The sequence below is a fragment of the Bradyrhizobium sp. TM233 genome, from assembly GCF_036247965.1.
In the GTDB taxonomy this organism is placed as follows: Bacteria; Pseudomonadota; Alphaproteobacteria; order Rhizobiales; family Xanthobacteraceae; genus Bradyrhizobium; species Bradyrhizobium ottawaense.
The window spans coordinates 113,329-156,711 of sequence record NZ_BTIG01000029.1 but is presented as its reverse complement, the minus strand read 5'-3'; the positions used below and the strand labels follow the sequence as shown (position 1 = coordinate 156,711).

51 protein-coding genes and 1 riboswitch (1 of these 52 only partly in view) are annotated in these 43,383 nt (G+C 65.3%); of the genes, 29 read left to right on the top strand and 22 right to left on the bottom strand.

The window, feature by feature from the left end:
- Positions 1-96: 96 nt before the first annotated feature.
- Positions 97-804: a glutathione S-transferase family protein gene (locus tag AABA86_RS32325; RefSeq protein ID WP_338309650.1), complete on the bottom strand. Its 708-nt coding sequence runs from the start codon at positions 802-804 to the stop codon at positions 97-99.
- A 200-nt stretch (positions 805-1,004) separates the two neighbouring features.
- Between AABA86_RS32325 and AABA86_RS32320 the strand changes: the two genes are divergently transcribed.
- Together AABA86_RS32320 and AABA86_RS32315 are read left to right on the top strand one after the other, a co-directional pair.
- Positions 1,005-2,120: an MBL fold metallo-hydrolase gene (locus tag AABA86_RS32320; protein ID WP_338309649.1), complete on the top strand. Its 1,116-nt coding sequence runs from the start codon at positions 1,005-1,007 to the stop codon at positions 2,118-2,120.
- A gap of 29 nt (positions 2,121-2,149) precedes the next feature.
- Positions 2,150-2,725, top strand: a complete 576-nt coding sequence (locus AABA86_RS32315) for an SCO family protein (protein WP_338309653.1) — start codon at positions 2,150-2,152, stop codon at positions 2,723-2,725.
- Positions 2,726-2,757: 32 nt separating this feature from the next.
- Here the strand turns inward: AABA86_RS32315 and AABA86_RS32310 are convergent, their stop codons facing one another.
- A complete protein-coding gene (locus AABA86_RS32310; RefSeq protein WP_212248380.1) occupies positions 2,758-2,988 on the bottom strand; it encodes a hypothetical protein in 231 nt (76 codons plus the stop codon).
- Positions 2,985-3,764: a sulfite exporter TauE/SafE family protein gene (locus AABA86_RS32305; protein WP_338309648.1), complete on the bottom strand. Its 780-nt coding sequence runs from the start codon at positions 3,762-3,764 to the stop codon at positions 2,985-2,987. Before AABA86_RS32305 ends, AABA86_RS32310 begins: the two co-directional genes overlap by 4 nt.
- Positions 3,765-4,084: 320 nt before the next feature.
- Between AABA86_RS32305 and AABA86_RS32300 the strand changes: the two genes are divergently transcribed.
- From AABA86_RS32300 to AABA86_RS32290, 3 genes are all read left to right on the top strand, one after another.
- Positions 4,085-5,002, top strand: coding sequence for a LysR substrate-binding domain-containing protein (locus tag AABA86_RS32300; RefSeq protein ID WP_212248456.1), 918 nt, complete (start codon positions 4,085-4,087; stop codon positions 5,000-5,002).
- A gap of 103 nt (positions 5,003-5,105) precedes the next feature.
- A complete protein-coding gene (locus tag AABA86_RS32295; protein ID WP_018318312.1) occupies positions 5,106-5,330 on the top strand; it encodes a hypothetical protein in 225 nt (74 codons plus the stop codon).
- Between the two features lie 51 nt (positions 5,331-5,381).
- Positions 5,382-5,609: a hypothetical protein gene (locus AABA86_RS32290; protein ID WP_212248382.1), complete on the top strand. Its 228-nt coding sequence runs from the start codon at positions 5,382-5,384 to the stop codon at positions 5,607-5,609.
- A 142-nt stretch (positions 5,610-5,751) separates the two neighbouring features.
- On the opposite strand, the gene AABA86_RS32285 is transcribed toward AABA86_RS32290, so the two are convergent.
- Positions 5,752-7,272, bottom strand: a complete 1,521-nt coding sequence (locus tag AABA86_RS32285) for a hypothetical protein (protein ID WP_338309647.1) — start codon at positions 7,270-7,272, stop codon at positions 5,752-5,754.
- Positions 7,272-7,748, bottom strand: a complete 477-nt coding sequence (locus AABA86_RS32280) for a hypothetical protein (RefSeq protein WP_338309646.1) — start codon at positions 7,746-7,748, stop codon at positions 7,272-7,274. Before AABA86_RS32280 ends, AABA86_RS32285 begins: the two co-directional genes overlap by 1 nt.
- A gap of 41 nt (positions 7,749-7,789) precedes the next feature.
- Here AABA86_RS32280 and uvrB point away from each other — a divergent pair, with 41 nt between their 5' ends.
- Complete coding sequence (gene uvrB, locus AABA86_RS32275) at positions 7,790-10,801, top strand: excinuclease ABC subunit UvrB (protein ID WP_338309645.1); 3,012 nt, start codon at positions 7,790-7,792, stop codon at positions 10,799-10,801.
- Positions 10,802-10,917: 116 nt separating this feature from the next.
- Here uvrB and AABA86_RS32270 read toward each other — a convergent pair whose 3' ends face one another.
- Both AABA86_RS32270 and AABA86_RS32265 read right to left on the bottom strand, forming a co-directional pair.
- On the bottom strand, positions 10,918-11,304 hold the full coding sequence (locus tag AABA86_RS32270; RefSeq protein WP_338309644.1) for a hypothetical protein: 387 nt from the start codon (positions 11,302-11,304) through the stop codon (positions 10,918-10,920).
- A 138-nt stretch (positions 11,305-11,442) separates the two neighbouring features.
- Positions 11,443-11,679 carry a hypothetical protein gene (locus tag AABA86_RS32265; RefSeq protein ID WP_338309643.1) on the bottom strand — a complete coding sequence of 79 codons (237 nt, stop codon included), beginning with the start codon at positions 11,677-11,679 and terminating at the stop codon, positions 11,443-11,445.
- A 296-nt stretch (positions 11,680-11,975) separates the two neighbouring features.
- Between AABA86_RS32265 and AABA86_RS32260 the strand changes: the two genes are divergently transcribed.
- The 6 genes from AABA86_RS32260 (at position 11,976) to AABA86_RS32235 (ending at position 17,758) form a co-directional block, all read left to right on the top strand.
- The gene (locus AABA86_RS32260; protein ID WP_338309642.1) at positions 11,976-12,428 is read left to right on the top strand and encodes a nuclear transport factor 2 family protein; all 453 of its coding nucleotides are present in this window, start codon (positions 11,976-11,978) and stop codon (positions 12,426-12,428) included.
- Positions 12,429-12,590: 162 nt separating this feature from the next.
- Complete coding sequence (locus AABA86_RS32255; RefSeq protein WP_338309641.1) at positions 12,591-14,636, top strand: YadA family autotransporter adhesin; 2,046 nt, start codon at positions 12,591-12,593, stop codon at positions 14,634-14,636.
- Between the two features lie 216 nt (positions 14,637-14,852).
- Positions 14,853-15,293, top strand: a complete 441-nt coding sequence (locus AABA86_RS32250; protein WP_038947455.1) for a nuclear transport factor 2 family protein — start codon at positions 14,853-14,855, stop codon at positions 15,291-15,293.
- A gap of 272 nt (positions 15,294-15,565) precedes the next feature.
- Positions 15,566-16,483, top strand: a complete 918-nt coding sequence (locus AABA86_RS32245) for a hypothetical protein (protein WP_338309640.1) — start codon at positions 15,566-15,568, stop codon at positions 16,481-16,483.
- A gap of 331 nt (positions 16,484-16,814) precedes the next feature.
- Positions 16,815-17,237, top strand: a complete 423-nt coding sequence (locus AABA86_RS32240) for a hypothetical protein (protein WP_028140177.1) — start codon at positions 16,815-16,817, stop codon at positions 17,235-17,237.
- A 383-nt stretch (positions 17,238-17,620) separates the two neighbouring features.
- Positions 17,621-17,758 carry a hypothetical protein gene (locus AABA86_RS32235; RefSeq protein ID WP_164936752.1) on the top strand — a complete coding sequence of 46 codons (138 nt, stop codon included), beginning with the start codon at positions 17,621-17,623 and terminating at the stop codon, positions 17,756-17,758.
- Positions 17,759-17,797: 39 nt separating this feature from the next.
- Here AABA86_RS32235 and AABA86_RS32230 read toward each other — a convergent pair whose 3' ends face one another.
- The 3 genes from AABA86_RS32230 to AABA86_RS32220 form a co-directional block, all read right to left on the bottom strand.
- A complete protein-coding gene (locus AABA86_RS32230) occupies positions 17,798-17,944 on the bottom strand; it encodes a hypothetical protein (protein WP_028140176.1) in 147 nt (48 codons plus the stop codon).
- Positions 17,945-18,143: 199 nt separating this feature from the next.
- Complete coding sequence (locus AABA86_RS32225) at positions 18,144-18,626, bottom strand: MaoC family dehydratase (protein WP_338309639.1); 483 nt, start codon at positions 18,624-18,626, stop codon at positions 18,144-18,146.
- Complete coding sequence (locus AABA86_RS32220) at positions 18,626-19,078, bottom strand: MaoC family dehydratase (RefSeq protein WP_338309638.1); 453 nt, start codon at positions 19,076-19,078, stop codon at positions 18,626-18,628. Before AABA86_RS32220 ends, AABA86_RS32225 begins: the two co-directional genes overlap by 1 nt.
- Positions 19,079-19,245: 167 nt before the next feature.
- Here AABA86_RS32220 and AABA86_RS32215 point away from each other — a divergent pair, with 167 nt between their 5' ends.
- Positions 19,246-19,542 (top strand): DUF4282 domain-containing protein, encoded by a 297-nt coding sequence (locus tag AABA86_RS32215; RefSeq protein WP_135164855.1) that lies wholly within the window; start codon positions 19,246-19,248, stop codon positions 19,540-19,542.
- Between the two features lie 149 nt (positions 19,543-19,691).
- On the opposite strand, the gene ychF is transcribed toward AABA86_RS32215, so the two are convergent.
- The 4 genes from ychF to AABA86_RS32195 form a co-directional block, all read right to left on the bottom strand.
- Positions 19,692-20,789, bottom strand: a complete 1,098-nt coding sequence (gene ychF / locus AABA86_RS32210) for a redox-regulated ATPase YchF (RefSeq protein WP_338309637.1) — start codon at positions 20,787-20,789, stop codon at positions 19,692-19,694.
- A gap of 5 nt (positions 20,790-20,794) precedes the next feature.
- A complete protein-coding gene (gene pth, locus AABA86_RS32205; RefSeq protein ID WP_338309636.1) occupies positions 20,795-21,400 on the bottom strand; it encodes an aminoacyl-tRNA hydrolase in 606 nt (201 codons plus the stop codon).
- Between the two features lie 58 nt (positions 21,401-21,458).
- A complete protein-coding gene (locus AABA86_RS32200; protein ID WP_212248397.1) occupies positions 21,459-22,175 on the bottom strand; it encodes a 50S ribosomal protein L25/general stress protein Ctc in 717 nt (238 codons plus the stop codon).
- A 255-nt stretch (positions 22,176-22,430) separates the two neighbouring features.
- The gene (locus AABA86_RS32195; RefSeq protein ID WP_212248398.1) at positions 22,431-22,682 is read right to left on the bottom strand and encodes an accessory factor UbiK family protein; all 252 of its coding nucleotides are present in this window, start codon (positions 22,680-22,682) and stop codon (positions 22,431-22,433) included.
- A gap of 166 nt (positions 22,683-22,848) precedes the next feature.
- On the opposite strand from AABA86_RS32195, the gene AABA86_RS32190 reads away from it, so the two are divergent.
- The 6 genes from AABA86_RS32190 (at position 22,849) to AABA86_RS32165 (ending at position 28,291) form a co-directional block, all read left to right on the top strand.
- Positions 22,849-23,586, top strand: coding sequence for a dienelactone hydrolase family protein (locus AABA86_RS32190; protein WP_212248399.1), 738 nt, complete (start codon positions 22,849-22,851; stop codon positions 23,584-23,586).
- A gap of 8 nt (positions 23,587-23,594) precedes the next feature.
- Complete coding sequence (gene lgt / locus AABA86_RS32185) at positions 23,595-24,440, top strand: prolipoprotein diacylglyceryl transferase (protein WP_338309634.1); 846 nt, start codon at positions 23,595-23,597, stop codon at positions 24,438-24,440.
- Between the two features lie 20 nt (positions 24,441-24,460).
- Complete coding sequence (locus AABA86_RS32180) at positions 24,461-25,579, top strand: class I SAM-dependent methyltransferase (RefSeq protein ID WP_338309632.1); 1,119 nt, start codon at positions 24,461-24,463, stop codon at positions 25,577-25,579.
- Positions 25,576-26,343 carry a peptidoglycan editing factor PgeF gene (gene pgeF, locus AABA86_RS32175; RefSeq protein ID WP_338309631.1) on the top strand — a complete coding sequence of 256 codons (768 nt, stop codon included), beginning with the start codon at positions 25,576-25,578 and terminating at the stop codon, positions 26,341-26,343. The genes AABA86_RS32180 and pgeF overlap by 4 nt, the downstream gene beginning before the upstream one ends.
- Positions 26,344-26,530: 187 nt before the next feature.
- Positions 26,531-27,145, top strand: coding sequence for a hypothetical protein (locus AABA86_RS32170; protein ID WP_338309630.1), 615 nt, complete (start codon positions 26,531-26,533; stop codon positions 27,143-27,145).
- 192 nt (positions 27,146-27,337) lie between these two features.
- The gene (locus AABA86_RS32165; protein WP_212248404.1) at positions 27,338-28,291 is read left to right on the top strand and encodes a ribose-phosphate pyrophosphokinase; all 954 of its coding nucleotides are present in this window, start codon (positions 27,338-27,340) and stop codon (positions 28,289-28,291) included.
- 120 nt (positions 28,292-28,411) lie between these two features.
- On the opposite strand, the gene AABA86_RS32160 is transcribed toward AABA86_RS32165, so the two are convergent.
- On the bottom strand, positions 28,412-28,972 hold the full coding sequence (locus tag AABA86_RS32160; protein ID WP_212248405.1) for a 6,7-dimethyl-8-ribityllumazine synthase: 561 nt from the start codon (positions 28,970-28,972) through the stop codon (positions 28,412-28,414).
- Positions 28,973-29,047: 75 nt separating this feature from the next.
- Positions 29,048-29,208, bottom strand: a riboswitch (FMN riboswitch).
- A gap of 409 nt (positions 29,209-29,617) precedes the next feature.
- Between AABA86_RS32160 and AABA86_RS32155 the strand changes: the two genes are divergently transcribed.
- Entirely contained in the window at positions 29,618-30,118 is a 501-nt protein-coding gene (locus AABA86_RS32155; protein WP_212248406.1) for a YbjN domain-containing protein, read from the top strand.
- A gap of 121 nt (positions 30,119-30,239) precedes the next feature.
- Complete coding sequence (proC, locus tag AABA86_RS32150) at positions 30,240-31,121, top strand: pyrroline-5-carboxylate reductase (RefSeq protein ID WP_338309629.1); 882 nt, start codon at positions 30,240-30,242, stop codon at positions 31,119-31,121.
- Between the two features lie 97 nt (positions 31,122-31,218).
- Here the strand turns inward: proC and AABA86_RS32145 are convergent, their stop codons facing one another.
- The 4 genes from AABA86_RS32145 to AABA86_RS32130 all read right to left on the bottom strand — a co-directional run bounded on the left by AABA86_RS32145 (position 31,219) and on the right by AABA86_RS32130 (position 35,234).
- On the bottom strand, positions 31,219-31,623 hold the full coding sequence (locus AABA86_RS32145) for a thioesterase family protein (RefSeq protein WP_212248407.1): 405 nt from the start codon (positions 31,621-31,623) through the stop codon (positions 31,219-31,221).
- Positions 31,624-31,712: 89 nt separating this feature from the next.
- Complete coding sequence (gene hisS, locus AABA86_RS32140) at positions 31,713-33,443, bottom strand: histidine--tRNA ligase (protein WP_338309628.1); 1,731 nt, start codon at positions 33,441-33,443, stop codon at positions 31,713-31,715.
- A gap of 48 nt (positions 33,444-33,491) precedes the next feature.
- A complete protein-coding gene (locus AABA86_RS32135; RefSeq protein WP_338309627.1) occupies positions 33,492-34,016 on the bottom strand; it encodes a YegJ family protein in 525 nt (174 codons plus the stop codon).
- 135 nt (positions 34,017-34,151) lie between these two features.
- The gene (locus AABA86_RS32130) at positions 34,152-35,234 is read right to left on the bottom strand and encodes a branched-chain amino acid aminotransferase (protein WP_212248410.1); all 1,083 of its coding nucleotides are present in this window, start codon (positions 35,232-35,234) and stop codon (positions 34,152-34,154) included.
- A gap of 338 nt (positions 35,235-35,572) precedes the next feature.
- Here AABA86_RS32130 and AABA86_RS32125 point away from each other — a divergent pair, with 338 nt between their 5' ends.
- The 3 genes from AABA86_RS32125 to AABA86_RS32115 are packed head-to-tail and all read left to right on the top strand — an operon-like array spanning position 35,573 to position 38,250.
- A complete protein-coding gene (locus tag AABA86_RS32125) occupies positions 35,573-36,115 on the top strand; it encodes a MarR family winged helix-turn-helix transcriptional regulator (RefSeq protein ID WP_246550251.1) in 543 nt (180 codons plus the stop codon).
- Positions 36,112-36,843, top strand: coding sequence for a response regulator (locus AABA86_RS32120; protein ID WP_094973056.1), 732 nt, complete (start codon positions 36,112-36,114; stop codon positions 36,841-36,843). Before AABA86_RS32125 ends, AABA86_RS32120 begins: the two co-directional genes overlap by 4 nt.
- 18 nt (positions 36,844-36,861) lie before the next feature.
- Complete coding sequence (locus AABA86_RS32115; protein ID WP_338309626.1) at positions 36,862-38,250, top strand: ATP-binding protein; 1,389 nt, start codon at positions 36,862-36,864, stop codon at positions 38,248-38,250.
- 108 nt (positions 38,251-38,358) lie between these two features.
- On the opposite strand, the gene AABA86_RS32110 is transcribed toward AABA86_RS32115, so the two are convergent.
- A complete protein-coding gene (locus AABA86_RS32110) occupies positions 38,359-38,889 on the bottom strand; it encodes a DUF3617 domain-containing protein (protein ID WP_212248412.1) in 531 nt (176 codons plus the stop codon).
- A 42-nt stretch (positions 38,890-38,931) separates the two neighbouring features.
- Positions 38,932-39,231, bottom strand: a complete 300-nt coding sequence (locus tag AABA86_RS32105) for a hypothetical protein (RefSeq protein WP_038947472.1) — start codon at positions 39,229-39,231, stop codon at positions 38,932-38,934.
- A gap of 236 nt (positions 39,232-39,467) precedes the next feature.
- Here AABA86_RS32105 and AABA86_RS32100 point away from each other — a divergent pair, with 236 nt between their 5' ends.
- The 4 genes from AABA86_RS32100 to AABA86_RS32085 all read left to right on the top strand — a co-directional run bounded on the left by AABA86_RS32100 (position 39,468) and on the right by AABA86_RS32085 (position 42,240).
- A complete protein-coding gene (locus AABA86_RS32100; RefSeq protein ID WP_246550281.1) occupies positions 39,468-39,878 on the top strand; it encodes a hypothetical protein in 411 nt (136 codons plus the stop codon).
- Between the two features lie 131 nt (positions 39,879-40,009).
- Entirely contained in the window at positions 40,010-40,702 is a 693-nt protein-coding gene (locus tag AABA86_RS32095; protein ID WP_338309625.1) for a ribonuclease T2, read from the top strand.
- A 193-nt stretch (positions 40,703-40,895) separates the two neighbouring features.
- Positions 40,896-41,756, top strand: coding sequence for a 23S rRNA (adenine(2030)-N(6))-methyltransferase RlmJ (locus AABA86_RS32090; RefSeq protein WP_338309624.1), 861 nt, complete (start codon positions 40,896-40,898; stop codon positions 41,754-41,756).
- Between the two features lie 268 nt (positions 41,757-42,024).
- On the top strand, positions 42,025-42,240 hold the full coding sequence (locus tag AABA86_RS32085) for a cold-shock protein (protein WP_008544396.1): 216 nt from the start codon (positions 42,025-42,027) through the stop codon (positions 42,238-42,240).
- 114 nt (positions 42,241-42,354) lie between these two features.
- On the opposite strand, the gene AABA86_RS32080 is transcribed toward AABA86_RS32085, so the two are convergent.
- Complete coding sequence (locus AABA86_RS32080; protein ID WP_338309623.1) at positions 42,355-42,978, bottom strand: outer membrane protein; 624 nt, start codon at positions 42,976-42,978, stop codon at positions 42,355-42,357.
- A 251-nt stretch (positions 42,979-43,229) separates the two neighbouring features.
- On the opposite strand from AABA86_RS32080, the gene uvrC reads away from it, so the two are divergent.
- Positions 43,230-43,383, top strand: the 5' end (the start) of a protein-coding gene (gene uvrC, locus AABA86_RS32075; protein ID WP_212248417.1) for an excinuclease ABC subunit UvrC. 1,901 nt of this gene lie beyond the right edge of the window; 154 of the gene's 2,055 nt are visible here — the first part of the coding sequence; the start codon lies at positions 43,230-43,232; its stop codon lies beyond the right edge, outside the window.

Sequence of the window (43,383 nt, the reverse complement as noted above, 5' to 3'; positions counted from 1 at the left end):
GGGTGGGCAAAGGCGCACTTGCGCCGTGCCCACGATCTTTCCCGACGGCATCAGGTGGTGGGCACGCTTCGCTTTGCCCACCCTACAAGATTTGCCCTACGAAACTTGCACCTCGTGCCCCGGCGATGTCCGCGCCATGCCGTCGAACGCATCGAGCAGTGTCTCGCGCCAAGCATACACCGGATCGTCCGTCTCGAGCAGCTTGAACGGGCTCACCACGCGCGCCCACTGGAAACCGCCGAACACGATGTAGTCGGCGTAGTTCGGCGCGGCGCCGCCGAGATAGGGCTGCTTCTTCAACGTCTGCCGCATCACTTCCAGCGACTTGCGGAAGGCGACCACGCCGGTGTCGCGGCTCGCCATGACCTCTTCCAGGCTCTTGCCGCCGAAGCGCGCCTCGCGCGACTTTCGGAAATAGGCAGCGTCGACCCCGGCGAGATTCTTCGGGATGTCGGCAACGATCAGCGGAAAGATGCCGCCGACGACGGCGATGTCGCCGAAGGCGTTGATCATGCGCGCCATGGCGCGGCCGCCCTCGCCGCCGAACAGCGACGGACGGTCCGGGAAATTGTCCTCGAGATAGTTCGCGATCGTCCAGGAGTCGACGACCGGTCTGTCGTCGTGCAGCAGCACCGGAACCTTCTCCGAGCCATGCGGCGCAAGCGCGCTCTTCTCGGTGAAGCGCCAGGGCAGCGATTCCGCCGCGAGGCCCTTATGCGCCAGCGCCATCCGCGTGCGCCAACAATACGGGCTGAAGGGGCGCGAGGCGTCGGTGCCGACGAGTTCGAAGAGCTTGAGTGACATCGCTGATCCAGCTGCTGTGATTGGCGATCAGAGTAGCCGTCATACCGACGAGCGCAAGCAAGCCGTCTTGCCGCCGGTGTCGGGGTGTGACCGGCGACCGGCTGCCTCGCCCGTGCCCGATTTGGCCACGGCTTGTTGAGCCGGCACCGGATTGGACCTAAGCTTGGGCATTTCCAAGCTCCGATACAGGAGGCGTTGCAATGACCAGGACCATTCAACGGCGCGATTTTCTTCTGGGCTCGGCGGCACTGGCCGGAGCTGCGGCCGCCAACGCTTTCACCTGCGTCGAGATCGCGAGCGCTGCCCCGATTGCCGTTCCAACCGTCGACAAGCTTTCGATCCGCGTGCTGGTGGATTCGAGTTTCGACCTGTTCTTCCGTCCCAAGCAGATCAACGGGGTCTCCATCACTCCGGCTGCACGCGGCGGTGATTTCCGCAAATCGCTGCACAATGAATGGGGCCTGTCGCTTTGGCTGGAATCCGAGGGCGGCGGCAATCAGCGCACGCTGATGCTCGACTACGGCTACACGCCCGACGTGCTGCTCAACAACATGGCGTTGATCGGCGTCGATCCGGCCAAGCTCAACGCGCTGATCGTGAGCCACGGCCACTACGATCATTTCGGCGGCTTGAACGGCTTCCTCGACAAGTTCCGCGACAGGCTGCCCGCCGACCTCAAGCTCTATGCGGGCGGCGAGGACAATTTCTGCCATCGCGTCACCCCGACGCCGACGCAGGGGCAATTCGCCGATTTCGGCACCCTCGACCGCCGGCAGCTTGCGGCGCAGAAAGTCACGACCGTGCTGTGCGAAACGCCGACCGTGATTGCGGATCATGCCTTCACCACCGGCAAGATCACCCGGCGCAGCGGCGAACGCGTACTGCCGAACACGCTCGTCGAGTTCGGCATCAAGGACGGGCTGGGCTGCAATGTCGGCCACTATTTGCCCGCGGAAATGGAGGGCAAGATCGTGCCGGACGAGCACATTCACGAGCACGCCACCTGCTTCAACGTGCGGGATCTCGGTCTCGTCGTGATCTCGTCCTGCGGCCATGTCGGCATTGTCAATTCGGTGAAGCAGGCGCAGGAAGTGTCGGGCATCCAGAAGGTGCACGCCGTCGTCGGTGGCTTCCATCTCGGCCCGGCGCCCAAGGACTACCTCACGCAGGTCGTGAGCGAGATCAAGGCGCTCAATCCTGACGTCGTGGTGCCCATGCATTGCAGCGGGCTCAACTTCGCACAGGAAGCCAATGCCCAGATGGAGGGCAAGGTGGTGGTGACGACGACAGGCAGCCGTCTCACCTTCGGGCTGTGATGCGGCTCGCCAGCGCCTGGCTGTACGTGATGCTGACGCTCGCCTGCGCGGGAGCGGCGCAGGCGCGCTCGGCCGCCGAGACGATGGATATCCTGATGTGGAATCGGGAGCCGGTCGGCGGACCGTTCCAGCTGATCGACCAGACCGGCAAGCCGCGCAGCGAGGGCGACTTCCGCGGGCGGCTGATGCTGGTCTATTTCGGCTTCACCTATTGCCCCGACGTCTGTCCGACCGACCTGATGGCGATCGGACAGGCGCTCGAGCAACTCGGACCGGACGCAGAGGCCGTGCAGCCCGTCTTCATCACGCTCGACCCCGAACGCGACACGGCCGAGCATCTTGCCGAATATGTGCCGCTGTTTCATCCGCGGCTGCTCGGGCTCACCGGCAGCCCCGAAGCGATCGGAGCAGCGGCAGAGGCCTACAAGGTCTATTTTGCCAGGATTCCGATCGGCAAGGGGGCCAACGACTACACGGTCGACCACACGTCCTTCATCTATCTCATGGACCGCGACGGAAAATATCTCGGCTTCTTTCCCCCGGGCACCTCGGCCGAGCGCATGGTCGAGATCATCCGGCCACGGCTTGCGGTGCCTTCGCGATAGCACTCCGGCGAGAGCCGTCGAAAGCGACGCGCTCACCGCCCGTTGGTGCGCAAGAACCTTTCGCCACCTTCCGTCACCGCGATGACGAGGCCAAGGCCTGCAATGGTCTGGCGCGCGACGTAGCCGCGATCGGCGGCGTCTTCCCAGATGGTGAGGCGCGGGCACGAGGTTTTCCAGGTCGCGATCACCTCGGCATAGGCGCGCGGCTCGCGCGCGACCCATTCGACGAAGTCCAGCACCAGCGGATCGGCGTTACTGCTCATTGCAAACCTCCCTTGTCGAAGGCGGCCAGCACTGGCGTGCGCACCATGAGCCAGCCGCCATAGGCGATGTAGTAGCAGGCGATGGTGGTGATCAGCTTGTTCGACCACGTCACGAATTGCTGGTCGGTCATGGCTTCGAGGATGCGCCGCGCCAGCGTGGTGCCGAGCATCGAGGCAAGGATGGCGACGCCGGCGAGCACGGGATCGAGGCTCGCGGCCTGGTCGATGATGCCGCCGAAATAGATCAGCTTGGTGAAATGGCTGACGAGCTGGCACATCGCCTTGGTCGCGACCTTCTCGCGCCGACCGAAATCGCCGCCGAGGAAGAAGGTGTCGAGCAGCGGGCCGGACACACCTGTCATCAGCATCAAGCCCATGCAGATCGTGCCATAGACGGTGCCCTGCCAGAGACGGTCGGGGTCCGGCTTGATGTTCGACGGCAACAGCCGCGCCATGAACGGGGTGATGCCGAGCAGCAGCAGGGCCATCGGCTTGTCCGGCACGTAGCGCGTGATCGACCAGGCCGCGAGCGCGACGGCAGCGCCGACCAGATAGTTCGCGACCGGCCGCCAGCGGATATGCGCGCGCCATAGAAACGCGCGCCAGCCGTTCGAGGCCATCTGCGTGATCGCATGCAGCACCATCGCGGTCGGCAGCGGCATCAGTGCCAAGAGCACGCCGATCAGGATCAGCCCGCCCGCCATGCCGAACAGTCCCGACAGGAACGCGGTGGCGACCATCAGCAATCCGAGGGCAGCGATCATGATGGGCGTCACGAAGGGAAACTCCTGCTGGCGAGTGAGGGACGCAACCTGTTTCACTCCCTCGCCCCGCTTGCGGGGAGAGGGTGGGGTGAGGGGGAGTCCCCGCGGGGACGGCGAAAGTGAGACTCGTGGAGAGTCCCCCTCACCCGGAATTTGCTATCGCAAATTCCGGCCTCTCCCCGCAGGCGGGGAGAGGCGAAGGCACCGGCGCCTCCCGGCAAATCAACCTGGAATTACTCTCATTCTTGTGCCTCGCTTGCCCTGTCTTCGCAAACTGAGTTATCTTGGCCTGGCCTCAGCTTTCCTGAGGGTATTGCATAAGGGTCTTGCATTTGCGGCGTCTGCTGTTTCTCAACGGCATCAAGGCATTCGAGGCGGCGGCGCGGACGGGCAGCTTTGCCGCGGCCGGGCTCGAGCTGAGCGTATCGGCGGCCGCCGTCAGCCGCATGGTGCATCTGCTGGAAGAGCGGCTCGGCGTTGCCCTGTTCGAGCGCAAGGCCAATCGCCTGGTGCTGACGCAGGCCGGCCGCGCCTATCAGAGCGGGCTGACGCCGATCTTCGATGCGCTGGCCAGCCTCACCGCGCAGGTGACGGCGCCTGCAAGCGTGCGCGTGCTCACCATCGGGGTCGGGCACACCTTTGCGATGCGCTGGCTGATTCCACGCCTGTCGGAATTTCGCAGCGAAGAGCCAGACATCGAGGTGCGCTTCACCACCGGCGGCGCGTCGGTGCCGTTCGGAGAGGACTGGAGCTGCGGCATCAAGCTCGGCACCGGCGACTGGCCCGGGCTGGTCGCCGAGCCCCTGTTCGCCGGCGATCTCACGCCGGTTTGCGTGCCCCGCCTTGCGAGCGGCCTGAAGCGCCCGGCCGACCTGAAGGGACCGAGCCTGATCCGCGTCGAGCATTCGCCGGAGGACTGGCCGATCTGGCTGAAGGCCGCGAACCTCACCCGCATCAATCCGCGCGGGCCCGAGTTCCAGTTCTACGGCCAGGCGCTGCAGGCCGCTGCCGACGGGCTCGGCATCGCCATGGGCATCCGCCCCTATATCGACGACGACCTCGCCGCCGGCCGGCTGGTCGCCCCGTTCGACCTCTCGGTGCCCAAGGGCATGCGCTGGTACCTGCTCTATCGCAGCTTCCAGACCGAGCAGCGCGACTTTGCCGCGTTCCGCCGCTGGATCATGCGCGCGGCCTCGGAACCCGCCGCCCGCCCCGTCAAGCGGACGGGCCGCGTCGTCGCCCGGAACTGACGCCGAGAGGCAAAAAAGCCTGCCGCTTGTGAACGGCTTCACATCCCGGAATCCGCAAACGTGGTCCCCTGACCCTCCGAAAAGAAACGTGGGACCGACAAGAATGACGACACTCTACGACGGCTTTGACATTGAATCCTTCGAGGCTGGCAAAGGCCTCTGGCACGCCCGCATCCGCCGCGCCGATCTCAGCCCCGTCGCCATCGACGGCGTGCTGTTTCCGGCGATGGAAGTCGGTTTCGCCTGGCCCGATCAGAACGCCGCGATTGCCGACGCCAAGCACCACATCGACCGCTTCCGCCGACGGGCCGACAGCGACGACGAATAAGCGAGCCGAACGGCGAACCAGGGACAGCGCAGCTAAGGGGGCAACCGGGTCATGTCAGTCATCGAGATCGACGACTCGTCGCGGCCGAGGATCTACACCCGCAATGTGCTGTCCAACTGCCCGGATTGCGACGGCGATCTCACGGTGCTCCGCGTGATCGGCGGCCGCGCAGGGTGCGAGTACTGGACCATGCGCTGCACCGATTGCGGCGGCATCCATCTCGACATCCTGAAGCCGCATCAGGCGGGCGAGGACGAGGGTCCGCTACCAGCCGCGTGAGGCCCCTGCCCCCGCATGACCGGCCGCTAAAGCGGAATGGCTTTGGGTTGAATCAATTGCCGCGGCTCTTTCACCTCTCCCGCTTGCGGGAGAGGGAGCGCACCTCCGCCGTTGCAACGATCCAGCCTCATCTCATCCCGCTTTAGCGGCTGCCCGCGATGCCGCCGACGAACGCCGTCGCCCGGCCGGCAATCGCCGAGGACAGTGCGCGTTCGGACAAGCCGCAGAAGAATCCGATCAGGATGGCCACGCTGCCGGCCTTCCAGAACGAACTCGCTTCGGTGTTCAGGTCGCCGATCTTGACGTTGATCGCCCCGGTCCAGAACAGCAGGCACGCGGCCATCGTGAGCACCACGACGAAAATGATGCGTAGGGGCGCATCGAGCAGCTCCTCTTCCGGCGCTGCAAGCTGCTCGAAGGTCAAATTGACCTGACGCACCGAGAACGACGCCCAGGTCCCCAGGGACGCGCCGGCGGCGGCAAGCAGGAACGACCTGTGCACATACCACCACGACGCGCAGGAGGTGACATCGTCGCACGCGCGATTCTTGACCACGACGTAGACGAGGAGGAACAGCGCGGCGAAACCAAACGACCACGCTCCGAGACGTCGTACATATCTATTGAGTATTTCCCGTGCTTCGTGCGCAATGAACTCCTGGCGCAAGCGATCGATCGCGAGTTTCGCAAGCGCCGTGTGCGGCTGCTGGAGACCGATCCGCGCGATGCCGACCAGCTTGTCGATATATTCATCGAGCATCCGCAGGCCGCGCTGTTCCTCCTTCGGGCGAGACCAGAACCGCGCGTGGGCGCGAGCGCGAATCTGGCGGCAAACCGTGGCGATGATCGTCTCGGCCCTGCTGATCTCGACATAGAGATCGCGTTGATCCTGCGTCGGCTGGTCGTTGGGTGGCGGCAATCCCTCCGCAATGCGTATCTCGAGCGCGACATTGTAGCCCGCGTCCTCGCCGGTGCCTCGTACCGGCGCGACCGTGAAAAGCTTGCGGCCAAGCCGGGATCGCTGCGCAGCGTAATAGCCACGCGTGTACGACACGTTGGCGGCGGCCGCATCGGAGGCAAGTTCCTCCGACTTCCAGAAGGTGAAGGTCTCCCTGAGCCGACCTATCACCTCGGTGCGCTGCGCGCGGCGCGTCTGCAGCCCGGGCTCCGAATAATTGGCACGCAAATCCGCGGCCTCATCGGCCGCGAGACCGTCGATCAACTCCCTCTGCGCGTCGAGATAGGCCTGTTCGGCGGGATCGGGCGCATAATTGACGACCGCGAGCGCAATCTCGCCGTCAAAGCGCGGCGGCGCTGCGTCCGCAAGTATCACGTCGGGGACGTCGGCGCTGACCCGGCCGACGATTTCGGCAGAGCGGTCCGTCGTCGCGGCCATATCGGCGGGGCCGTTGACCAATTCCTCGGCAACGGCGCGCAGGGCGGCCATCTGTGCCGCTCTGAACGCGACGCGAGCCCGCAGGATGCTGTCGCGGAGCGTGGCCCTGGCGTCAGCGGCCGCCTGCGCGGCAAGCTGATCGACCGCGCGGGCGACGTTGGCGATGATTGCGCGCTCCGGCTCGGCCGGTGCATAGGCTTGCGCCGGCGCAATCTGAAAATCGCCCGGAATTCGCGCTGGATTTCGATTTCCGATCGTAAACGCCATCACTTGTACTTTTTGTTCGGGCAATCCTTTTTGCCGCAATTGATTTGCACGCGCGGACGATTCTCATCTTCGTCGTCCGGGCGGATGATGTTCTGAAAGTATTCGTCGAAGGCGTGCGCCTGCAGCTTCGGAGACCCGGCCGCTGCTCGGCGCGCCCGGGCTTCCACCAGGGATTTCATCAAGGGTGAGGGTTCTATGCCCGGTGCGATAACGGCGGAATTGTCAAAGAGATCGCGAAGCTCGGAATACAGGAGCTCCTCATAATTGGTCAGCTTGTCGGCGCGCTTGTGCAATTCCGCGAGCAGCAAGCTCAGTGCAGGGCCCAGCATCTCCAGGTTCCTCCCCGGACCCATTAAAGTCGAGCTTTTAATTTTAATCAACCAAAAATTGAAATCGTCATCAAGCAATGGCGGGGCGCCGCGCGGCCGCCGGCCTGCTGCCAACCTGCTGTCAGCAGGCTGCATGAGGACGGTCATTCGCCCTTTATCGGGAGGCGGACTCATCCCATATTCGGCTCATGGCGAAGAAACCTGCATCCTCCGAAAAATCCGGCAAATCCCCCAAATCCAAGGCTCCGTCCAAGGCTCCGTCCAAGGCCCCGAACTCGGAGGCGCATCGGCCTGACGTGCAGCCGATCGGGCCGGCGCTGGCCGAGCTGCTCAATCCCGCGATCAATCGCGGCGACGCCGGGCTTGGATCGGGCACCGGGCTGCAGCCGCCGCCGGACAATTCGCGCGACCGCCGCTCCGGCGGCGAGGCTGCGGCACATCGCGCGCGGGCCTCGACGCCCAAAGACCTTCAAAAGCAGTTTCCGCAGGATAGTGCGCGGCCGATGCCGCTGCGGCCCAACCCGCAGCCGCCGGGCGCCCGGCAATCCACAGAGGTTGGCGGGCTGGAAGAAGCGCCGCAGGCCAATTACGGAACCGCGGCCACGATCCCGACGCTCGATCCGGAACTGGCGCGGCAGCTCGGCCTGCCCACCGAAGAGGACGATGCCGAAGCGCTGGCGCGTCCGCCGCGCAACAAGATGGAGGCGCTCGGCGTCAAGGCGACCGCGGAGGCGCTGGAGTCGCTGATCCGCGAGGGCCGGCCGGAGTTCCGCAAGAACGACGGCTCCACCAAGGTGTGGACCCCGCACCGGCCGCCACGTCCGGAGAAGTCCGAAGGCGGCGTGCGCTTCGAGATCAAATCGGAATATCAGCCCAAGGGCGACCAGCCGACCGCGATCGCCGAGCTGGTCGAAGGCGTCCAGCGCAACGACCGCACCCAAGTGCTGCTCGGCGTCACCGGGTCGGGCAAGACCTACACCATGGCGCAGGTGATCGAGAAGACGCAGCGCCCCGCGCTGATCCTGGCGCCGAACAAGACGCTCGCCGCCCAGCTCTATGGCGAGTTCAAGAACTTCTTCCCCGACAACGCGGTGGAGTATTTCGTCTCCTATTACGACTACTACCAGCCGGAAGCCTATGTCCCGCGCACCGACACCTATATCGAGAAGGACTCCTCGATCAACGAGCAGATCGACCGCATGCGCCACTCGGCGACGCGCGCGCTGCTCGAGCGCGACGACGTCATCATCGTCGCCTCGGTATCGTGCATCTACGGTATCGGCTCGGTCGAGACCTACACCGCGATGACCTTCGCGTTGAAGAAGGGCGAGCGCATCGACCAGCGCCAGCTGATCGCCGACCTCGTCGCACTCCAGTACAAGCGCACCCAGCACGATTTCACCCGCGGCACCTTTCGCGTGCGCGGCGACGTCATCGACATCTTCCCGGCGCATTATGAGGACCGCGCCTGGCGCGTGAACCTGTTCGGCGACACCATCGAGACCATCGAGGAATTCGATCCGCTCACCGGCCACAAGCAGGACGAGCTCGAATTCATCAAGATGTACGCCAACTCGCACTATGTGACGCCGCGCCCGACGCTGGTGCAGGCGATCAAGTCGATCAAGGCGGAGCTGAAGCAGCGGCTCGACCAGCTGCACGACCAGGGGCGCCTTTTGGAAGCGCAGCGGCTGGAGCAGCGCACCACTTTCGACCTCGAGATGATGGAGGCGACCGGAAGCTGCGCCGGCATCGAGAACTATTCGCGCTACCTCACCGGACGCCGTCCCGGCGAGCCGCCGCCGACGCTGTTCGAATACGTCCCCGACAACGCGCTGGTGTTCGCCGACGAGAGCCACGTCACCGTGCCGCAAATCGGCGCCATGTTCAAAGGCGACTTCCGCCGCAAGGCGACGCTGGCCGAATACGGCTTCCGCCTGCCCTCCTGCATGGACAACCGCCCGCTGCGCTTCGAGGAGTGGGACATGATGCGGCCGCAGACGGTCGCGGTGTCGGCAACGCCGAGCGGCTGGGAGCTGAACGAGAGCGGCGGCGTGTTCGTCGAACAGGTCATTCGCCCCACGGGGCTGATTGATCCTCCGGTCGACATCCGCCCGGCCCGCACCCAGGTCGACGATCTCGTCGGCGAGGTCCGCGCCACCGCGCAGGCCGGCTATCGCTCGCTGATCACGGTGCTGACCAAGCGCATGGCGGAGGACCTCACCGAATATCTGCACGAGCAGGGCATTCGCGTCCGCTACATGCACAGCGATATCGACACCATCGAGCGCATCGAGATCATCCGCGACCTGCGCCTCGGCGCATTCGATGCGCTGGTCGGCATCAACCTCTTGCGCGAAGGCCTCGACATTCCCGAATGCGCGCTGGTCGCGATCCTCGATGCCGACAAGGAAGGTTTTTTGCGCAGCGAGACCTCGCTGATCCAGACCATCGGCCGCGCCGCGCGCAACGTCGACGGCAAGGTGATCCTCTACGCCGACCAGATGACGGGCTCGATGGAGCGCGCCATCGCCGAGACCAACCGCCGCCGCGAGAAGCAGGTCGAATACAACACCGCCAACGGCATCACGCCGGAGAGCGTGAAGAAGCAGATCGGCGACATCCTCAACTCCGTCTACGAGCGCGACCACGTGCTGATCGAGGTCGGCGGCCACGACATGACCGACGACGTCATCTCGATCGGCCACAATTTTGAAGCCGTGCTCGGCGATCTGGAAACGCGGATGCGTGAGGCCGCCGCCGATCTGAACTTCGAGGAAGCCGCGCGCCTGCGCGACGAGGTCAAGCGCCTGCGCGCAACTGAGCTCGCCGTGGTCGACGATCCCACCGCCAAGCAACGCGTTGTGCAGGGCAAGGCCGGCGCCTATGCCGGCAGCAAGAAGTACGGCGACGCCGCGAATTTGCCGGTCAGCGCCATGAAGAAGAAGACCGTGGGCTCCGCACTGAAAGCCAGCGGCGGCGGCAGCGGCTCGAAGGTGCACAAGCCGCATCTCGACGAGATGCACGGCCCGGAATCGCTGCCCTATCGCGAGAACCGCGCGCTGCCGGCAAAGCCATTCGGCGGCGAGAGCCGGATCATCCAGCCGACGGACTCGAGGCAATCTGGACCGGAGTTCGGGCCGGCGCCGAAGTCGACGGGTGGGATGCCGGGAAGGCGCGGGGGGTGGAAGAAGAGGTAGCGCGGCGCATCCGCACCGGTCGTGGTTATCGATTCGGGGCTCGCCGCTTCCGCCTTCACTCTTCGAGCTTCGGCGGACAGATTGCGGCGCCCCGGAATGACGAGACAGACTCGCTCTCATCCCACGCTCGCCGTCACCACGGCCATCACCGATAGCAGCAGCACGATGGTCACGAGCTGCAGCGAGGCGACGGGCTGGGTGCGCCAGGCCGTGATCTTGTCGGACAGCGACAGATGGGCCTCGAAGAACTTTGGTTCATAGACGGTCTTGAAGAAGGCCGGGAAGCTCGGGCCGAAGGTCACCGCGAACATCGCGTGGGCGAGCGAGGCGATGGCGACGAAGATGGCGACGCCGGGATCGCCGACGAGATCGTGGTTGCCGCAGAGCTTGAGCAGGAAGGCGGCAGCGGCGAAGGTCGGGAAGCTCTGCAGGATCGCGGTCAGCGCGAGGCCTTCGAGCGCGTTGTGCAGGCGGGACTTTCTGACGGTGGCGAGGGCAGCCATGGCACGTCTCCCTGATGACATGCCGATGACGTTAGGCGCATCGGGAACGGGGTGATGTGAGATGGATCACGCGCCCTTCTTCACCTCGCCCGCTTGCGCAGAGAGGGAGCAGACTGCCGCTGCGGATCGAGGTCGCCCCTACAGCTTGCCCTGCCCGTTCACCTGACCCTGCTGCTGCCGCTGCTTGTCCTGTTCCTTGGCGTGATGCCTGCCGTAGAGGCAGCCGGCGGCGGCGCCGAGGACGCCGTGGTGGCCGGCGTAGTGACCGGCGACGCCGCCGACGACGGCGCCCTTGATGCAGCCCTTGGCGTTGGCGGCGGAGGTCGCGCCAAGCATCAGAAGCGCGACGGCGATGGCGAAAAGCGGGGCTTTCATGGATCGATGTCTCCGGATGCGATATCGGCGTCTCAACGGGCGCCGATGGGTCCGGGTTCCAACGCCCGGCGCATGGCAGGATGCGACCGCGATGTGCCCGCGGCGTCACGCAGGACGCAAAGCGCCGAGCGAATTCTTGCATGCGGAAACGCACGCAACCCGCAATTGCACCCCATGAACCGGGCATTGTGCTCGCGCGTCATACCCTGCAATCACCCTGTGATTTTGCGGATCGATGGACCCGCGAGCCGCACGATAGGCGTTTGCAAAGCACGGCCAGCGAGGGCAGGAGCAGCATGACGGTTGAAAAGCTGAACAGGCAACGCGTGCTGCATCTGCTCGACGCCTTCGCGCGCGGCGATCTCGAGGCCGCGCTGGCGTGCTGCACCGACGACGTCGACTTCCTCACCCATGCGCCCATCGACGTGCTGCCGCACCTGGTGCCGCGCCACGGCAAGGCCGAATTGCGTGCGCTCTGGCAGACGGTCTGGTCGCGCTATTCGGAGATCCGCTACAAGGCGCCCCACATCCTTGCCGAAGGCGAGGCGGTCGCGACCTACATGCAGGCCTATTTCAGGAAACGCAGCAACGACCGCATCGTGCAGTTCGACATGGCCGTGTTCTACACCTTCCGCGGCGGGCTGGTGGCGGAGATCCGCGAGATCATCGATTCCTACGATCTGGTGCAGCAGGTGTTGGAGCGCGAGATCGGGCCGCTGATCACGGGCGCGCGAGCCTATCCGGACTAGCCCCCTCGAGCCGCGCGCGACAGGTGACGGCCCGGCTGTGTCGGGCCAGCCACACTCGCCGGGCGCGTGTGCGGTCGGTGTTGCCTGATGTTCCTTGCAGGGAACATTGCAGCTAGATTCGTCCCAAGCGACCACGATTTGGTGGTCCGAGGGAGCAACACCATGTTCTTCGCGCCTCTGTGCTCGCGCTCGACCGGCGCGCGGCGCCGTGACATTGTCGCTGCCTTCATGATCGGCGCCGCCGTTGTGGCGCTCGCCTCGCTGGAGGCGATCCGCCCGGCTGCGGCGCAATTCGTCTGCGGGGGGAGCGCCACCGGCGGCGAGCCGCAGAGCGGCGCGAGTGCGACCGCCACCAACCCGCACGATACGGCCTGCGGCACCGGTGCTATCGCCACCGGCGCGACTGCGGGCGTTTCGGGCGGCGCCACGGCCTCCGGCTATGGGGCCTTTGCCATCGGCGACAACACAACGACCATCGGCAGCTTCGCGGGCACGACCGCCATCATTTCGGGCGTGACCAGCATCGGCGCCAATGCCAATTCGACCACCGGTGCCGTCGGGGCGTACTCGACGGCGATCGGCGCGGGCGCCAATCCCTCCGCCCTGGTCGAAGTCCTGTCCCGTGGAAATTACAGTGTGGCCATCGGGGGCGGCGACGGTGTCGGCGCAACCCCGGCACAGTCGTTCGGAACGCGGAGCGTGGCCATCGGTGGCAGCACCGTCGCCAACAGCTCGGACTCCACCGTGGTGGGATCCGTTTCGAGCGTCACCGGCGCGAGCAGCGGAGCGTTCGGCACCGCCAACACCGTCAGCGGCGCCTCCAGCATCGCGGCCGGCAGCAGCAACACCATCACCGGCAACAACAGCGGCTCGTTCGGCACCGCCAATACGATCAACGGCACGTCGAGCATCGCGAGCGGCAGCAGCAATTCGATCACGGGCAGCAACAGCGGCGCGTTCGGCACCTCGAACACCGTCAATACCAACGGCAGTTTCGCGATCGGCGTCTCCAACACCGTCAACGGGTCCCGCGCCATCGCCGTCGGCGTCGCCACGACCGTCCTCGGCAACAGTGCGGCCGGCGTCGGCGACACGGCCACCGCCACCGGCCGCATCGCCAGCGCGTTCGGCGCCCTCGCCAATGCCGGCGGCGGCTTCGGCAACGAGGGCACCACCGCACTTGGCGCCGGCGCCCAGGCTGGCACGGGAGCATCCGGCCAGACCTATGCCACGGCGGTCGGCGGTAATGCGCAGGCGCAAGGGGCAAATGCGATCGCGATCGGCGGCAATATCGGCAGCGGGGCCGGCTTTGCCGCCTATGCGTCAGCCAGCAATGCAGTTGCGATCGGCAACGGCTCGCAAGCAACGGGCGCGAATGCGATCGCACAGGGTAGCGGTGCGATCGCCAGCGCGAGCGACGCCGTTGCGCTCGGAACAGGTGCGCAGGCGACGGCCGTGAACGCGATTGCCCAGGGCAATGGCGCGATCGCCAGCGGTCCCAACGCGATCGCGATGGGAACGGGCGCCGTCGCCACCGGCTCCGTGGCGGTCGGAAATGCCGCCCAGGCCGCCAATGGCGGCGCGGCGTTCGGCGACTTCGCGGTGGCGACCGGCGGCACGGCCAACGTGTCGTCGTCGACCGCGCTCGGCAATTCGGCAAGTGCGACGACGGCCAATGCTGTCGCGGTCGGACAGAGCGCCACGGTCGCAGCCGCCGGCGGTACGGCCCTCGGCGCCGGCGCCGTCGTGCAGGCGGCGGCCACGAATTCCGTGGCGATCGGGACCGGCTCGGTGGCGACGGCGGCGAACACCGTCTCCGTCGGCACCGCGGGCGGCGAGCGTCGCATCACGAACGTCGCAGCCGGCATCGCCCCGACTGACGCCGTCAATGTCAGCCAGCTCAGCGGCATCACGTCCGGTTTCCAGAGCCAGCTCGGCGGACTGCAGAGCCAGATCACAACCAACCAGTTGGAGGCGCGCCGCGGTATTGCGGCCACGGCGGCTCTCGCCGTCGCCGCCACGCCGTCTGGTCCCGGCCGCACCACGGTCTCGCTCAACACCGGCTTCTTCCAGGGGCAGACCGGCGTCGGCGTCGCCGTGGCTCACCGTCTCAACCTCTCGTCGGCCATGCCGCTGATGGTGCAAGGCAGCTTCGCCAATGCGGGCGGGATGAACGTCGGTCGCGCCGGGGTGGCGGTGGAGTTTTAGGCCGCTGCGGCCCGGATTTCTCGGCGACGGGCCGGAAGATTACGGGGTTCTATTGCAAATCTCACATTTCGCCATCAATTGTGCATTGCGAAAACGTGAATTGCGTTTTGGCCGAAATCGGGTATTTTGTTCGTATACAAATGAGTTGAGCCCCATCGCCTGACTGCGCATGGGGTCGTTTTCCGTTTCCGCAAGCCAGCTTCAGGACTGCCCAAAATGACAGAGCACAGCCTCTGGCGTTTCTCGCGTGCGTTGCACCGCGCGATCAACGACCGGCATTTCGAGGACATCGAGGCCCTGATCGACGAGGACGTCGAGTGGGCACTCTACGGCCCGATCGACATGTTTCCGTTCCTCGGCGCGCGCCAGGGCAAGGACGCCGTGCTCGACGTCATCCGCCAGCTCGCCGACAATTTCCAGGTCCGCCGCTTCGACCGCGAGAGCATCATGCTGGGCGTCGATTCCGCCGCCTCGATGCTGCGTTATTCGCTGACGGCACTGGATTCCAACAAGCCGATCAGCTTGCGGGTCGCGCAGTTCGCCCAGTTCAGGGCGGGCAAGCTCACCAGCATGCGCGTCCTGATCGACACGTTCGACCTGGTCGAGCAGGCACTCGGCCGCGCCATTCATCTGCCGAAGATGACCAGCGTCGGTTGAGGGGGACGCCAACGGGCCCCGCTGTTCGGGACCGATGACAATGCCTGACACGACGTCCTGGCCTCCAGCCCCGCCGGATGCCGTCGTGCCGGAAGCTCGTCGTCGGGCGCGCGCCTCTCGCGCGGCCCGTTGGTTCGCGTCCCCCACGCGAGTTGCCACAATTTCGCAACGATAAATCCGCATTGATGCAAGCAGACCGAATGGCGCATGGTCATCACCAAGGACCGTCTTATATTGGCGGACAACGTGCGCTGGGGTTGGCGGGCAGGACGATGGAATTCTCGACAGGTTGTGGCTGGACCAGGCTGCCGGTGCTGGCGGCCGCGTTCATCTTGGGCTCTGTGCTGACGGTTTCGGCGCAGATCATTCCCCCCTTCTCCCCACCCGCGGCCGCGTCCGACGAGGCCGAGACCGAGACGGCAGAGGCCCCCGACGTCAACGACCCCGACGTGCTCAAGGGCATCGACGTCGACAAGCTCGACTGGAGTCAGCTCGCGGTCGACGCCGGCACCGGCATTGATCCCATCGCCGCCAAGAAGCGCGCCCAGGCCGCAGCCAAGGACGGCCTCGACTGGTCGTCGAATGCCAATGCGAACGGCTCCTCGGCGGTGACGGTGAAACAGTCCGTGTTCTCGTTCTGGGATACGCGGATCGGCGCCGACATGACGGTGACCAGCGAGCCGCGGACGATGTCCGAGCTGCTGGCGCAAAAGGCCACCAATGGCGGCAACCTGCCGCAATCCTCCGGCAGCGCCTGGGCGACGGCGACCGCGCCCGGCGCCGGAGTAATCTGGGACAAGACCGCGGTGGAAGCCCGCGTCGATCCCGGCTCGGAACAGAGCAAGCTCGGGGCCTCGCTGACCAAATCGGTGCCGCTGTCCGGCGACACCTCGCTGACGCTGCAGAACGGCTACAGCGTCAACCAGCAAGGCACGAGTGCGGTCCCCGGCATCGGCGGCCACATCACCCGCAATTACGGGACCGACCAATCCGCCAAGGTCACCCTCACCGACACCGGCACCAGCGTCACCGCCGGCCAGACGCTGTCGACCACCGACGACAAATGGCTGCGCAAGGTCGGCGCCGAGCAAAAGCTGTTCGACAACGTCACCGTCTCCGGCTCGGTCGGCGAGACCTCGCAGGGCGCGATCAACAAGAGCGTGACGGCGGGTTTCAAGAAGAGCTGGTAGGCCAAGCCTCTACTCTTTGCCCCTCATCCTGAGGGCGCTCCAAAGCGGCGCGTCTCGAAGGATCGAGGCCGCGCTGCGAGAGCGGGGCCGGCATGGTTCGAGACGCACGCGAAGGGGCGCGCTCCTCAGCATGAGGGGATGGGTTCCGACGCGCGTTACCGCCATTCAGACTCTCGTAACCATACGCCACGGCAAAACCCCCGAATGGTCCGCCCTTGCCGCATCTCGGCCCATTTGCGGCCCAATTCCGGCGCCCTGATGCGGGCTGCCTCACAGACGTCGTCGTGCGGGGGACACTCGCGCTGCGCTCAACGCGAACAGGGGAATAACGATGAACGCCATGCGTCCGGAAAAGACCGAAGCCGCCGAGACCGAGACGGTCGACACCAACCTCGCTGCAGTTACGGAAGTCGAAGCCGGCATCCGCGACTTCGTCCGCAACGACATCGCCTATCTGCGCCGTCCGGCGGCGACGACCACGGATGCGCCCCCGCTCGATCCGAGCGCGGAGGCCACCGTCACCAACGTCAACTCGCTGATCCAGCGCGTCGCCGGCACCTCGCTCGCCGAGATCGAGAATCTGATTTCGGAGCTCGAGAGCCTGCGTGACCTGCTGCATGCCGAGGGCCAGCGCGTCCAGCGCGAGATCTCCGGCTACGCCCAGCTCAGCCAGGCCGCGATGAAGTCGACGCGGATGATCGCCGACAACGTCGCGCAGTGGAAGCGCGCCGCCGACGGCCTGCGCAATAGCTAAGCACTGGCGCCAAGCACCACCGAGCCGCCGCGTCCCCGGAAGGGTGCGCGGCGGTTTTGATTCTGGGTGTCGTACAAGCGTAGCCGGGGGTCCGCACCCCGTTCCTCAACACAAGTGTCATCGCCCGCGAAGGCGGGCGACCCAGTATCCCAGGGCCGGCGTTGGCGGGCTCGCTCTCCCCACCTCCGCCGCGGCGTACTGGATGCCCCGGTCAAGCCGGGGCATGACGGCGGTGGGTGTGGCTGAAAAAAGGCCGCATAAGACGGTGGACGCACGTTCACACCGTCACCGTAGCCATGCGGTGCGCTATTGAACCCCCCACCCGTCCCCGACGACCAATGCCAAGCGTCCGCTTCTCTTGCGGCCGGGCCGGGGGACATTTCATGGAAAGCATTCGGCCCGACAACACGGACCCGATCTCGCTGCGGCCCGCGCCCAATCAGCTCGGCACGATCATGCTGCGCTTTGTCGGATTGCTGGTGGTTGCGATCGCGGTGCTGGCGTTCGTCTACAGCCGCTGAGGCGGGGCCGTTTTCCGGCCCCGAAAACTTAACAGATTATTACCGGCTCGCGTCGACGGCCGAGGCTTCCAGGGTGTAGGCGCCATCGGCATAGCCCTTCACCACCATGCCGGCGACCAGCATCACTGCCAGCGTCGCGGTAGCGAAGAGAAATCCGACAAGCTTGAGTGCGCCGCGATCTGCCATGGTCCTCGTCCCCTGTACTCTGCCCAATTCGTTTCAATTAGACAGCGACAGGTTCATAATTGGTTAGCAACTCGATGGTTCCGCCAACTGCTTCGCGGATAATCCATGTTGCGCAGGCTTATGGCAGCCGCCCGGAATCGCGTCCATAGCGCGCGGGCAACACTCGCGCACTCATTTGCCCGTTCATCCTGGAACAGGTCTAACCGCTCTTTGCGCGCATCGGCACGAAGGCGCTGGCGGTGATGGAATAGACCTCCTCGCCGCGCTGGTTGGTGCCGGTGGTGCGGGCGGTCAGGATGCCCCAGCCGGGGCGCGAGGCCGAGGTGCGCTTGTCGGTGACGACGTTGACGTAAGCGACGGTGTCGCCGGCGAGCACCGGCCTGATCCAGCGCAGGTCGCGAAAGCCCGGCGAGGGGCCCCACACCGCAACCTCCTCGCCGCGCGCTACGGCTTCGCGCGCCAGGCGCTGGCCGTCGGCGACAAGCAGGCTCATGCAGGCCGAGCCGACATGCCAGCCCGAGGCGGCAAGCCCGCCGAACAGCGAGTTCTTGCCCTCCTCCTCGTCGAGATGAAAACGCTGTGGATCGAACTTCGCGGCGAAATTCTTGATGGCCTCGGCCGTGAACGTATAGGCGCCGATCTCGCGGCGCTGGCCGATCTCGATGTCGTCGAAGAACCGCATCAGGCCGCCCCCTCGCGCCGCTTGATCAGGATCGGCGAGGTCATCTCGCCCAGCGCCTGGCCCTGGGCATTGCGTACGGTGCATTTGAACTTGACGATGCCGAGCTCGGAGCGGCTCTTCGAGGTGCGGGCCTCCAGCACGTCGACATCGAGTGTCAGGTCGTCACCCGGCCTGAGCGGCGAGAGCCAACGCACCTCGTCGACGCCGGGAGACCCCAGCGACGCGGCGCGGGTAATAAAACCGTCCGCCATCATCCGCATCATCAGCGAACAGAGGTGCCAGCCCGAGCCGGACAAGCCACGCAGCATGCTCTTGGCTGCTGCCTCCTCGTCCAGATGCATCGGCTGCGGATCGAACTCGGCCGCGAAGGCCAGAATCTCGTCGCGGGTGACGTGGCGCGGGCCGAATGTTCCGAACCGGCCGGGCGGGAAATCTTCGAAGGTCAGGGTCATCTTGGGATTGGCTAGCGGAAATGACAGATTGTGGCCGCACTTTGCGGCAATCTCAACCCGCCGGCCCGCATGGCTCGTGCTACATACGGGGTGGCGGCGTTGGTCTTGAGTCGGATCAACCGAGGGCCAGAGATCCATTACCAAGGCCCGATGCCCTGGGGAGAGCAATGTTTTCATTCAGCGATCTGTTTCAGTGGGACCGCTTCATCACGCCGACGATCATCAAGACCTTCTATTGGCTGGTGATCGCGCTGATCTGCCTGTTCGGCCTCTCCGGCATCTTCTCAGGGCTGGCTGCGATGGCGATCAGCCCGTTCGGCGGCTTCCTGGTGCTGCTGTCGTCGATCGCGAGCGTCGTCGTCGGAATCGTGTTCTCGCGCATCCTCGCCGAGCTGATCCTGATCGTCTTCCGCATCAACGAACATCTCGGCGCCATCCGCGACCAGGGCAGCGGGATGCGGTGAGGCTCTCGTGTCCCGGACGCGGCGCGGCATGAAATGACGCGACGCAGAGCCGGGACCCATGCATCCACAATTCGAAGCTTCTGGGCCCCGGCTCTGCAGCGCACCGCTGAAGAAGCGTTGCGCTGCGTCCGGGGCACGAGATTCAGCCCTTACGTATTGAACCGGAAATGCATCACGTCGCCGTCGGCGACGACGTATTCCTTGCCTTCGAGGCGGAGCTTGCCGGCATCGCGCGCGCCGGCTTCGCCGCCCAACGCGACGTAATCCTCGAACGCAATCGTCTCGGCGCGGATGAAGCCCTTCTCGAAATCGGTATGGATCACGCCGGCCGCGCCCGGCGCCTTGGTGCCGCGGTAGATGGTCCAGGCGCGCGCTTCCTTCGGGCCCACGGTGAAATAGGTGATGAGGTCGAGCAGCGTGTAGCCGGCACGGATCAAGCGATCGAGACCGGCCTCTTCAAGGCCCAGCGTCTCCAGGAAGTCGGCGCGTTCCTCACGCGAAATGGTCGCGATCTCGGATTCGATCTTGGCCGAGATGACGACGGCAACCGCGCCTTCCTTGGCGGCCTGCTCCTGCACCGCCTTGGAGAACGAATTGCCTGACGCGGCCGAGCCTTCCTCGACGTTGCAGACGTAGAGCACGGGCTTTGACGACAACAGGCCGAGCATGCCGAAGGCGCGCTCCTCCTCCGCCTTGCGCTCGACGAGGCGCGCGGGCTTGCCCTCGCGCAGCAGCACCAGGGTGCGGTTGACGAGGTCGAGCTGCTCCTTGGCGTCCTTGTCGTTGCCCTTGGCCTTCTTGGTGAGGTTGTCGACACGCTTCTCGAGGCTATCGAGATCGGCGAGCATCAACTCGGTCTCGATGGTCTCGATGTCGGCGAGCGGGGCGATCTTGCCCTCGACATGGGTGATGTCGGAATCCTCAAAGCAGCGCACGACATGCGCGATGGCGTCGACCTCGCGGATGTTGGCGAGGAACTGGTTGCCGAGACCTTCGCCCTTGGAGGCGCCGCGGACCAGCCCTGCGATGTCGACGAAGGTCAGCCGGGTCGGGATGATCTGTCCCGACTTGGCGATCGCCGCGAGCTTGTCGAGCCGCGGATCGGGCACCGCGACCTCGCCGACATTCGGCTCGATGGTGCAGAACGGATAGTTCGCGGCCTGCGCCGCGGCCGTCTCGGTCAGCGCATTGAACAAGGTCGACTTGCCGACATTGGGCAATCCGACGATCCCGCATTTGAATCCCACGAGCGTTATTCCTTGCCGTTGTCGTCCTTGGTCAAAAATCCCTTCGCCTGCATGGCGAGATGCACCCTGTTGGCGAAGGTCGCATCCGTGCCCTTGGCGAGCAGTGCGGCGTGCTCGGCCACCGCCTCGCGCAGCGTCGTCACCCAGTCGTTGTCGGCCTTGGCGAAGTCCGACAGCACGTGGCCGTGCACCAATTCCTTGACGCCGGGATGACCGATACCGAGCCGGACCCGGCGATAGTCGTTGCCGATATGCGCCGAGATCGAGCGCAGGCCGTTATGGCCGGCGATGCCGCCGCCGATCTTCACCCGCACCTTGCCCGGCGGCAGCTCGAGCTCGTCATGAAACACAGTGACGTCGCCCATGGCGATCTTGAAGAAGCTTGCGGCTTCCTGCACGGCGCGGCCGGAATCGTTCATATAGGTCGTGGGCTTGAGCAGGATCACGCGCTCAGTGCCGAGCGTGCCTTCCGAGGTCTCGGCCTGAAAACGACGGCGCCATGGTGCGAAACCATGACGCCGCGCGATCTCATCGACGGCCATGAAGCCGATATTGTGCCGGTTACGTGCGTATTTCGCGCCGGGATTGCCGAGCCCAACAAAGAGTCGCATGACGCGGCGCGCCCCTCGCTCGGCGCGCGATCAGAGACCGCGCGCCAGCTTTGAGAGATTACTTCTTCTTGTCGCCGCCGGCCGGAGCCTTGGCAGCCGCCGCCGGAGCAGCAGCACCCGCAGCCGGAGCCGCAGCGCCAGCCGCCGGAGCTGCCGCAGCAGCGCCAGGAGCTGCAGCCGCAGCCGCGGCCTTCTGCTCTTCGGCGTAGCCGGACGGCGGCACGATGGTGACGAGCGTCGCGTCCTCGCGGGTCAGCGCCTTCACGCCGGCCGGCAGCTTGATGTCAGCCAGATGCAGGGAGTGACCGATTTCGAGCGAGCCGACGTCGGCCTCGATGTACTGCGGAATGCTCTCGACGCCACATTCGAGCTCGATCGCATGGGCGACGATGTTGACGGCGCCGCCGCGCTTCACGCCGGGCGAACCTTCTGCCCTCACCACGTGCAGCGGAACGCTGATGCGGATGGTGGCACCTTCGCCGAGCCGCATGAAGTCGACATGGATCGGGAAATCCTTGACCGGATCAAGGTGGTAGTCGCGCGGAATCACCCGGTGCTTCTTGCCGTCGAGATCGATGTCGACCAGCGTGGTCAGGAACCGGCCGGCGAGGATACGCTGGCGCAGTTCACGATCGTCAACCGAGATCGGGAGCGGGGGTTGCTTGTTACCATAGATCACTCCGGGCACTTTCCCGGCGCGACGCTCAGCCCGGGCGGCCCCCTTGCCGCTCTTCGGACGTGCGGTCGCCTTCAATTCCTTGACGGTCGTCGCCATGTCGTTAAGTCCTTGTTTTTGCAAAAGTTAATGGGCCGCAGCGCGGCCCATGGCATCGTTCGCAGCAAGCCTCCAGGGGTGCGGGGGCCACGAACTGGCGGGCTTTTACCCGGAAGATGCGGAAATGACAAGGAGAATGGGCTGCCGGGCGGCACGGAGTAGCCCCGGATGGAGCGGAGCGAAATCCGGGGGACTTGCGCAACAGGCGAGACTGACCGGATTGCGCTCCGCTCCATCCAGGCTGCGGGACCGGCTCTACCCGCCGAGCTTGGCCTCCAGCGCCGCGAGGCGCGCCTTCAGCGCCTCGTTCTCCTCGCGCGCCAGGCGGGCCATGTCCTTGACCGCCTCGAACTCCTCGCGCTTGACCAGATCCATGTCGCGCAGGAATTTTTCGGCCTGGGTGCGCATCACCGTGTCGAACTCGCGCTTGACGCCCTGGGCCGCGCCGGCGGCATCGTTCATCAGGCGGCCGATCTCGTCGAAAAACCGGTTGTTGGTCTGGGTCATTTCGGCCTCCTGAAGCTCCGATAAACTTTGCGCGAACGCTCCGAAACACAATGGCAATCCGATTGGGCCGGTTCAAGGCCCGATCGGCGGTATCCTTGTCATGCCCCGGTTTCCTTGCAATCGTATTCAACGTCCCTGCATAAGAAGAATCACAAGGCGACAAGAGATGATCGACCAGCAGATCGCGATCCCCACCAGGGACGGCCACACCGCAACTTTCATCAGCCATCCCGAACGCGGCGGGCCGTTTCCGGTTATCCTGTTCTACATGGACGCGCCGGCGATCCGCGAAGAGCTGCGCGACATGGCGCGCCGGCTCGCGACCTCGGGCTATTACGTGATGCTGCCGAACCTCTATTACCGCTCCGGCGTGATGGAGCTCGGCGCGCTGCCGGCCGATCCCAACGCGCCGGAGCGCAAGCGCATGTTCCAGCTGATGGGCTCGCTCACCATTCCCATGATCATGGACGACACCAGGGCGCTGCTCGCTTATGCCGAGGGCCAGGCGGCCGCGAACACCAGACTGGTCGGCACCGTCGGCTATTGCATGAGTGGCCGCTACGCCATCAACGCCGCCACGCATTTCCCTGACAGGGTCAAGGCGGCCGCCTCGGTCTACGGCGTGCAGCTGGCAACGGATCAGGCCGACAGCCCGCACCTGGCTGCGGCTAAGACCAAGGCCGAACTCTATTTCGCCTGCGCCGAGACCGATGTCTACGCGCCGCCGGAGGTTATCGAGAAAGTCAAAGAAGGCATGAACGGCGCGAAAGCCGAGGTCGAGATCTATCCCGGCACGCATCACGGCTTCGCCTTCCCCAAGCGCCCGGTCTATGACCGCGACGCCGCCGAGCGGCATTGGGAGCGTCTCTTGGCGCTCTATCGCCGCAATCTCGTCCAGATATAGAAGGCGAGATGCAGCTTCTTCTCATCGACTTCCCCGCCTTCAAGCCGATCGCGCTCGAGATCGGACCGTTCGCGATCCGCTGGTACGCGCTGGCCTATATCTGCGGCATCGTGTTCGGCTGGCTCTATGCGCGCTCGCTGCTGAAGAAGGAGCGCCTGTGGGGCGGCCCCGCCCCGATGTCGCTGCTGCAGATCGACGACTTCATCCTGTGGGTCACGCTCGGCATCATTCTCGGCGGCCGTACCGGCTACGTGCTGTTCTACAACCTGCCTTTCTTCATCGATCATCCTGCCGCGATCTTCCGATTGTGGGAGGGCGGCATGTCCTTCCATGGCGGCTTCCTCGGCTGCGTCGTCGCGGTGATGTGGTTCGCCTTTCGCAATGGCATCTCGATCCTGTCGCTCGGTGACATCACCACCGCGGTCGCCCCGGTCGGGCTGCTGCTCGGGCGCATCGCCAACTTCATCAACGGCGAATTGTGGGGCCGCGCCACCGATGCGAGCCTGCCCTGGGCGATGATCTTCCCCAACGATCCAACGCAGCTGCCGCGCCATCCGAGCCAACTCTACGAGGCCGGCATGGAAGGCATCCTGCTGTTCACCGTGCTCGCGGTGATGATCCGGCTCGGCGCGCTGAAGCGGCCGGGCATGATCCTCGGCGCCTTCATCCTGATCTATGGTCTGACCCGGATTGCCGGCGAGCACTTCCGCGAACCGGACGCGCAGCTCGGCTTCCTCTGGGGCGGATTAACCATGGGCATGCTGCTGTCGATCCCGATGCTTATCGTGGGCGGCATACTTATTGTATTGGCAGTCAGGCGCGCTGCGCCGAAGCCCGCAGGGGCCATTCGTTAATTCCTTTCGAGAAGATAGCCGTGACCGAACAGCCGCTGCTCAACGAAATCAAGGCGCTGATCAAATCCTCGGGCCCCATGCCGGTCTGGCGGTACATGGAACTGTGCCTGATGCATCCGCGCCATGGCTATTACGTTTCGCGCGACCCGCTCGGGCGTGAGGGCGACTTCACCACCGCGCCCGAAGTCAGCCAGATGTTCGGCGAGTTGCTGGGACTATGGACCGCCTCGGTGTGGAAGCAGATGGGCTCGCCGCAATTCCTGCGGCTGATCGAGCTCGGCCCCGGCCGCGGCACCATGATGGCGGACGCGTTGCGCGCCCTTCGCGTGCTGCCGCCGCTCTACCAGGCGCTTCATATCCACATGGTCGAGGTCAATCCCGTCTTGCGCGAGCGGCAGAATGCGACGCTGTCGGGCGTGCGCAACATCGCCTGGCACGACAGCATCGACGACGTGCCTGAGGGACCGAGCATCATCCTCGCCAACGAATATTTCGACGTGCTGCCGGTCCACCAGATGGTCCGCCACGAAAACGGCTGGCACGAGCGCGTGATCGAGATCGACGGCAACGGAAGACTGCAATTCGGCGCGGCGTCCGAACCGACGCCACGCTTCGACGTGCTGCTGCCGCCCTTGGTGCGCGCCGCGCCCGTCGGCGCCGTGTTCGAATGGCGGCCCGACGGCGAGATCATGAAGCTCGCCACGCGCGTGCGCGACCAGGACGGCGCCGCGCTGATCATCGATTACGGCCATTTGCGCAGCGATGCCGGCGACACGTTCCAGGCGATTGCGCGCCACACCTTCGCCGATCCCTTGAAGGCGCCGGGCCAGGCCGACGTCACCGCACATGTCGACTTCCAGGCGCTGGCGCGCGCGGCCGAGGATCTCGGCGCGCGCGTGCACGGACCGGTGACGCAAGGCGACTTCCTCAAGCGGATCGGCATCGACACAAGGGCTGCCGCCTTGATGCAGAAGGCAACGCCGGAGGTCGCCACTGACATTTCGATCGCCCTCAAGCGGCTGACCGACACCGGGCGCAGCGGCATGGGCTCGATGTTCAAGGTGCTCGGCATCTCCGAGCCGCGGCTGACAGGCATTGCCGGCCTCAGCGATCTCGAACAGGCCGGAGGCGATTCATGACGCTGTCTTCGTCACTGCTGTCCGCCGTGCCCGGACTGCGCCACTCATTCTTCACCCGCGAGGGAGGTGTCTCGGGAGGCATCTACTCCGCGCTGAACGGCGGCCTCGGCTCCAATGACGACCAGACCCTTGTCGCGGAAAACCGCCGCCGCATGGCCGAGCACGTCGGCGTCGCGCCGGAGCGCTTCCTCAGCCTGCACCAGATCCATTCGCCCGACGTACTGGTCGCCGAGGCGCCATGGCCGAACGGGCCGAGGCCGAAGGGCGATGCGCTGGTGACGAACACGCCCGGCATTGCACTCGGCGTCTCCACCGCCGATTGCGGGCCGGTGCTGTTCGTCGACCCCAATGCGCGCGTGATCGGCGGCGCGCATGCGGGGTGGAAGGGCGCGCTGACGGGCGTGCTGGAAGCGACGATTCTGGCGATGGAGAAACTCGGCGCCACGCGCAGCGGCATCATCGCCGCGATCGGCCCCTTGATCCGGCAGGAGAGCTACGAGGTCGGCAACGAGTTCGTCGTGCGCTTCATCGAGGCCGATGCCGACAACGCGATGTACTTCATCCCGTCGGCGCGCGAGGGACACGCAATGTTCGACCTTGCCGGCTTCATCCGCAAGCGGCTGGAGGCCGCCGGCATCCTGATGATCGACGATCTCGGCGTCGACACCTACGCCGACGAGCGCTTCTTCAGCTATCGCCGCTCGGTGCATCGCAAGGAGCCGGATTACGGCCGCCACGTCCACGCGATCGCGCTGGAGGGGTGAACACAAAGGCAACACTCTGTGTCATTCCGGGGCTCGCGAAGCGAGAACCCGGAATCCATCATGCGGCAGTTCACGCGGCGAAATGGATTCCGGGCTCGCGCCAAGTGGCGCGCCCCGGAATGACCGCGTGTTGTGTCGCTCCCGCCCTAGACCTTAATCGATTTTAACGATATCGCTGCCCTCCATAATGAGGGACGCGTCATTCATCCTGGGCCGTGCGGGTTCGCGCGTGCTGGCGGTCATGCTGCTCGGGGCAGCGACCGCGCTTGGCGGCTGCGCCGGCGGCGGTGGGGCCGCCAACTCCTATGCAATGGCGCCGAGCGCCGGCTCTGGGGCAACGGTCGCCTTCGAATCGATCGACGGGCCGCCGCCGCAGGTGTTCGACCGCATGGTCGGCGTGCTCGACAGCGAATCCAAGCTGCGCAGCCTGTCCGTCGTCTCCCGCGAGGGCTCGGCTGCCTTCCGCGTGCGCAGCTATCTCTCCGCCCAAATCGTGCGCGGCAAGACGGTGATCGCCTGGGTCTGGGACGTCTACGACGCCAACCAGCAGCGGGCACTGCGCCTCTCCGGTGAGGAACCGACCTCGACCAAAGGCAGCCGCGATCCCTGGGGAGCCGCTGACGACCTCGTGCTGCGGAAGATCGCCCAGGCCGGATTCAGCGGACTTTCCAACATGATCAACGGAACGCCGGATACACCTGGCGCTGCTCCGGGCTTGCGGGGCCCGGCGGTGGCGAGCGTGATCCCGCAGGGCCCAGTGGCGGAGATGCCGGCCACGGCACTCGGCTATGCCGAGCGATAACCCCCGCTAAACCACGGCCTCAAGTTGCGGCCAAGCCGTTGGCCCGACTCAGGATTTTCGAAGGGAAAACGTAGCATCCCGGGTTGCCATCGCAGCCCCCGGCCTGATATTTCCTCGCCCGTCGTAACCGTGCTTCCAGTGGGATCTGAGATGTTGAACGTCGTATCCAGCAAAGCGCGGGAGGAAGCGTCCATGTCGGCCAAAAACGGCTCCATCAAGCTCGTCGCCGGCAACTCCAATCCGGCCCTCGCGCAGGCGATCGCGCAGGGCCTCGACCTGCCGCTGACCAAAGCGGTGGTGCGGCGCTTCGCCGACATGGAAATCTTCGTCGAGATCCAGGAGAACGTCCGCGGCTCGGATGCCTTCATCATCCAGTCGACCTCGTTCCCGGCGAACGACCATCTGATGGAATTGCTGATCATCACCGACGCGCTGCGCCGCTCCTCGGCGCGCCGCATCACGGCGGTGCTGCCCTATTTCGGCTACGCCCGGCAGGACCGTAAGTCGGGCTCGCGCACGCCGATCTCGGCCAAGCTGGTCGCCAATTTGATCACGCAGGCCGGTGTCGATCGCGTCATGACGCTCGATCTGCACGCCGGCCAGATCCAGGGCTTCTTCGACATCCCGACCGACAACCTCTACGCGGCGCCACTGATGGTGCGCGACATCAAGGAGAGGTTCGACCTCTCCAAGACGATGGTGATCTCGCCCGACGTCGGCGGCGTGGCCCGCGCGCGCGGCCTCGCCAAGCGCATCAACACCCCGCTCGCGATCGTCGACAAGCGCCGCGAGAGGGCGGGCGAATCCGAGGTCATGAACGTGATCGGCGACGTCGCCGGCTACACCTGCATCCTGATCGACGACATCGTGGACTCCGGCGGAACGCTGGTGAACGCGGCCGACGCGCTGATCGCCAAGGGTGCCAAGGACGTCTACGCCTACATCACCCACGGCGTGCTCTCCGGCGGCGCGGCCGCCCGCATCGCGGGCTCGCGGCTGAAGGAGCTCGTGATCACCGACTCGATCCTGCCGACGGAGGCGGTGACCAAGGCGCCGAATATCCGCACGCTGCCGATCGCCAGCCTGATCTCCGACGCGATCGCACGCACGGCGGCGGAAGAATCGGTGTCGAGCCTGTTCGACTGATCATCAGCTGTCATTCCGGGGCGCCTCGGAGAGGCGAGCCCGGAATCCATCTTTCAGCGATCCGTGTAGATAAATGGATTCCGGGCTCGTGCTACGCACGCCCCGGAATGACCATCTGCCCTACCCCACGATCCCCGCAGCGACCTGGCCGCGCAGCCGCTCCAGGCCGAGCAACGTCTCTGCACAAGCGGCCGCGACCTCGACGCCCTTGATCGCAAAATGCTTGCGGAAGAAGTCGTAGTGCACCTCGGTCTCGTGGAATTGCTGCGGCGTCAGCACCGCGGAGAACACCGGCACTTCGGTGCGCAGCTGCACGTCCATCAACGCCTTGATCACGGTGTCGGCGACGAACTCATGGCGATAGATGCCGCCATCGACGACGAGGCCGGCCGCGACGATGGCGGTGTAGCGCCGCGTCTTGGCGAGGACCTGCGCGTGCAGCGGGATCTCGAACGAGCCCGGCACCTCGAACACGTCGACATGGGTGAGATGGCGCGCCTCGGCTTCCTTGATGAAGGCGATGCGGGCCTCCTCGACCACGTCGCGGTGCCAGCAGGCCTGCACGAAGGCCACCCGCTGCGGCTTGGCAAAGCGCGGGTGGTCGGGCGCCGGGCCTTGCGGAACCGGCGGTTGGCTGACTTCGGAAGTTTCGGTTTTGGGGTCTTGCAGCATCTGATTCATGGCTTTCCTTCTTAAGGACCAGAATCAGGGCACACGGAACGACAAACAGCCGCATCTTGCGATGCGTCTGCCTCCGACCGTTCTCTTTCATCCGGACTTTAACCGTCGGCTTCGGAGTTGCACCGAATCTGCTGACCCTTCCCCTCGGCAAGAAGACCTTAGGCAAGGCGCTCGCGGGCTTAGGCCTTTCGGCCCTTACCGCCGGTGGGGACTTTCACCCCGCCCTGAGAACATCGGCCGTCCGGGATGAACGGCCTGACGGGAAATATGACGCCAGCCGGCGGCCGCAGCAAGCGTGTTCCGCATGGGGAAAGCGCATGGTCCCATGCCGTCATGGCGGCACGGCCCTCGCGCGGCGGAATTAACGAATGCCGCCCTCCCCCGCGAATCCGATTCCGGTTTGTTCTCATCCATCGGGATCGAGGACGTCCCCGTTAAGAATTGTGGCGGAGATGAGCTGTGGACGAACGAGTCCTGACTTGTGGACGGACTCGGGACCCCGTTGCGCAGATTCCGCAAATCACATCACTTGATCCGCGACAGGCCCGCGCTGATCCGAGGGATCGCACCAGCGACGTTGAGGGAGCGTGCCGGGCCGACCGCGTGCGTATCAAGGACAACAAAAAGGCAAGAGGTCGAGACGGCATGTCCCTGCTCGAAAGCACTATCGATTCCAAAAGCCATCCGCTCGCGGTGGTCGAGGATATCGCTGCCAGCAACAACTGGCCGTTCGAACGCTCCGGCGAAGACGAGCTCACCATTGTCTCCAAGGGACAATGGACTGACTACCAGATCTCCTTCACCTGGATGGGCGAGATCGAGGCGCTGCATCTGGCCTGCGCGTTCGACATGAAGATTCCGGTCGCGCGCCGCGGCGAGGTGCAGCGGCTCGTCGCCGCGGTCAACGAGCAGCTGTGGGTCGGTCATTTCGACCTGTGGACCAACACCGGCATGATCATGCACCGCCAGGCCCTTGTGCTGCCCGGCGGCCTCACCGCCTCGACCGCGCAATGCGAGGCCATGCTCGCCGGCGCCATCCACGCCTGCGAGCGCTATTTCCCGGCGTTCCAGTTCGTGGTGTGGGCGGGCAAGACCACGACCGAAGCGATGGACGCGGCGATGTTCGACACGGTGGGAGAGGCGTAGGGCTCGCCCCGCCCTCCGCCGTCGTCCCGGACGAGCGAAGCGAAGCTCCGGGACCCATACCGCGTGATGCCTCTTGTGGCGCGCGGCTTGTTGCTCTGCTCTCGATCCACTAGAACCGCCGATGGTTAGGGGTCCCTGCGTTCGCAGGGACGACACCGTTTGCAAGGTGATCGCAGTGGCAGATAGCAGCACCCTCCAAAACATCACCGGCACCATCCTGCTCGCCGGCGCGGGCAAGATGGGCGGGGCGATGCTGACCGGATGGCTTTCGGGCGGGCTCGATCCGCGCCGCGTCGCGGTGGTCGATCCGCACATTTCGCCCGAGATCACCGCGCTCGCAGCCAAAGGCGTCGCGCTCAATCCCGATGCAGCCACGGTCGGCACGGTCGAGACGCTGGTCGTCGCGGTGAAGCCTCAGATGTTCCGCGAGGCCGGCGCCAAACTGAAATCGTTCGTCTCGGACAAGACATCGGTGGTCTCGATCATGGCGGGAACCACGATCGCCTCGCTGCAGCAGGTCTGCGGCGGCGCCGTGGTGCGCGCGATGCCGAACACGCCGGCCGCGATCGGCCGCGGCATCACCGTTGCGGTCGCCGCGAATAACGTCAGCGCCGCGCAGCGCGCGGTGGCCGACGCGCTGCTGCGCGCCACCGGCTCGGTCGAATGGGTCGATGACGAGAGCCTGATAGACGCGGTCACCGCCGTCTCCGGCTCCGGCCCGGCCTATGTGTTCCTGCTCGCCGAGGAGCTCGCGCGCGCCGGCGTCGAGGCCGGACTGCCCGAGTCGCTCGCGACCAGGCTGGCGCGCGAAACCGTCGCCGGCTCCGGCGAGCTGCTGCACCAGTCGGAGCTGCCGTCGAGCACGCTGCGCCAGAACGTCACCTCGCCCGGCGGCACCACCGCCGCAGCGCTCGGTGTGCTGATGGGCGATCCTGGCCTGCGCGATCTCATGATTCGCGCGATCGCAGCGGCGACCAAGCGGTCGAAAGAATTGGCGAAGTAGGACGGTGCCGTAGGGCGGGCAAAGCGAAAGCGTGCCCACCATTTCAATCGCAAGCGTGGAGAGACCCGTGGCACGACGCCTCGCGCCTTTGCCTACCCTACGGCGTCGTGCCCGCGACTAACCGCCTGTTGAACATCTCGACATTCACAAGCCCGCGCGCGTGGCGGCCCTCGCCGAGCTTGCGCGGGCCTTCGAACGCTTCGACCTCGAACCGAATGACGCGGCGCTCGACCGCGACGACCTTCGCGGTGGTCCGCACCGTGGCGCCGACGAGGGCGGCGGCGAGATGGCGGATATCGACCTCGGTGCCAACAGTGACCCAGCCCGGCTGAAGCGCGGCGCGGATCGCATCGCCCGACGTCATCTCCATTTCCAGAATCATCATCGGCGTCGCGTAGACCATCGGCATGCCGGGCACGAAATGCCCGACCGTGCGCTCCGCCGGGACCACCAGCATGCGCTCGGCGCTCATGCCGACCTTGATGAAATCGCGTGCGTCCATGGTGCCTCAAACTCCGCTGTCGTCCCGGACAAGCGAGCGTAGCGAGCGCTGATCCGGGACGACAGCGGTGAATGCCGAACCGCCAGTGGCTACTTCTTCGCGGCCGCCGCGCGTTCCACGAACGTCTTGCCGCCCTTCATCTTGTGGCGGAGCGGGGCTTCGTTGATCTGGATGACGACGGCATCGGCGTCGACGCCGAGATTCTTCACCAGCGCCTGGGTGATGTCGCGCATCATGCCGGCCTTCTGCTCGTCGGTGCGGCCTTCGGCCATGCTGACAGTGATCTCAGGCATCGTTTTCTCCCTGTTGCTGTCGTCATGGCGGGCCAGGACCTCGCGCACCTTGGCGACGAGATCGGCTTCACTGCACGAGAATTGCGCCGGTCGGCTCTCGCGCCATTCCTGGTTGGAGGCGATCGCCGCGGCCGCCTTCGCGCCTTCGATCAGATCCTTGATCTGCAGCTCGCCGCGCGCCTTTTCATCCGAGCCCTGGATGATCACGCAGGGACTGTTGCGGCGATCGGCATATTTGAGCTGGTTGCCCATGTTCTTGGGATTGCCGAGATAGAGCTCGGCGCGGATGCCGCCGGTGCGCAAGGATGCCACCATCTTCTGATAGTCGGCGACGCGGTCGCGGTCGAACACGGTGACGACGACGGGCCCGAATTCCGGCCGCGTGTCGAGCTTGCCGAGCAACGTCAGTGCGGCCTGCAAGCGCGAGACGCCGATCGAAAAGCCGGTCGCCGGCACCGGCTCGCCGCGGAAACGTGAGACGAGGCCATCGTAACGCCCGCCCCCGCCGACCGAGCCGAAGCGCACGGGCCGGCCCTTCTCGTCCTTGGTCTCGAGCAGCAGTTCGACCTCGTAGACGGGGCCGGTGTAGTATTCGAGACCGCGCACGACGGACGGATCGATCTTGATGCGGTCCGCACCGTAACCCGACGCCGTGACCAGCTTGGCAATCTCTTCCAGCTCGATGACGCCGGCTTGACCGATCTCGCTCTTGGCGAGGTAGGTTTCGGCCGCGGCAATGGCTTCTTTCCAATCCTCGCGCGGCCTGGTGATGGCGAGAACGACATCAGCTTCCGCCGCGCTGAGGTTGGCGCCCTTCGTGAAGTCGCCTTTGCCTTCTTCGCCGCCGTCCCATCGTCCGGGGCCGAGCAATTTACGCACTTCGTCGGCGGAAAACTTGTCGAGCTTGTCGATCGCGCGCAGCACGGTCAGCCTGCGGCCTGCGTTCTCGTCGCCACCGAGCCCGATGGCTTCCAGCACGCCGTCGAGCACTTTGCGGTTGTTGACCTTCACGACATAGGAGCCGCGCGCGATGCCGAGCGCCTCCATCGTGTCCGCCGCCATCATGCAGATCTCGGCATCCGCCGCCGGCGTCGCCGAGCCGACCGTGTCGGCATCGAACTGCATGAACTGGCGGAAGCGGCCGGGGCCCGGCTTTTCGTTGCGGAAGACGTAGCCGACGCGGTAGCTGCGGTAGGGCAAGACCAGAGCGTCGGTGCCGTAGCGCTCGCCGACGTAGCGGGCGAGCGGCGCCGTCAGATCGTAGCGCAGGCTGATCCACTGCTCGTCGTCGTCCTGGAACGAGAACACGCCTTCGTTCGGACGGTCCTGGTCGGGCAGGAACTTGCCGAGCGCGTCGGTGTATTCCATCGCCGGCGTCTCCACCGGCTCGAAGCCGTAGAGCTCGTAGACGGCGCGAATTTTCTCGACCATCTCGCGCGTCGCCCGGATCGCGGCGGGATCGCGATCCTCGAGCCCGCGCGGCAACCGCGCCTTCAGTTTCTGGGGTTTTTTGGGTTTCTCGGCCATGCGCGGCATTTACCAGCCGACGCAGGGGGCGGCAACTGCTGCCTCGCCCTAAGGCTTCTCCATCCGCGCCCTCAGGGCATCCGCGTCCGCCTTCGGCAGCGACTTCAGCGTCGGCTTGATGGTTTCGCCCCCGACGATCTTGCCGTTGCGCATGAACATCCAGTCCGAGATGTCGGCCTCGCCGAATTCGACCTTGTCGCCTGCCCGCTTGCCCGGCAGGTCGCGCGGCTCGTTGGCGAACAGGCCGGAATAGGCCCCATTCGGCAGCTTCTTCACCTCGCCGATCCAGATGTGCTCCCCGCCCTTGCGGGTCGAGAAGCGCACCTTCAGGGCGTGCCCGGCCTCCGACGGCTTTGGCGATTCGTAGGAGGCCCAGAAGGTTGGAAGCGAGCCACGGGCGCGCGCGATCGCGGCATTCATCTCGGGATCGCTGGTGCGGACGTCGACGATCGGTGAGCGGTCTTGCGCGACCACCTCGTGCGTGGGGCCGATGGTCAGAATGCCGAAAACGGAAACGCCGGTGATTGCGGCGAGAACGACCCATTTCGCGGGTTGGGAGAGTTTCGTTGCCATGGTCGCGATGTCCTGATGTCCAGATGTGTCCAGACTTTGTCGCATGTCGGCAACGGCACGTTCAGTGCACGAAAAACCACAAACGATGCGCGTTTCCCCTCTCCTCACGAGAGGGGAAACGCGCATCGCCGCATCTTAAAACACCTTGCGGATCCAGTTGTGCGGATCGTTGGTGCGGCCGTACTGGATGTCGACGAGCTGCTTGCGCAGGCCCATGGCGACGGGACCGGCGGCTCCGCCGCTGATCTCGAAATCGCCGCTCACCGAGCGCACCTTGCCGATCGGCGAGATGACGGCGGCGGTGCCGCAGGCAAACGCTTCCTTCAGCTTGCCGCTGGCGGCATCCTTGCGCCACTGGTCGAGCGAATACGGCTCCTCGCGCACGGTTTTGCCGGCATCCTTCGCGAGCGCGATGATGGAATCGCGGGTGATGCCGGGCAGGATGGTGCCGAGCGGCGGCGTCGAGAGCGAGCCGTCGTCGAACACGAAGAACACGTTCATGCCGCCGAGCTCCTCGATGTAGCGGCGCTCGACCGCGTCGAGGAAGACGACCTGATCGCAGCCATGCTGGATCGCTTCGGCCTGGGCGCGCAGGCTCGCGGCATAATTGCCGCCGCACTTGACCGCCCCGGTGCCGCCGACAGCGGCGCGCGTGTAGTTTTCGGACACCCAGATCGACACCGGCGCGGGACCGCCCTTGAAGTAGGAGCCGACCGGCGAAGCGATGACGGCGAAGATATATTCGGACGACGGCTTGACGCCGAGGAAGGTCTCGCTCGCGATCATGAAGGGCCGCAGGTAGAGACTGCCCTCGCCGCCCGGCATCCAGGCGCGGTCGATGCGCACGACCTGCTCGACCGCCTCGATGAAGACGTCCTCGGGCAGCTGCGCCATCGCCATGCGGTCGGCGGAGTCCTTGAAGCGCCGCGCATTGGCGTCGGGACGGAACAGGTTCACGCCGCCATCGTCGCGCTTGTAGGCCTTCAGACCCTCGAAGATCTCCTGCGCGTAGTGCAGCACCGCCCCGGCCGGATCCATCTGGAAGTTGGCGCGTGCCTCGACACGTGCCTCGTACCAGCCGCCCTTGGCCTGGTTGTAGCGGACGATCGCCATGTGATCGGTGAAGACCCGTCCGAAGCCGGGGTCCACCAGCTTGGCCACGCGGTCCTTCTCGGGCGTCGGATTGGATGCGGGCTGGATGTCGAATTTCATGCTCATGTCCTTGCCTCCCGCTTGCCGGTGGCGACGCCGTTCTGGCGCCGGCCTGCCCTTTTCGGGCCCGGCTGGCTTGATTGGTTTTGGGCCGAACCACCGCCAGCCTTGTTACGGCCGGTTTCCGTGGCCAGCATGTCCGGCAGGACATGCTTTTGCGGAACGCGGAAGTCCAGTATGTTTTGTCGAAACGCCGCTCGACAATCGCACGGTAGATCTGATCCGGCCGTCGTCGCCTGTCCGGCTCTCTCCAGCCGCCCTGCTTCGATGCCACCCCGCGCGAAACGATCTAAAATTTCGTGCTGGTCAATCGTTTTGTAACATTGAACCCAAGATACGTCAATATGCCTGACATAAATTTCGCGACTTCCTCTCACGACGCCGCCGAGCCCAGGCCGGCCGCAGACGACGGAGGCAATTTGCGCTGGGATATCATCGAGCTACTGTTCTTCGCCTATCGCGACTTCGTCGGCGATCCCGACCAGGAGCTGGAGGCTTTCGGCTTCGGCCGCGCCCATCACCGGGTCATGCATTTCGTCTACCGCTATCCCGGCCTCAAGGTCGCCGACCTGCTCGACGTCCTGCGCATCACCAAGCAGTCGCTCGGCCGCGTGCTCAAGCAGCTGCTGGACGAGGGCTACATCGTGCAGAAGACCGGCGACAATGACCGCCGCCAGCGCCTGCTCTACGCCACGCCGAAGGGCGAGGCGCTGGTGCAGAAGCTCGCCGGGCTGCAGACCACGCGGATCACCAAGGCGCTCGCCGAAATGGCTCCGCAGGATGCCGAGACGGTCAAGCGCTTCCTGCGCGCGATGATCGATCGCGATGATCCGGACAAGGTGCTCGAAACGATCTTCGCTTCCGTCAACCACGACGCCAAGGAGTGACCGTGCCGCTCGCTGCCACGCTCGCCCGCCCGCCGGCTCGCCCGGCCGATGACGCCCCGCATCTGCTGCTCGTCGACGACGACCGCCGCATCCGCGATCTGCTGTCGCGCTTCCTCGCCGCCGAGGGCTACCGCGTCACCACCGCCGCGAGTGCCGGCGATGCACGCTCGAAACTGCTGGGCCTGCATTTCGACCTCTTGATCCTCGACGTGATGATGCCTGGCGAGACCGGCTTCGATCTCGCCCGCTTCATCCGGACATCCTCCTCGGTGCCGATCGTGATGCTGACGGCACGACACGAGGCGGAAGCGCGCATCGAGGGCCTGCAGATCGGCGCCGACGACTACGTGGCTAAACCGTTCGAGCCGCGCGAGCTGGCGCTGCGCATCAACAACATCCTCAAGCGCGCCGCTCCGCCGCCGCAGGCCACAGCGGTGGAGAAGATCGCGTTCGGCCCCTACGTCTACCATCTCGATCGCGGCGAGCTGCGCCAGGGCGAGGAGGTCATCCACCTCACCGACCGCGAGCGCGAGATGCTGCGCATCCTCTCGGAGACGCCGGGCGAGACCGTGCCGCGCAGTGCGCTGACCGGCAATGGCAGCGTCAACGAGCGCGCCGTCGACGTGCAGATCAACCGCCTCAGGCGCAAGATCGAGACCGACCCCGCCAATCCGCTGTTCCTCCAGGCGGTGCGCGGTATCGGCTACCGGCTGGTAGCCTCGCCATAAATCAGTGAAGCGCGACCGATGAGCACGATCGATACCGGCCTGACGCTTCTGAAGAGCGCCGCCGGCCGCGTCTCCGCCGCCAATGGCTGGATGGGCAATGCGTTCAAGGGCTGGATGCCGACCGGCCTCTACGCCCGCGCGCTGCTCATCATGATCGTGCCGATGGTGGTGCTGCAATCGGTCGTCGCCTTCGTGTTCATGGAGCGGCACTGGAACACGGTGACGCGGCGCCTCTCCGCCGCGGTGGTGCAGGACATCGCCGCACTGATCGACGTCTACAAGGGCTATCCGCAGGACCGGGATCGCGAGCAGATTCGTCGCATCGCGCAGCAACGCCTAGGCCTCGTCGTCGATTTCCTGCCCCCCGGCGACATGCCGCCGCCGGGACCAAAACCGTTCTTCTCGCTGCTCGACCAGACGCTGTCGGTACAGCTCGGCCGCCAGATCGGACGCGCGTTCTGGATCGACACGGTCGGCCGCTCCAATCTCGTCGAGATCCGCATCCAGCTCGACGATGCCGTGATGCGCGTGTTCGCGCAGCGCAGCGCCGCCTATGCCTCCAACTCGGAGATATTCCTGTTCTGGATGGTCGGCACGTCCTCGATCCTGCTGATCGTGGCCGTGCTGTTCCTGCGCAACCAGATCAAGCCGATCCTGCGCCTTGCCGACGCCGCCGAGAGTTTCGGCAAGGGCCGCGAAGCGCCGAACTTCAGACCGCGCGGCGCGCGCGAGGTGCGGCGCGCGTCGGTTGCCTTCCTCGAGATGAAATCGCGCATCGAGCGCACGATGGAGCAGCGCACCGCGATGCTCGCCGGCGTCAGCCACGATCTGCGCACCATCCTGACCCGCTTCAAGCTCGAGCTGGCGCTGATCGGCGACAGCCCCGAGCTCGATGGCATGCGCAAGGACGTCGACGAAATGTCGATGATGCTGGAGGATTACCTCGCGTTTGCCCGCGGCGATTCCGGTGAGCAGTCGCAGCCGACCGACATGGCGCAGGCGCTCGAGGAATTGCGCGGCGACGCCGAGCGCCATGGCCATACCGCGACCGTTGCCTTCCATGGCCTGCCCGTGGTGACGGTGAAGCCGGCCTCGTTCAAGCGCTGTCTCGCCAACCTCGTCACCAACGCGGCGCGCTACGGCAAGGCCATCGCCATCACCGGCCAGCGTGATCACCGTTATTTGACCGTGACCATCGACGACGACGGCCCCGGCATTCCCGCGCATTTGCGCGAAGAAGTGTTCAAGCCGTTCCTGCGGCTCGACAACGCCCGCAACCAGGATGAGGGCGGCACGGGCCTCGGCCTCGCCATCGCCCGCGATATCGCCCGCTCGCATGGCGGCGACATCACCCTCGGCGACAGCCCGATGGGGGGATTGAGGGCGAGTGTGCGGATACCGGTGTAGCCGATGCCGTAGCCCGGATGGAGCGCAGCGCAATCCGGGATCAGCCTATCGTGGCGCGGAGCCCCGGATTTCGCTGCGCTCCATCCGGGCTACGACCTACGATCCCGCCTACTTCGGCAGCAGCGCCTTCAGCTTGTCCATGTCGCGCACGTTCATCTTGAAGCCGCCGGGCATCACGATGTCGCCGGGCTTCTGGTCGGGCTTGCAGGCCCCGAGCCATTTGGCTTGCAGCGTCATGGTGGTATCGCGCCCGGCCGCGCCGGCGACGCCGCCCTGTGCGTGCGAAGAGGTCTTCACCGTGTAGGCCGAATTGAAATCGCCCGTGATCTCGGCATGCGAGGTCGTGCTGACGCCGGCGACGCTGCACTCGGAATCGCTGACATAGCCGGTCGCGGTCTTCTTGATGTCCTGTTTGGCGCAGATCTGCTTCGCCATCGGGGAGACGTTGTTGTTCATCTCCTTGTCGACGGTCTCGTCTGTGCAGTGCTGCATGGTCATCTCGGGCATGGGCGAGCCGGTCGTGACCAGCTTCATTTCCCAAAGACCGGCCTTGCGGACCGGCAGATCGTCGGCGCTGGCGCTGCCCGCCGACACCACGAGGCAAAGCGTCGAGCCGAGCAAAGCGAGTTTGCGCGTCATGTGGAGGCTCCCGGCTGAGAGATGCGGCGCTACGAAAGCGCCTCAGTAGAGCGTGCGGATCGGCTGGTCGGCGGCGCCATAAGGCACCCAGCGGCACGAGAACGAGATGTAGCCGCCCTCATAGGCCTGCACCGCCAGGAATTTCACGACCTTGCCGTAGCGCGCGCAGTGATCGACCGCGGCCTGCCGGGCATCGACCTGGGTGGCCATCGAATAGGCGATGATGCCGCCGGTGTCGTTGCCCTTGAACGGCGGCACATAGTCGGCGCGCGCCGACTGGCTCGCCATCATACCCGAGACAACCAGGCTGGCGAGAAGACCCGCGGCCGCAATGATTCGCATTCCCGTCACTCCAATTGGCTGGCGGCCAGTTTACGGTGCCGGGAGGGAAGTGAAAAGAACGGAAGCCCTGCCAACCACGATGTTGTGGTCAACTCCTGGCGAAGTGTTGCCGCGCTGCACTTGACCTCCCCCGGCCTTCGCGGCACCGTCCAACCTTCGCAAGACTTCAGCTGTCCGGATTGACCATGCTCGCCCCCTTCCTGAAATCGTTCCGCTATGCCGCCGTGCTCGGCCTCATGTTCGGAGCGATGTCGCTCGGCGAGGCCAGGGCCGCCAATCCGCTGGAGCTGAACTTCTGGCTGAGCGGACCGCGCTATGACGGCGCCGTTGCCGATTGCGACCGGGCGCTGCCGACCATCGCCACCCAGTTCTGGGAGAAGGAAAGCACGTTCTGGAATTCCTCGTTGAAGATCACCGGCTTCTCGGCCGTTCGCGAGACCGCGTTCCGGCCCTGGCAGTCCGACAATATTCCGCGCCGCTATTGCACCGGCGAGGCCATGCTCAATGACGGCAAGGTGCGCAAGGTGCACTTCTCGATCATCGAGGATGGCGGCTTCGCCGGCTATGGCAACGGCGTCGAATGGTGCGTGGTCGGGCTCGACCGCAACTGGGCCTATAATCCGGCCTGCCGTGCCGCCAAGCCCTGATCAGGAAGCCCTGATCAGGAAGCCCTGGTTCGTCGCTCGAGGCGCCGAACGGCGGCCACCTGAATTTTGTTCTTGAAATGTTCCCATCGCCTGCTAGGCTTCCTCGCACAGTCTAGTTGAGGGGCGTCGCCATGTTTCATTCCAGATTGCATTCGTTTTCCCGTCTCGTGATCTCCCTGACCCTTGCCGCCGGACTGGCCTTGCTCGCCGGCGGCGCAAACGCCCAGGACAAGCGGCAGAACGCGCCCGGCGAGTTCGACTTCTATGTGCTGTCGCTGTCGTGGTCGCCCTCGTTCTGCGAGGAGGCGGCCGAGCGTGGCGGCCGCTCGCAGATCCAGTGCAGCGGTCGGCCCTACGCCTTCGTGGTGCATGGGCTGTGGCCGCAATATGAGAATGGCTTCCCGGAATATTGCCAACGGCCTTCGCCGCGGCTGAATCGCAACATCGTGTCCTCGATGCTCGATCTGATGCCGGCGCCGGGCCTGATCTTCAACGAATGGGACAAGCACGGCACCTGCTCGGGCCTCGAGGGCCGCAGCTATTTCGAGACGATCCGCAAGGCGCGCGCTGCGATCAAGATCCCGGCCGAATATCTCGATTTGTCGCAGGCCAAGACCGTGGCGCCGGCGGATGTGGAGGAAGCCTTCATCAAGGCCAATCCGGGGCTGAGCAATGCCTCCGTCTCGGTCACCTGCAACCGGACCAGGCTCTCCGAAGTTCGCATCTGCCTCAGCAAGGACCTGCAATTCCGCGCCTGCGACGAGATCGAACGCCGCACCTGCCGCCGCGAGCAGGTGACGATGCCGCCGATCAGGGGCGGATAGGCCGAGGTCTCGTGCCCCGGATGCAGTGCAATGCGCCGCGAAACGCGGCGTAGTGCACTGCTGATCCGGGGCCCATCACACAGGAAGAAGCTGGGTCCCGGTTCAGCGGCGCAGCGTTACACGCTGCACCGCGTCCGGGACATGTGATTGTGCCTCTTTGCTTCAAGCCATCACGTGGCGTAGTGCTCTTCCCATGAACTACCACCACGCCTTCCACGCCGGCAACTTCGCCGATGTCATCAAGCACATCGTGCTGGCGCGCATCATCACCTATCTGCAGGACAAGCCGGGGGCGTTCCGCGTCATCGACACCCATGCCGGCGCCGGCCTCTACGATCTCGACAGCGACGAGGCGCGCCGGGGCGGCGAATGGCTGACCGGCATCGCGCGGCTGATGCAGGCACGCCTGTCGAACGAGACCCTGGCGCTGGTACAACCCTATCTCGACATCGTCCGCGCCTTCAATCCGAAGGGTGAGCTCAAGGCCTATCCGGGCTCGCCGTTGATCGCGCGCGGCCTGCTCCGGCCGCAAGACCGACTCGTCGCCTGCGAGCTCGAGCCGAAGGCGCGGAAAGCGCTGATCGCCGTGCTGCGCCACGACGAACAGGCTCGCGTGGTCGACCTCGACGGCTGGGTGGCGCTGCCGGCCTTCGTGCCGCCGAAGGAGCGGCGTGGCCTCGTGCTGATCGATCCGCCCTTCGAGGCAAAGGACGAGTTCGAACGGCTGGGCGAGGCCTTCTCCACAGCCTTCGCGAAATGGCCGACCGGTATCTATGTCATCTGGTATCCGGCCAAGAACCGGCGCGCCACCGACACGCTGGCCCAAACGGTGGCGCGGCTCGCAGCTGCAGCAAAACCGCCGGGAAATTGTCTGCGCCTCGAGTTCAGCGTCGCGCCTCAGCTCGATGGCGGGGCTCTCGCCTCCACCGGGCTGCTGATCGTCAATCCACCCTACACGCTGCAGGGCGAGCTCAAGACGATCCTGCCCGAGCTGGAAATGCCGCTCGGCCAAGGCGGTGCTGCCAGATTCCGATTGGAGGTGCCCAAGCCTTAGAGCCAAAAAGCCGTAACACTCCGGCATTCTTGGGAAAAATATGCAGGAGCGGTAGTCAATCTGCAGAGAACCGTATTATGCTATTTCCGTGACTGGCTTTACGTTCCGCTTCCGCGAATGGTTGCGGCGGAGTGAAGGCCTAAGAAAGATCCGGCCGGACCGCCAGCGGTCCGCCCAAGGATGGCCAGCTCCCGGGCTTCGTGACGCCCGGTCATGCCGTGACGTGAGTCTGCGTCGCGGCGGAGGAGCAATGAGGGGGAGTTTCCCGATGGCCATGACGGGAACGGTCAAGTTTTTCAACGGCGAACGCGGCTACGGTTTCATCAAGCCTGACGACGGAGGCCGCGACGTCTTCGTGCATATTACTGCTGTGGAGCGGGCCGGACTGAAGGACCTTGCGGAAGGACAGCGTATTACTTTCGAAGTCGAACCTGACAAGAAGGGGAAGGGACCGAAGGCGGTCAATCTGGTCATCCTCTCCTAGCGGGCCTGACGCACAACATTCGGCGCAATACTTGGCGCAAAGATACTTGGCGCAAAAAAAATCCCGGCCGCGAGCGGCCGGGAGGTTGTAGTCCGGTATTTTCTTCTTCAGCTATCAGAAGTGATAGTTCACGCCTGCGCGCACAACGCTGGCGCTATAGCCGTTTGACACGCCCGTAATTGCGAACTGGCTCGACGACAGATCGATGTAGAGATATTCGAGCTTCGCGCTCCAGTTCGGCGCGAAGCCGACCTCTGCGCCGGCACCGATGGTCCAGCCGGCGGTGGTGTGCGATTCCGTCCAGCCGAACGTCTGTGCGCGCAGCTCGCCGAAGGCAAGGCCCGCGGTGCCGTAGAACAGGATGTTACTGAAGGCATAGCCGGCGCGGCCGCGCAGGGTGCCGAACCACGGATTGGAGAATTTCCACGGTGCGAAGGTGTCGTCGGCACCGGCGGCCTGGATGTCGCCCTCGACGCCGAACACAAACGGGCCATTCTGGAAGTTGTAGCCGGCCTGAATACCGCCGACGAAACCCGACGGCTTTGAGGGATTGTTGTCGACCGAGCCCCATTCATAGCCGATGTTGCCGCCGAGATAGGGGCCGGCCCAGCTATAGGCGTTGAGCGGCTGGTTGACGGTATAGGGCGCACGCTGACCGTAATTGAGATCGGCGGCCTCCGCCGAAGCTGTCCAGCCGGCTGCCACCAACGCGGCCGCGCCCACAACGAGCCTCTTCATCACACACTCCAACGCAACTGCCGTCACCGGCCGCGGCGCCTGACGCCGCCGCGCGAGGCAACCCGCATGGTTAGGGAACCACGACCTTTTCGCGTAAGATTTATCGAGAGTTTTAAGTTAAAGGGCTGTTAAGCCGGGTTACCGCGCTGTTAACAGGCTTAAGCAAGCGTTACCGGGAACTGCGCCGCCATCCTGTGCGTGCCGCACGGCCGGAACTTCAAATCGGCACCCCCAGCGCCTAAATTCGCTCCATGGTTCACGATTCCACCGACAATCCGGACGAGCGCGCGCGCAAGCCCGTGCGAGGCACCGCACCGGACGTCCCAGCCGAGACGCCTCCGGACCTCGATCCCGCCACCAGCGGCGGCGATGACGAGGACGATGCGCGGCTGCCCGATATCCTGG

Bases quoted from the DNA above. Each gene is read 5' to 3' on its own strand.
- AABA86_RS32230 (WP_028140176.1), bottom strand. From the start codon at position 17,944: ATGGCAGATCGCGGCGCACTCAAGCTTGTCGGATTTCTCTTCGCTACC.
- AABA86_RS32160 (WP_212248405.1), bottom strand. From the start codon at position 28,972: ATGAATCAGATGCTGCAAGACCCCAAAACCGAAACTTCCGAAGTCAGC.
- AABA86_RS32280 (WP_338309646.1), bottom strand. From the start codon at position 7,748: ATGACCGTCCTCATGCAGCCTGCTGACAGCAGGTTGGCAGCAGGCCGG.
- AABA86_RS32250 (WP_038947455.1), top strand. From the start codon at position 14,853: ATGACAGAGCACAGCCTCTGGCGTTTCTCGCGTGCGTTGCACCGCGCG.
- AABA86_RS32130 (WP_212248410.1), bottom strand. From the start codon at position 35,234: ATGAGCATGAAATTCGACATCCAGCCCGCATCCAATCCGACGCCCGAG.
- AABA86_RS32195 (WP_212248398.1), bottom strand. From the start codon at position 22,682: ATGACCCAGACCAACAACCGGTTTTTCGACGAGATCGGCCGCCTGATG.
- AABA86_RS32135 (WP_338309627.1), bottom strand. From the start codon at position 34,016: ATGGCAACGAAACTCTCCCAACCCGCGAAATGGGTCGTTCTCGCCGCA.
- proC (WP_338309629.1), top strand. From the start codon at position 30,240: ATGGTTAGGGGTCCCTGCGTTCGCAGGGACGACACCGTTTGCAAGGTG.
- AABA86_RS32260 (WP_338309642.1), top strand. From the start codon at position 11,976: ATGACGGTTGAAAAGCTGAACAGGCAACGCGTGCTGCATCTGCTCGAC.
- AABA86_RS32290 (WP_212248382.1), top strand. From the start codon at position 5,382: ATGTCAGTCATCGAGATCGACGACTCGTCGCGGCCGAGGATCTACACC.
- hisS (WP_338309628.1), bottom strand. From the start codon at position 33,443: ATGGCCGAGAAACCCAAAAAACCCCAGAAACTGAAGGCGCGGTTGCCG.
- AABA86_RS32215 (WP_135164855.1), top strand. From the start codon at position 19,246: ATGTTTTCATTCAGCGATCTGTTTCAGTGGGACCGCTTCATCACGCCG.
- lgt (WP_338309634.1), top strand. From the start codon at position 23,595: ATGCAGCTTCTTCTCATCGACTTCCCCGCCTTCAAGCCGATCGCGCTC.
- AABA86_RS32285 (WP_338309647.1), bottom strand. From the start codon at position 7,272: ATGGCGTTTACGATCGGAAATCGAAATCCAGCGCGAATTCCGGGCGAT.
- AABA86_RS32295 (WP_018318312.1), top strand. From the start codon at position 5,106: ATGACGACACTCTACGACGGCTTTGACATTGAATCCTTCGAGGCTGGC.
- AABA86_RS32085 (WP_008544396.1), top strand. From the start codon at position 42,025: ATGGCCATGACGGGAACGGTCAAGTTTTTCAACGGCGAACGCGGCTAC.
- uvrB (WP_338309645.1), top strand. From the start codon at position 7,790: ATGGCGAAGAAACCTGCATCCTCCGAAAAATCCGGCAAATCCCCCAAA.
- AABA86_RS32105 (WP_038947472.1), bottom strand. From the start codon at position 39,231: ATGCGAATCATTGCGGCCGCGGGTCTTCTCGCCAGCCTGGTTGTCTCG.
- AABA86_RS32235 (WP_164936752.1), top strand. From the start codon at position 17,621: ATGGAAAGCATTCGGCCCGACAACACGGACCCGATCTCGCTGCGGCCC.
- AABA86_RS32170 (WP_338309630.1), top strand. From the start codon at position 26,531: ATGAGGGACGCGTCATTCATCCTGGGCCGTGCGGGTTCGCGCGTGCTG.
- AABA86_RS32200 (WP_212248397.1), bottom strand. From the start codon at position 22,175: ATGGCGACGACCGTCAAGGAATTGAAGGCGACCGCACGTCCGAAGAGC.
- AABA86_RS32190 (WP_212248399.1), top strand. From the start codon at position 22,849: ATGATCGACCAGCAGATCGCGATCCCCACCAGGGACGGCCACACCGCA.
- AABA86_RS32100 (WP_246550281.1), top strand. From the start codon at position 39,468: ATGTTCGGAGCGATGTCGCTCGGCGAGGCCAGGGCCGCCAATCCGCTG.
- AABA86_RS32240 (WP_028140177.1), top strand. From the start codon at position 16,815: ATGAACGCCATGCGTCCGGAAAAGACCGAAGCCGCCGAGACCGAGACG.
- AABA86_RS32270 (WP_338309644.1), bottom strand. From the start codon at position 11,304: ATGGCTGCCCTCGCCACCGTCAGAAAGTCCCGCCTGCACAACGCGCTC.
- AABA86_RS32255 (WP_338309641.1), top strand. From the start codon at position 12,591: ATGTTCTTCGCGCCTCTGTGCTCGCGCTCGACCGGCGCGCGGCGCCGT.
- AABA86_RS32155 (WP_212248406.1), top strand. From the start codon at position 29,618: ATGTCCCTGCTCGAAAGCACTATCGATTCCAAAAGCCATCCGCTCGCG.
- AABA86_RS32095 (WP_338309625.1), top strand. From the start codon at position 40,010: ATGTTTCATTCCAGATTGCATTCGTTTTCCCGTCTCGTGATCTCCCTG.
- AABA86_RS32265 (WP_338309643.1), bottom strand. From the start codon at position 11,679: ATGAAAGCCCCGCTTTTCGCCATCGCCGTCGCGCTTCTGATGCTTGGC.
- AABA86_RS32245 (WP_338309640.1), top strand. From the start codon at position 15,566: ATGGAATTCTCGACAGGTTGTGGCTGGACCAGGCTGCCGGTGCTGGCG.
- AABA86_RS32165 (WP_212248404.1), top strand. From the start codon at position 27,338: ATGTCGGCCAAAAACGGCTCCATCAAGCTCGTCGCCGGCAACTCCAAT.
- AABA86_RS32090 (WP_338309624.1), top strand. From the start codon at position 40,896: ATGAACTACCACCACGCCTTCCACGCCGGCAACTTCGCCGATGTCATC.
- AABA86_RS32220 (WP_338309638.1), bottom strand. From the start codon at position 19,078: ATGACCCTGACCTTCGAAGATTTCCCGCCCGGCCGGTTCGGAACATTC.
- AABA86_RS32110 (WP_212248412.1), bottom strand. From the start codon at position 38,889: ATGACGCGCAAACTCGCTTTGCTCGGCTCGACGCTTTGCCTCGTGGTG.
- pgeF (WP_338309631.1), top strand. From the start codon at position 25,576: ATGACGCTGTCTTCGTCACTGCTGTCCGCCGTGCCCGGACTGCGCCAC.
- AABA86_RS32115 (WP_338309626.1), top strand. From the start codon at position 36,862: ATGAGCACGATCGATACCGGCCTGACGCTTCTGAAGAGCGCCGCCGGC.
- AABA86_RS32225 (WP_338309639.1), bottom strand. From the start codon at position 18,626: ATGCGGTTCTTCGACGACATCGAGATCGGCCAGCGCCGCGAGATCGGC.
- pth (WP_338309636.1), bottom strand. From the start codon at position 21,400: ATGCGACTCTTTGTTGGGCTCGGCAATCCCGGCGCGAAATACGCACGT.
- AABA86_RS32320 (WP_338309649.1), top strand. From the start codon at position 1,005: ATGACCAGGACCATTCAACGGCGCGATTTTCTTCTGGGCTCGGCGGCA.
- AABA86_RS32315 (WP_338309653.1), top strand. From the start codon at position 2,150: ATGCTGACGCTCGCCTGCGCGGGAGCGGCGCAGGCGCGCTCGGCCGCC.
- AABA86_RS32325 (WP_338309650.1), bottom strand. From the start codon at position 804: ATGTCACTCAAGCTCTTCGAACTCGTCGGCACCGACGCCTCGCGCCCC.
- AABA86_RS32080 (WP_338309623.1), bottom strand. From the start codon at position 42,978: ATGAAGAGGCTCGTTGTGGGCGCGGCCGCGTTGGTGGCAGCCGGCTGG.
- AABA86_RS32125 (WP_246550251.1), top strand. From the start codon at position 35,573: ATGCCTGACATAAATTTCGCGACTTCCTCTCACGACGCCGCCGAGCCC.
- AABA86_RS32145 (WP_212248407.1), bottom strand. From the start codon at position 31,623: ATGGACGCACGCGATTTCATCAAGGTCGGCATGAGCGCCGAGCGCATG.
- AABA86_RS32310 (WP_212248380.1), bottom strand. From the start codon at position 2,988: ATGAGCAGTAACGCCGATCCGCTGGTGCTGGACTTCGTCGAATGGGTC.